This window comes from Flammeovirga sp. AWQ4_249, assembly GCF_056161045.1.
Genome location: NZ_JBSWYJ010000018.1, coordinates 1 through 57,671, shown reverse-complemented (window position 1 = coordinate 57,671; position 57,671 = coordinate 1). Strand labels below are relative to the sequence as shown.

General features: G+C 31.3%; 32 protein-coding genes (1 of these 32 running past the window's edge). 22 read left to right on the top strand and 10 right to left on the bottom strand.

What is annotated here, in order from left to right; all coding sequences use genetic code 11:
• Together ACXAHM_RS14385 and ACXAHM_RS14380 are read left to right on the top strand one after the other, a co-directional pair.
• Positions 1–3,819, top strand: partial view of a hybrid sensor histidine kinase/response regulator transcription factor gene (locus tag ACXAHM_RS14385; protein ID WP_474961149.1) — the 3' portion only. 219 nt of this gene lie to the left of the window's left edge; only the last 3,819 of its 4,038 coding nucleotides appear in the window; the start codon falls outside the window, past its left edge; its stop codon occupies positions 3,817–3,819.
• A gap of 366 nt (positions 3,820–4,185) precedes the next feature.
• The gene (locus ACXAHM_RS14380; RefSeq protein WP_474961148.1) at positions 4,186–9,660 is read left to right on the top strand and encodes a LamG-like jellyroll fold domain-containing protein; all 5,475 of its coding nucleotides are present in this window, start codon (positions 4,186–4,188) and stop codon (positions 9,658–9,660) included.
• Positions 9,661–9,737: 77 nt separating this feature from the next.
• Here the strand turns inward: ACXAHM_RS14380 and ACXAHM_RS14375 are convergent, their stop codons facing one another.
• Entirely contained in the window at positions 9,738–10,457 is a 720-nt protein-coding gene (locus ACXAHM_RS14375) for a sterol desaturase family protein (protein ID WP_474961147.1), read from the bottom strand.
• A 90-nt stretch (positions 10,458–10,547) separates the two neighbouring features.
• Complete coding sequence (locus tag ACXAHM_RS14370; RefSeq protein WP_474961146.1) at positions 10,548–11,120, bottom strand: Crp/Fnr family transcriptional regulator; 573 nt, start codon at positions 11,118–11,120, stop codon at positions 10,548–10,550.
• Between the two features lie 164 nt (positions 11,121–11,284).
• On the opposite strand from ACXAHM_RS14370, the gene ACXAHM_RS14365 reads away from it, so the two are divergent.
• From ACXAHM_RS14365 to ACXAHM_RS14320, 10 genes are all read left to right on the top strand, one after another.
• Positions 11,285–11,743, top strand: coding sequence for an HPP family protein (locus ACXAHM_RS14365; protein WP_474961145.1), 459 nt, complete (start codon positions 11,285–11,287; stop codon positions 11,741–11,743).
• Between the two features lie 2 nt (positions 11,744–11,745).
• Positions 11,746–12,966, top strand: a complete 1,221-nt coding sequence (hmpA, locus tag ACXAHM_RS14360) for an NO-inducible flavohemoprotein (protein ID WP_474961144.1) — start codon at positions 11,746–11,748, stop codon at positions 12,964–12,966.
• A 191-nt stretch (positions 12,967–13,157) separates the two neighbouring features.
• Positions 13,158–14,117, top strand: a complete 960-nt coding sequence (locus ACXAHM_RS14355) for a DUF2157 domain-containing protein (protein WP_474961143.1) — start codon at positions 13,158–13,160, stop codon at positions 14,115–14,117.
• Positions 14,104–15,156, top strand: coding sequence for a DUF4401 domain-containing protein (locus ACXAHM_RS14350; protein WP_474961142.1), 1,053 nt, complete (start codon positions 14,104–14,106; stop codon positions 15,154–15,156). The genes ACXAHM_RS14355 and ACXAHM_RS14350 overlap by 14 nt, the downstream gene beginning before the upstream one ends.
• On the top strand, positions 15,147–15,638 hold the full coding sequence (locus ACXAHM_RS14345) for a GDYXXLXY domain-containing protein (RefSeq protein ID WP_474961141.1): 492 nt from the start codon (positions 15,147–15,149) through the stop codon (positions 15,636–15,638). Before ACXAHM_RS14350 ends, ACXAHM_RS14345 begins: the two co-directional genes overlap by 10 nt.
• A 127-nt stretch (positions 15,639–15,765) precedes the next feature.
• Complete coding sequence (locus ACXAHM_RS14340) at positions 15,766–18,258, top strand: TonB-dependent receptor (RefSeq protein WP_474961140.1); 2,493 nt, start codon at positions 15,766–15,768, stop codon at positions 18,256–18,258.
• A 219-nt stretch (positions 18,259–18,477) separates the two neighbouring features.
• Positions 18,478–31,740, top strand: coding sequence for a T9SS type A sorting domain-containing protein (locus ACXAHM_RS14335; RefSeq protein ID WP_474961139.1), 13,263 nt, complete (start codon positions 18,478–18,480; stop codon positions 31,738–31,740).
• 516 nt (positions 31,741–32,256) lie between these two features.
• Positions 32,257–32,730, top strand: coding sequence for a hypothetical protein (locus ACXAHM_RS14330; RefSeq protein WP_474961138.1), 474 nt, complete (start codon positions 32,257–32,259; stop codon positions 32,728–32,730).
• Between the two features lie 195 nt (positions 32,731–32,925).
• A complete protein-coding gene (locus ACXAHM_RS14325; RefSeq protein ID WP_474961137.1) occupies positions 32,926–33,882 on the top strand; it encodes a transglutaminase domain-containing protein in 957 nt (318 codons plus the stop codon).
• A gap of 216 nt (positions 33,883–34,098) precedes the next feature.
• The gene (locus ACXAHM_RS14320; RefSeq protein WP_474961136.1) at positions 34,099–36,594 is read left to right on the top strand and encodes a TonB-dependent receptor; all 2,496 of its coding nucleotides are present in this window, start codon (positions 34,099–34,101) and stop codon (positions 36,592–36,594) included.
• On the opposite strand, the gene ACXAHM_RS14315 is transcribed toward ACXAHM_RS14320, so the two are convergent.
• On the bottom strand, positions 36,591–38,204 hold the full coding sequence (locus ACXAHM_RS14315) for a mechanosensitive ion channel family protein (RefSeq protein WP_474961135.1): 1,614 nt from the start codon (positions 38,202–38,204) through the stop codon (positions 36,591–36,593). The two genes, ACXAHM_RS14320 and ACXAHM_RS14315, sit on opposite strands and share 4 nt — an antisense overlap.
• 268 nt (positions 38,205–38,472) lie before the next feature.
• On the opposite strand from ACXAHM_RS14315, the gene ACXAHM_RS14310 reads away from it, so the two are divergent.
• From ACXAHM_RS14310 to ACXAHM_RS14300, 3 genes are all read left to right on the top strand, one after another.
• Complete coding sequence (locus ACXAHM_RS14310) at positions 38,473–40,233, top strand: arylsulfatase (RefSeq protein ID WP_474961134.1); 1,761 nt, start codon at positions 38,473–38,475, stop codon at positions 40,231–40,233.
• Positions 40,234–40,486: 253 nt separating this feature from the next.
• Positions 40,487–41,407 (top strand): cation diffusion facilitator family transporter, encoded by a 921-nt coding sequence (locus ACXAHM_RS14305; protein ID WP_474961133.1) that lies wholly within the window; start codon positions 40,487–40,489, stop codon positions 41,405–41,407.
• Between the two features lie 348 nt (positions 41,408–41,755).
• The gene (locus ACXAHM_RS14300) at positions 41,756–42,727 is read left to right on the top strand and encodes a helix-turn-helix transcriptional regulator (protein ID WP_474961132.1); all 972 of its coding nucleotides are present in this window, start codon (positions 41,756–41,758) and stop codon (positions 42,725–42,727) included.
• Positions 42,728–42,729: 2 nt separating this feature from the next.
• Here the strand turns inward: ACXAHM_RS14300 and ACXAHM_RS14295 are convergent, their stop codons facing one another.
• Positions 42,730–43,116, bottom strand: a complete 387-nt coding sequence (locus ACXAHM_RS14295) for a response regulator (protein WP_474961131.1) — start codon at positions 43,114–43,116, stop codon at positions 42,730–42,732.
• A gap of 329 nt (positions 43,117–43,445) precedes the next feature.
• On the opposite strand from ACXAHM_RS14295, the gene ACXAHM_RS14290 reads away from it, so the two are divergent.
• On the top strand, positions 43,446–44,630 hold the full coding sequence (locus tag ACXAHM_RS14290) for a DcaP family trimeric outer membrane transporter (RefSeq protein ID WP_474961130.1): 1,185 nt from the start codon (positions 43,446–43,448) through the stop codon (positions 44,628–44,630).
• Between the two features lie 63 nt (positions 44,631–44,693).
• Here the strand turns inward: ACXAHM_RS14290 and ACXAHM_RS14285 are convergent, their stop codons facing one another.
• The gene (locus tag ACXAHM_RS14285) at positions 44,694–45,050 is read right to left on the bottom strand and encodes a hypothetical protein (protein WP_474961129.1); all 357 of its coding nucleotides are present in this window, start codon (positions 45,048–45,050) and stop codon (positions 44,694–44,696) included.
• A 261-nt stretch (positions 45,051–45,311) separates the two neighbouring features.
• Here ACXAHM_RS14285 and ACXAHM_RS14280 point away from each other — a divergent pair, with 261 nt between their 5' ends.
• Positions 45,312–46,394, top strand: a complete 1,083-nt coding sequence (locus ACXAHM_RS14280; protein ID WP_474961128.1) for a BamA/TamA family outer membrane protein — start codon at positions 45,312–45,314, stop codon at positions 46,392–46,394.
• Positions 46,395–46,401: 7 nt separating this feature from the next.
• Here the strand turns inward: ACXAHM_RS14280 and ACXAHM_RS14275 are convergent, their stop codons facing one another.
• Both ACXAHM_RS14275 and ACXAHM_RS14270 read right to left on the bottom strand, forming a co-directional pair.
• Positions 46,402–50,805 carry an efflux RND transporter permease subunit gene (locus tag ACXAHM_RS14275; RefSeq protein ID WP_474961127.1) on the bottom strand — a complete coding sequence of 1,468 codons (4,404 nt, stop codon included), beginning with the start codon at positions 50,803–50,805 and terminating at the stop codon, positions 46,402–46,404.
• A gap of 11 nt (positions 50,806–50,816) precedes the next feature.
• Positions 50,817–51,836 carry an efflux RND transporter periplasmic adaptor subunit gene (locus ACXAHM_RS14270; RefSeq protein ID WP_474961126.1) on the bottom strand — a complete coding sequence of 340 codons (1,020 nt, stop codon included), beginning with the start codon at positions 51,834–51,836 and terminating at the stop codon, positions 50,817–50,819.
• 245 nt (positions 51,837–52,081) lie between these two features.
• Between ACXAHM_RS14270 and ACXAHM_RS14265 the strand changes: the two genes are divergently transcribed.
• On the top strand, positions 52,082–52,930 hold the full coding sequence (locus ACXAHM_RS14265) for a hypothetical protein (RefSeq protein ID WP_474961125.1): 849 nt from the start codon (positions 52,082–52,084) through the stop codon (positions 52,928–52,930).
• Between the two features lie 37 nt (positions 52,931–52,967).
• Here ACXAHM_RS14265 and ACXAHM_RS14260 read toward each other — a convergent pair whose 3' ends face one another.
• The 3 genes from ACXAHM_RS14260 to ACXAHM_RS14250 all read right to left on the bottom strand — a co-directional run bounded on the left by ACXAHM_RS14260 (position 52,968) and on the right by ACXAHM_RS14250 (position 54,769).
• The gene (locus tag ACXAHM_RS14260) at positions 52,968–53,666 is read right to left on the bottom strand and encodes a chalcone isomerase family protein (protein WP_474961124.1); all 699 of its coding nucleotides are present in this window, start codon (positions 53,664–53,666) and stop codon (positions 52,968–52,970) included.
• A 103-nt stretch (positions 53,667–53,769) separates the two neighbouring features.
• A complete protein-coding gene (locus ACXAHM_RS14255; RefSeq protein ID WP_474961123.1) occupies positions 53,770–54,330 on the bottom strand; it encodes an HD domain-containing protein in 561 nt (186 codons plus the stop codon).
• A 25-nt stretch (positions 54,331–54,355) separates the two neighbouring features.
• Entirely contained in the window at positions 54,356–54,769 is a 414-nt protein-coding gene (locus ACXAHM_RS14250; protein WP_474961122.1) for a hypothetical protein, read from the bottom strand.
• Between the two features lie 358 nt (positions 54,770–55,127).
• Here ACXAHM_RS14250 and ACXAHM_RS14245 point away from each other — a divergent pair, with 358 nt between their 5' ends.
• The 4 genes from ACXAHM_RS14245 to ACXAHM_RS14230 all read left to right on the top strand — a co-directional run bounded on the left by ACXAHM_RS14245 (position 55,128) and on the right by ACXAHM_RS14230 (position 57,482).
• Entirely contained in the window at positions 55,128–55,391 is a 264-nt protein-coding gene (locus ACXAHM_RS14245; protein WP_474961121.1) for a hypothetical protein, read from the top strand.
• 324 nt (positions 55,392–55,715) lie between these two features.
• Positions 55,716–56,096, top strand: coding sequence for a DUF7668 domain-containing protein (locus ACXAHM_RS14240; protein ID WP_474961120.1), 381 nt, complete (start codon positions 55,716–55,718; stop codon positions 56,094–56,096).
• Positions 56,097–56,189: 93 nt separating this feature from the next.
• The gene (locus ACXAHM_RS14235) at positions 56,190–56,915 is read left to right on the top strand and encodes a hypothetical protein (protein ID WP_474961119.1); all 726 of its coding nucleotides are present in this window, start codon (positions 56,190–56,192) and stop codon (positions 56,913–56,915) included.
• A 147-nt stretch (positions 56,916–57,062) separates the two neighbouring features.
• Entirely contained in the window at positions 57,063–57,482 is a 420-nt protein-coding gene (locus tag ACXAHM_RS14230; RefSeq protein ID WP_474961118.1) for an SMI1/KNR4 family protein, read from the top strand.
• Positions 57,483–57,671 lie beyond the last annotated feature (189 nt).

The following is a 57,671-nucleotide window of genomic DNA, read 5'->3' as shown; positions in this document are numbered from 1 at the left end:
AAACGTTTTTACCATGATGAAAAAAGTAGTTCTATACCTCACAATAATATCACAGTCTTGCACTATGCAGATAATCAACAGTTATTTATTGGAACAGAAAATGGTTTGTGTTATTATAGAGATAGCTTGGAGGATTTTAAATCTATTTTTTATAATGGTAGTCCTTTGCCTTTTGTCAAATCTATAACTGCTTTTACAGAAAATCAACTTTTAATTAATACTATAGAGGGTGTGTTTCTATTAACTACGGAAGCACCTATTTTCTCATTGAAGAAACTATCCAATTCAAAGGATTTTTTAGGAATACAAGTGGGAATGTATCATCATTTATGGGGCTTTACAGCAAAAAAAGTGATGTATATGACTCCTGAAATGCAGGTTCTTGATTCACTTTTTATTCAAGAAAAAATAAGCACAAGTCCTATTGTTTTAACATCTCAATTTATTGATAGCAAAGGTGATGTTTGGATTGGAACGAAAAATCATGGTCTTTATAAGTTTGAACGCCAAACTCATCAATTCCAATGTATATACAAAGGGAATCAGCAACTCGGAAATGAGTTGAAATATATTCGAAGTCTTGGAGAAGACCACCTCCAACGTCTTTGGATAGGAACAGAAAATGGTTTATTTATTTACAGTAAAGAAGATAATACTTTTACACATTTTACTCAGGATTTTGATGATTCTAAAAAATCCATCAATGATAACGCAATCTATAGTATTTTTAAGGGAAAAGAAGAAATGATGTGGTTGGGGACTTATTTTGGGGGAGTTAATAACACATCTCTTCATCGAAAAGACTTTCAAAATATCATTCCAGATGGTGGAAAAGTATCATTAAAAGGCAAAGCAGTAAGTCAAGTAATAGAAGATACCAAGAATAATCTATGGTTTGGGACAGAAGATAAAGGTATTTCTATCTACTCTCAAAAGGATAAAAAGTTTTCATATTTAACTAAAAAAGAAGGATTAAGTGGAAATAATGTACATGCTTTGTTAGAAGATGTTCATGGGAATATTTGGGTGGGAACTTACTTAGATGGGTTAAATAAAATTGATAATGAGACTAAGTCTATCCAAATTTTCAAAAAGGAATTGGAAGAGAATTCAATTTCAAATAACAGTGTGTATGCTTTATTTCAAGCTACAAGCAGTAAGATTTATATTGGAACATTAGATGGAGTGGATGTTTATGATGAAAAGACGAATACTTTTCTTCCTTTTAAATATGACATTTTTAAAGGGAAACATATAGATGATATCATAGAAGATAAACAAGGAAATATTTGGTTCTCTTCATACCGTTCAGGCGTATTTCAATATATAAAAAATAAGGATTCAGTGAGTGTTCATCATTCCTCAAATGCTCCTTTTACCTCAGATTCTTTTATTAGTTCATATATTGATACTAAAAATAGACTTTGGTTTGGTACTAGAAGTGGGGGATTAGTACAATATGAGAGTCATAAAAAGAATTTTAAAATATATAACTCTAAAGCACTGAAAGATAATGATGTATATGGAATTCTAGAAGATGATAAGGGCTATTTGTGGTTAAGTACTAACCGAGGAATAGCAAAATTCAATCCTCTATCAGGAGAGGTTATTATGAATTATACTACAGATCATGGATTGTTGGCCAATCAATATAATTTCAAATCTTATTATAAAGGAAAAGAGGGAAAGCTTTTCTTTGGATCGGTGAAGGGTTTGACATTTTTTGATCCATCACAATTATTTAAAAAATCTTTCAAAACGATACCTATTTTTACAGATTTTATATTGAATGAAGAAATAAATACCAACAACAAACCTGAAATTCCTAAAAATATAAACTACTCTAAAAGGATAGAATTACCATTTAATTACAATTCGTTTTCAATCTATTTTAATCTACCCACTTACCATTCTATTATTAATTCGATATATCAATACAAATTAGAAGGATTTGATCAAGAATGGAAAAATACGACTTCTCTTTCTAGTAAAGTAAATTATACAAACCTTGATCCTGGTAAATATACTTTTCATGTTCGCTATTCATATGATGGAAGAAAAGTGAATTTTGAGGAAAAGAAAATTGAAATAGAGATCTTAAAACACCCTTTAACTTCACCACTAGCGTATAGTTTTTATGCTTTATTTTTTACGCTAATGTTTTATGGAATTGGTAAAAAACTAGAAGAAGATCGCAAAGAAAAAACACGATCTAAAATTGCAATAATCGAAGAAAAGAAAAAACAAGAATTGGATGAGCATAAGATGAACTTTTTCACCAATATATCTCATGAGTTTAAAACTCCACTAACAATAATTTTAGCTGTTATTGAAGAGATATTTATGGTAGAAAATAAGTTGTCTCTACAATTGAAAAAACCTTTTCAAACAATCAATAGAAATGCTGTAAGACTTAAGTTTTTAATTGCTCAATTAATGGAATTTAGACAAATTGAATCAGATCATGCACCCATAAATTTATCGCAATTTGATTTCATTGAAAAACTGAATAGCATTTATACATCATTTCAAATACTTTTTGACAAAAAGCAGCTTCGTTATCATTTTGAAGTAAACGAGAAGCATTTGATGATAGTAAATGATGAAGAAAAAATAGAGAAAATCATCAGTAATGTATTGAGTAATGCCTATAAATATACTAATCTTAGAGGGGAGATTCGTATAGAATTGAATATAAAAGAAGATGCAATCATAGAAGTGAAAATCTCGAATTCAGGTCATTTACTATCAGGTGATGATATACAGAAAATTTTTGACCCATTTTTTAAAAAAGAAAATAGCATTGATAATTCGGGTATAGGAATGGCGATAGTAAAAAGTCTTACAAGTTTATTAGCAGGTAAAATAGAAGTGCTTTCAAATAAGGATATTGGGAATCAATTTATTCTTTCTTTTCCACTAAATCAATTTGACTTATCAGAAGTTAATACACAGAAAAAGACATTAAATAACACATTTACAAAAGACTTGATAGACATCTACACGGAAGATGAAATTATTGAAGAGGAGAATGAAATTAGCCGTTCTATTACAACAAATATTTTAATTGTTGAAGACAATAATGATCTTGGACACTCATTAAAAAGACATTTTAAAAAGGAATATAAAATCAGAATTGCTCACAATGGTATTGAGGCCTTAGAAATGATTCAAAAGACCATTCCTGATTTAATTATTTCGGATGTCTTAATGCCCAAAATGGGAGGAATAGAACTTTGTAAACAACTAAAACAAAATCCTGAAAGTGCACATATACCAATCATATTATTAACAGCACTATCTTCTGAAAAAGATAAAATTGAAGGCTTGAAATATGGTGCGGCTTCTTTTATGTCTAAACCGTTTAGTATTGATGAATTGAAAATGAAAGTCTCGAACCTACTAATTTCGAAAAGAAGGTTGAAGGAACATTTTAAAGATTCTGGATTGATTAATCTAAAACAATTACCTGCAAATAACAAAGAAGAAAAGTTTATAAAAAAAATACATCAACTCATTCAAGAGAATATAGAAAATGAAGGTTTTGGTGTTGAACAGTTAGCGGACAAATTACAGATGAACCGCTCAGTTCTTTATATGAAAATAAAGAATTTGACAGGTTTGACGACAATTGATTACATGAACAGTATTCGGTTAGAAAAAGCAAAGGATTTATTACTCAATACTTCTCTAACCATAACTGAAATTGCATATCAAATAGGATACAGAGATGCCAATTACTTTAGTAGAGTTTTTAAAAAATTCAATACTATTTCACCTACAAAATATAGGAAAATAGAACAAGAAGAGATGATTTAGCATCAAATATATGTTTATCTAGAAACTTCTCCTATTTTCAGTGAACTAGTACAAATGTTATTTGAATAGTACATTTGTTATAATAGTGTCATACTTACACATAATTGTGGTAATAATCCCGTTATTCTCCCTTTTAATACTAATGATTCTTCCTTTTAGTTTAGATATTTATCTATATCACAATAATTAGAAAACATAAAGGTAAATCCTGCGGATGGAAAAGTTGATTCAGCTTTTCCATCGTTTTTACCAATTCTAAATGAAATGAAAATGTACGTTTCTATACCTTAATACAACAACCTACTTTTCATTGTTGGAATAAATATAATTTAACCATAAACAATAGATAAATAACTATCAAAGGAAATGAATAAACGAAATACGTTCAAGTACATGAACATTATTTTGGGTTGTTTCTTGTTCAATTTATTGACCATCACACAACTCTTTGCTCAAGAAAATACATTAGAACAAGAAGGACTATCAGAAGGATTGCGGGGCTATTTTAGTTTTGATTCTGAAATTTGTAATTATGGAGACGGAAAGGATCTCACAGGTACATTCGTAGGGACTTCTACCATTGCTGCTCAATCAAAATATTCTTCTGGAGCCTTAAGTTTGGCTAATGGAGAAAATACAAATGGGCATATGGTTTTTGAAAATGAGAATCGATATCCATTTATATTAAATAATGAGGAAGAAATTACTGTTGCACTTTGGATTAAACCTGCAAAAGCTGATAATACACGTCAAAATGTAGTAAGAGTTGAGGGAGGAGGTGTTACCTATTTTCTTGAGATTGCTTCAGACAATAATTTCAATTCTTTTATTTCAACAGTAAATCCAGAAGTTAGTAACAATTTTGGGAATGCTTTCGCTCGATCAAGAGGGTATACTCTATCAGAGGATAAATTGAATAAATGGTACCATGTTGCTTTTACTTTTGATGGTTTGGTTACCAAAATTTACATCAATGGAGAATTAAATCGTTCAGTAAATGTCAATACGCCTGGTTTCATTACTGTACCTTGGGATCATCGAAAATTATACTTAGGTAGCCTTGATAATGGAAATGGTCAATTCAAAGGTTTAATCGATGAGCTTTACCTTTATAATAAAGCCTTAACAGCAGAAGATATTTCAACACTTATGCAATTAGAAGATCCTTTGGCTTCTACTGCACCTCCTGTTATTGATATGGGATTAAATATAGAAAATTCTACTTTATCTGATAGTTTGAGAGGTTATTTTAGTTTTGACTCAGACAGTGTAGATTTTGGAAAAGGAAGTACTATTAAGGGTGCTTTAATGGGGAATGCAACAATAACAGATCAAAGCAAATATTCACAAGGAGCACTATCATTAACTCAATCTAGTCAACAAACAGATTATTTATTTTTTGAAAATAGTACCCCTTTTATATTAGAAAATGAACCTGAAATGACCGTTGCTTTATGGGTCAATCCCTCAAAAGCAGATGGCACTCAGCAAAATATTGTGAAAGTTGAAAATGGAGGACTTACTTATATGTTAGAAATTGCAAGTGATAATAATTTCAATTCCTTTATTTCAACTGTAAATCCAGAAAATTCAGGACAATATGGAAATGCTTTCGCAAGAGTGAGTGGAAATAAATTGACAACAGAAAATTTAAATCAATGGTATCATGTAGCTTTTACCTATGATGGAGATAGTACAAGAATATACCTTAATGGGGAGTTGAATAATGCAGTAAAAGTCAATACTGAAGGGTATGTTGTAGTACCTTGGACCAATCGTAAATTATATCTAGGCAGTGAATCGAGTGAAGGGAAAAAGTTTGAAGGTCAATTGGATGAACTGTATATCTATAACCGTAGATTGTCAGATGCTGAAATACATGAATTAATGGTATTAGAAGATCCACTTGGCAATTATTCACCAACTTATAATCTAGTTTTTGACCATAATGATGGTCTTCAATCTACTATGGCTTCAGCATCTTTTGAGAATAATTATACAGTTGTATTGCCAGAGCCATCAAGGATTGGTTATGAATTTGAAGGATGGAATTCAGCTTCTGATGGTTCGGGTGAAATGATTTCAAACTCAACGGAAAATCTAAGTGGTATAAATAGTGATCAATATTATTATGCACAATGGTCTTTACTAGAATATGCTATTACTTATAATTTTTCATTGAGTGAAGTAAATGATACGGAAAATCCAGAAACTTTTACTATTGAAGATTTGCCTTATACTTTAAACCCTCCTACAAAAGAAGGACATCGATTCCGATATTGGGCCATTGATAATGATTTAAATAAAAGACTTTCGAATCAGTCTATCTCAACTTTAGGAGATATTAGTTTAACACCTGTATTTGAACCAATCGAGGAGGGAAGTCCTATGTACACCGATTATTGTGAAAGAATCTCTAGAGATATTAATGGGGTACATTATGGTTTTTTAGCAGGGAATAAAATGTATTATGTAGCGGGTGCAGGTCAGGCCGAATATGAAAATATCACTGAATTAGAGACGATTGGTTTTACACATCCAATGTTTAGAGATGGTCGTGCAAGAGGGAATGGTATTGCTAATGCTGCGGGAGGAAAAGGACATGATCAATGGGGATGGGAATTTTGGAGAAGAACAAAAGTAGCCTATGGTACAATAATTATTGATGGTCAACAGTTTCCTCATCCTTCACCTAAAAATTTGGATTGGAGACCAGATAAAATGGTAGTTACTTATGAGATAGAAGGGGTTACTATTGTGGAAGAAAAGTTTATTTCTGAAAGTGATGTATTGTCGACAATAATTACTTCTGATTATCCGATACAAGTACTATTTGAAGGAGAAAGTTATTTTGATGCAAGTTTTATTCCGACTAAAGATGGAGATCCAGCGAATACACCTCATTCTGTAAGTTGTTCTTCTACAGTAAATCATAATACAGATGAAAACACTGTAGTACTTCTTGAAAATGGTAGAGCTATGGCTAAACCAGCATGGGGACAACCTGCTGTAGAAGGCGATATGATGTACTCAGGTCTTAATTTTGTATTTTCTTCGAATAAAAAATTAAATAATTTCTCATCAGCTACTTTAGAAGAAGGAAATATTGGATACCAATTTCAGTTAGATATTCCTGCATATGAAAAAGTAGCACTTTCTCTCGCTGTTGATGAAGTAGAAGAAAATGCTGTAGATCGATTAACGTCAGATTTATCCCATATTGAAACAGTGAAAGAAGAAAAAACAGAGTGGATGAATCATCTTTTAAATGAGCAAATTCCATATTTCAGATGCTCTGATGAAGACGTGGTATCTACTTATTATTTCCTTTGGTCTCTGTATTTTATGTATTTCACTGATATCAATGAAGGATGGGAGCAATACCCTCATACACAAACAGCAGTCAATAATTTCATGGGTTTACATCTTTGGGATTCATGGGCTTTTTGTGCTGCAGGATCTTATGTAGCGGATAAATGGGCTTGGGGAAATGGTAATGCATTATCATGGAAATACATGGTGCCTTTTAAAAATGAAAACAATTATTTACCCGATAATTTTGGAACACATTGGTACTCTCCAGATACAAGGATGAATTTTGATGGTGCTGTGGGACAAATCTGGAAACAATATGATCATTCAGGTGACCAAGAATTTTTACGTCAGGTGTATTACGATTTATTACGTCCATTATATATAGATAATGACAGTAAGGCTGTTGGTGTCAATGAGGCTCAAGAGTTGGCATTGATGGCTCAACAACTAGGGGAAACGGCCGATGTAGCACATTGGAATACAATAAAAGAAAGAGAAGTAAATCAATTTGTCAACCATCATTGGCCTTGGTTGATGGGACAATATGAAACGGATAATTGGAAAAACAATTGGCACGTAGGTGAGCTTCGTAATAATGCTTTGACTACTGAAATGTCGAGAGATTATATCCATGATATTGTGATGGATACTGACGTAGGGTTTGTTTCTCCAAATGGAATTAATACAAGGTCAGCAGATTCACCTCCAAATGGAATATTTAGAGCATCGACGATAAGTTGTTGGTTAGGAATTGATGGTTTATTCCGTCAAAAAGCTGATCAAGCTGGGATGACTGTTACATTAAATCACCTTGAGGCAATGACAAGAGATTATGGTTACCCAATTGCACCTGAAGCTTGGAATGATAAAGACCAAGCATGGGGTTCAAGATATTATAATTGGGATATTGCGATAGTAATGCCACTAATAGAATGGATTGGAGGAACAAATTATTCTTTTATGGATAGTACATTTACTTATGCTCCTCACTTGCCAGATAATTGGGGTTTTGTAGAAATGAACGTACCTGTAGTTAAAGAAGGTCAGACGCACTGGGTTCATACGAAATTGGAAAAAGAACAAGTAGGTGATCATTTTTTAATGAAACATTCTGTGACAGGAAATCCATTAGACAATACTGTGATAGCACCTTATAGTGCTCAACGAAATAGAATAAATGAATCTTCTTCAGTTCCTGAGCAACTTAATGAAAATGAGGAAGCTTTTTATTTAACCACAGAAAATAATTTATCTGTAACATGGGAAGTAGGTGCAAAATTAGATACTCTTGAAACATTGGTTTGGGTAAAACCTAGAACACATGAGTTTTATCAAGAACTAGATGTGACAGTAGATAATTTACGTTTAGGAACAACCCTTCGTTATACAACTGATGGATCTATTCCTACGGAAAATTCCCTAATTTTTCCTGACACTTTAAAGATTAATGAGACGACTACCTTTACTTTCAAAGCATTTGGTTTAAATACAGAATACTCTCCATATACTGTCACATATCAAAACATTGAATTAATTGCGGATACTGAAATAACTACTTCTATTAGTAATGAATTGAATTATAAACTTTATGATTTAGATGAAAATGTAAGAAGTTTACCAGATTTTTCTGCAATGATTCTTTCAGAAAGTGGAAGTATACAAGCCAGTGATTTTGTATGGGATTTAAATTTTGAAGCTATAGGTAAAGAGGCAAGTGAACATTTTGGATTACACTTATCAGGATTGATTTATCTTGAAGCAGACAATCTTTATGAATTCTACTTGAAATCAGATGATGGTTCTATTTTACAAATTGATGGACAAGAAGTAATTTATCTAAATGGAGTAAGTGAGAAAGATCCTTGGTTTGCTGAAGGTACCATTGGTTTGGAGGCAGGCTATCATAAACTTGATATCTACTATACTCAATACACTTATCGACATAAATTGGAATTGGAGTATAGAGTATTAGGGGAATCAAATTATCAGTCTGTTACAGAAGAGATGTTTTATAAATTTGATGCGAGTGAAGAAACAATGGTGACTTTTATGGATAATGGAAGTCGTTATCATCAAGCAAAATTAGATCATAATGCACTTTTAGAAAATGATTTTCCCATTCAACCATTACATCAATTTAAGACTTTTGAAGGATGGTATACTTTGCCTAATTGTGAAGGAACGAAGGTCAGTGAAGGAAAGGAAATAACTTCTAAAACCACGCTTTATTCATGTTGGATTGAAGCTTTAGCCATCGAAAAAAGTAATGTGCCTTCTTGGATAATTTATCCTAATCCAGTCAAAGAGGAGACCTTGAAAGTGAGTTTGCCTTTAGAGTATAGGGATAAAAAAGTCTCTGTCCATATTCTAAATATGGCAGGGCAAGAACGACTCAATCAGCAAGTGTTTATAAATAATTCTCATTTGCGATTAGCAATACAGGATTTACCAAAAGGAATGTATATTCTAGTCATAAATGCTGAAGGAGTATCAGAAACAAAAGCATTGAAATTCAAGAAAGATTAGTAAATAAGACTCACAACTTTTTAAATATAAAATGGAAGTTGTGAGTCTTTTATTTTGTTGAATTGGTAAGGGTAATTTTACTCTTTATGAACATCTTTAAATTTTAGCATATCCACTAATCGCTGTTCTTTTTCATTATCGAATCCACATTTTGTTTTAAATTCTTTTGGATTTTCATAAGTTCCAAAAAGCATGTCCCACCAAACTAAATCGCCATAATTATTAGAATGCTTTTCATATTCATGATGAATACGATGCATTTCAGGTCTTTGAAAAAAATAACCAATCCATTGTGGTGTTTTTACATTTGTGTGGTAAAAAAACTCACCTAAAGCTGTGCATAAAGTATAAATTCCTCCAGCTTCAATATTTAATCCTAAGACAGTATAGACCAAAAAACTTCCAATGATTGAATTGGCAACCATTTCTAAAGGATGTTTATAAAATGAAGTGATTACTTCCAAACGTTGAGGACTATGATGAATTTGGTGAAAATGCAACCATAAAAAGTCAAATTCATGTCTCCAACGATGCCACCAATAAAATATAAAAGTAGCAATTATATAAGCTAAAATTCCTCCTAAATAGGGATTTACATACACTGAAATATGGAATAATGAATAGGAAGAAAGCCATTTTTCCCATGAAAAACCAGCTAAAACGACAACACCTAATTGTATAAAATTGACACCTAATACTCGAATAGTCCAAGTGGGTACATCTGCTAATTTCCATCCAGGATTTAATCTTTCAAGAACAAAACAACAACCCAAGACAATAAAAATAATGATAAGCATATTTCTTTGATTTTAGTGATACAAAATATCTTATCATCAAAAGTAGTCAGCTTAAAAATATGTATTGATTAACCCAAGTTAAGAAATGCATTAAATAGAAAGCCTTTTTCGAATTCTACTTAACGAAGGAGGTTGCACACCCACAAAGGAGGCTATTAAATATTGAGGAATTCTTTGTGAGAGATCTTTATACTCTTCTACAAATTTTAAATAGCGTTGTTCACTATTTTGACGATAAACATCCAAAAGTTGATTGACCATAATATCAAAACGATGTTCCATAATCAACCTTCCGAGTAAATTACCATTTTCAATTCTTTTAAAAATGTATTGTAGGTTGTCATAATTGATCATTAGTAAAGAACAATCCTCAATAGCTTCGATATTTTGATGAGAAATTATATTTCGATTAAAGCTAGAATAATCCGCAACAAATTCACCTTCTTTAGTAAACTCAAAAGTAGATTCTTCATCATTTTTTAATACAAAATATCGAACCAATCCGCTTTCCAAAAAAACTACAAATTGACACTTTTCACCTTCTCTTAATATAAAATCACCCTTCTTGATTTCTTTACGTTCAAAAAGAGATAGAATTAACTTTTCTTCTTCGGGAGTGATAGATACAAATTGATGTATGACTTCTATTATGTCTTTTTTCATAACAGTTTTACGATTAAAAATGATTCCTAAAATTAATGATAGTCTAACATACTTAAGCAGAAGTACTTGAAATATTTTCTGATATTTATCAGTTTTTGTCTTGAAATATCACAAATTTCTATTGATCGAAATCTTTCACCTTTGTATCATCAAAACAATGAATGATGAGTAATTGGAAAACAGCAAAGCGTAATGGATTCAATAGTGCAATGGGCATAGGGACACTTTGTTTCTTTAATTCTTTTTTAGGAAGTAAAGAAGTAGTCCTACTATCTGGAGCTTTTGGAGCAACTGCCGTATTACTTTTTGCAGCACAAAACAGTCCTTTAATACAAAGAAAGAACATGTATTGGGGACATATTTTATCCGCCCTTATTGGGGTAACGTGCTATAAATTATTCTTTCCAATTTCTGCAAATCTTGCAGTTACAATAGCTGTAGGAGGAGCAATTCTAGTTATGACTTATTTTGATGTATTACATCCACCGGGTGGTGCAACAGCCTACATCGCTGTACTTGGTGGAGCTAGTATTACAGATTTAGGATATCTCTACGTTTTTATCCCTGTACTTACAGGTATCCTCATCTTAGATTTAATTAATCACTTTCAAACAAAAATATAGACATGGAAATTAAGCAAAAAACTATCGATATCGTAAAAGCAACTGCTCCAGTTATTCAAGAACATGGAGTAGCCATTACTAGCCACTTTTACAAATTGATGTTTGAGCATAATCCTGAATTGAAAAATGTTTTCAATATGGCTCACCAAGCAGAAGGAACTCAACCAAAAGTTTTAGCAGGAGCAATTTTAGGGTATGCTACTTATATCGATAATTTACCCATGTTATCAGCAGCGGTTGAAAGAATTGCTCAAAAGCATTCTAGCTTAAGTATTCAGCCAGCTCAATATGCAATTGTAGGAAAACATTTAATTCAAGCTATAAAAGATGTATTAGGTGAAGCTGCAACAGAAGAAATCATCGAGGCATGGACAGATGCATACATGATTCTTGCTTCTGTATTTGTAAAAAGAGAAGGAGATATCTACCAAGAAAAAATTAATGAAGATGGTGGATGGGTTGGTTTCCGTGATTTTACAGTAGAACGTAAAGTAAAAGAGTCGGATGAAATTATATCTTTTTACTTAAAACCAATTGAAGGTAAATTACTTTCTTTCCGTCCAGGACAATATATAGCTGTACGTTTAAAAGGAGAAGGTCACGCACATGCTCATATGAGAAATTATTCGTTGAGTGATTCACCTTCAAAAGACTATTATAGAATTTCAGTTAAAAAGGAACAAGGATTGAATGGTCATCCTGATGGAATTGGTTCTAATTTTCTTCATAACCATGTTTTAGAAGGTGATGTGATAGAAGTTGGTGTTCCTTCTGGTGATTTCTTTTTAAATGAAGAATCTGAAAAAGAAGTTGTATTACTTAGCGGTGGAGTAGGTGTCACGCCAATGATGTCTATGTTAGAACATTTAATTGAATCAAAATCTGAAAGAAAGATTAAATGGATACACGCAGCCAAAAATAGTGATGTACATGCTTTCGAAAGTGAAGTAGTTCGTTTAACAGAAAAAAATCATAATTTAGAAAGTACTGTCATTTATTCTGAGCCCAATGAAGCAGATAAATCTAAACGAAATGGATTTGTCGATGCAGCTTTAATTGCAGAATTGGTAGAGAATACAAAAGAAGCAGAATTTTATTTCTGTGGTCCTAAACCATTTATGAAAGCGGTCTTAACTGCCTTGGATGTTTTAGGTGTTGAGGAAAAGAACATTCATTTTGAATTTTTCGGTCCAACTGAGGATTTACAAGCCGAAGAAGTTTAAGATTTGATATACTAATTAGGTGCAAAGAGCCGCTTCGAACTTAGGTTTGGAGTGGTTTTTTTATTATTTTAATGAATAATCATTCATTTGTTAATTAAATTAACAGTTGTTTTTTGTATCTCTCCGTTTCATCTTTATTAACAATGATTTACAAAATCGAGGCCTTTTAGGCTTTATTACTTTTTATCATTATGAAAAAATTAAACAGAGATGATATACAGATACTCAATAAACATTGTGATCTGAATACAGAAGAAATTACATTAATTCTTCAAGAAAATATTCATCCTACACCCAAAGATTGGCAATACTATTTAAAACTTATTTTTCTAAGCATAGGCATCGGATTTTTTGCTTCAGGAGTAATGTTCTTTTTTGCATACAATTGGGAAGAAATGACCAAATTTACAAAGCTGAGTATTATTCAAGGTTTAGTTTTAGTAACCGTTTTAGGATTTCAATTTTTCAAAACAAAGCCAATAGTATCTAAAATAATAAGTACAGGTTTAGCTTTTTTAATTGGAGTTATGTTTGCTGTTTTTGGTCAAATTTATCAAACTGGAGCGAATGCCTATGATTTCTTTTTGATGTGGTCGATTTCAATTACAGTAATAGTCATAGCCACTGATTTCTCAGTTTTATGGTTATTGTACATCCTTTTATTATCCACTACATTTCATTTTTACGTTTATCAAGCCGCTGAGAATTTAAATGAAATGGAAGAAGCTTTATTCCTTTTTATCTTTTACACGCTGATTTATGTTCTATCTCTATTTACAAAAAGTAGAGCGTATAAAATTCCCAATTGGTGGTTTAATGTCTTTACATTCTGCATCACAGGTTTAGGTACAAAAGTCTTTACTTTTAGTTTGTTTGACAATGGTAATCCTATTCTAAATGTATTTTTTGTGCTATTAACGTTGTCAATTTATCTAGCGGGTTTATTATTCGCTAACCAAAAAAAGAGAATTGTAGAAATTAGTTTCCTTTCATTTAGTCTTATCATCATGTTTACTGCTGTAATTATAAAGGTTGGCTCTGATGCTTTTGGGATATTTTTTATGTGCAGCATCTTCGTTATCGTAAGTGTATCTCTATTAGTTCAAAAAATTATCTCACTCCAAAAAAAGTGGAACAATGGAACAGTTTAAAAAATTAAGATTATTCATTGATCAATTGAATTTAAATCGCTCGACACCTTTTGTAGTGGATGATCATGCATTGCAATTAGAAGTAGAGAAAGATAAGTTGAGTTTGCTTGTCAAGATATTAATGTACTTCGGAGCATTGATTGCAAGTGGATTTTTTACAGGTCTGATTTTTACTATAATAAACTCAGAAGATGCATTTGGTATAATCATGCCATTAGGTATAATTTATTATGTCATTTCACTAGTGATAGATTATAACTCAAAAACACTATTTGTAACTGCATTAAGTACTTTTGGTTTTGTAATGGGTGAGTTGATGCTAACATATGGACTTTACGAAACAGTAAAAGATGAATCTATGGTTTGTTTCTTATTGATACTATTGAATACATTTAGTATAGTATTTATGAAGAATTACCTAACGATATTTTTAGCATCAATTAGTACAGGAGGATATTTATTATTTCTATTTATTTCAGTAAATGAACCTCTTGCAAGTTTATTATATATTTTATTAGGTATTGCAATAATAGCATTGTATTATTTATTTGAAAATCGATATCTATTCTTTTTCAAAAAGAATCCTCAAAAACTAAATGCGATACGTGATGGAATAATCATCTCACTTTTATTTGGCTTTGGGTTATCAGCAAATAATTTTGTTTTGAAAAGTCAAACTTATCAATGGTTTACAACGGCGATAATCTCTTTTTTATTCATCCTAAGTATAATTAAAGTATCAAAGGTCAATACAGTAAACAAGCTAATTCAATGTTTACCTGTCTTAATTATTGCTTTAAGTACTTATAATGCACCCTATATTTTAGGAAGTTTTTACTTAGTCTTTTTGGGGATTTATGGTAATCATAGAACATTACTAGGAATTGGTATACTGAGTGTTTTTGCGGGCATTATTAATTTCTATTACAACCTCGATCTTACCCTTCTCGAAAAGTCCATTACTTTGATAGGTAGTGGTATATTCTTCTTGATCATATATTGGATTATTTTTCATAAAAAATTAATAAGATGGACTTAAAAAATAAATTATTTATATCGTTAAATGTGCTGATTGTTTTCATTGGATTTAATTATTCAATCTATAGCAATGAGCAGTTATTGGAAGATGAAGAGATTGTTTATTTTGAATTGGCTCCTGTAGATCCTCGCTCTTTGATGCAAGGAGACTATATGCGATTAAATTACAGTAATTCAAGAATTAACAATGATATAATTCCTCAGAGAGGTTTTGTTGTGTTTAAAAAAGACACAAATAATGTTGCCTTAAAAGTAAGAACACAACAAAATAAAGAGCCATTATCAGAAGGAGAGTATTTGATCAGCTACACAAAAAGAAATTCTAGAAATTTGAATTTTGGAGCCGAATCTTATTTCTTCCAGGAAGGAACTGGAGATCAATATGAAGTTGCAAAATATGGAGGATTGAAAATTAATAAAGAAGGTAAATCTTTATTAATTGGACTATATGATGTAAACTTTAAAAAATTAGGAGAAAATTAAGAATTACATCTGTTCGTTGAATAAAAACGAACTTTAGTTGAATTAATTTCATAATAGATTTTGTAATGTGAATATTTGTGGTGTCAAATTTTACGTTAAGAACCTATTAAATTATACATCAGTTAAGATGAAATTCAACTTTCTTATTTTATTAACCTTACTTCCTTTCTTTGTATTTGCACAACGTCCAAATGGTGCAGGAAATAATCGAACAGGTGAAAGACCAAAAATTGGTACCGTAACTGGAAAAGTTGTGGATGCAGAAACAAAAGAAAATTTAGAGTTTGTAACTGTAGCACTTTATTCCTTAAGAGATTCTTCTTTTGTAACGGGTGCTTCCACAGATATCCAAGGTCGTTTTAAGATTTCACAAGTACCTGCAGGGAAGTTATTTGCTAGAGTAACTTTCATTGGATATAATGAATTTGATTCTCAACCTTTTGTCATTAATAAAGAGCAGAAAGAAAAGTTCTTAGGGAATATTGCACTTGAAACATCCGCAAAAAGTTTAGAAGAAGTTACAGTAACGGCTGAAAGAGATGTTATGGAGCTTGGAATAGACAGGAAAACATTCAATGTAAGCCAAGATTTAAACTCTGTGGGTGGTTCCATGACGGATGCTTTAAAAAATATACCTTCCATAGATATTGATTCCGAAGGGACATTAAGTCTAAGAGGAAGTGAAAATGTAACTATTTTTATAGATGGTAAACCTTCAAACCTTACCAGTTCTTCTGATGCAGATATTCTCGATCAAATTCCAGCAAGTTCTATTGAAAGAGTAGAAGTAATCACAAATCCATCTGCAAAATATGATCCTGAGGGTACAAGTGGAATTATCAATATTGTGTTAAAGAAAGATAGAAAAGGAGGGATTAATGGTAATGTTTCAGCGAGTGTAGGAAATAATAATAAATACAACCTTTCAGCAGGAGTAAATGCTAGAGTTAGTAAAGTAAATGTTTACGCAAATTACTCTGGTAGATATCAAGAACGATGGGTAAAAAAAGATCAACATCAAAATAATTTAGATGAATTTGGGAACGTAACAGATTATAATGATCAGATTACTTCCCGAGAGGATCAACGTTACTCTCACTTATTTAAAGGAGGAGTAGATTATGATATCAATGAGTATAATAATGTGTATTTTTCAGCAACTTATAATACTGGAGTAAGGAATAAAGATGAAGACCTTAATATTGGATATTATAAGGCTGATGGTTCTTTAATTGAACAAGTTTATAGAGTCAATGAATCAAAAACAGACGATCAAAATCAAGAATATAATTTTGGTTATAAAAAGACATTTGTAAACCCTAATCAGACGCTAGATATCTCTGGTCAATATTCGAATGGAACAAGAACGAATAATGGATTTTATCAAGAATACGATGATAATAATGGTGTAATAAATCCTGACCCATTCTTTGAACAACAGAATACAAGCCCTGAAAGAAATAAGATCTACCTAGGTCAAATTGATTATGTACAACCCATTGGGGAACACGGTACTTTAGAAACAGGATGGAAGACTACTGTGAGGGATATTCAAACTGATTTTTATTCAGAAAGTATTCAAAATGGTGGAGCTTGGATGCCTGATGATTCATTAAACAATAACTTCAATTATAATGAACAAGTACATGCACTCTATGTAATGTATCGTCATGAATTTGGTCAATGGGGTTTTCAAGGTGGTCTTAGAGCAGAGCAAGCTTATACAACCTCTGAATTAGAAGACAATGCTGTGACTGAAGGACAGATTGTTGAAAATGACTACTTTGCTGTTTATCCTACATTGCATATTGCATATAAGTTTTCGGATATGCGAGAAGCTTCTATTGGGTACAGTAGAAGAGTAAATCGTCCAAGGGGTAGAACATTAAATCCTTTCCCGGATTATTCCAATCCTCAGTCCTTAAGACAAGGTAATCCTTATCTACAACCAGAATTTATTGATGCTGTAGAAGCAACTTATCAGCATGGGTGGGATAAAGTAACATTAACGGGTAGTTTATATTATCGTTATACGCATGATGCAATACAAAGAGTACAAAGTGCACAACCGGATGGAGTGATGGTAATGACATGGGATAATGTAGACAATTCACAAAGTTATGGAGCAGAAGCTATTGCTACTTATAATATGACAGATTGGTGGAAATTTACAGGAAGTGCGAATGTTTATAATCTTTTGATTTCTGGTGATGCCGGTGATTTAGATTTATCAAATCAAGCTTGGGCAGTAACGGGAAAATTAATGTCTTCAACAACTATCCGTAAAGGATTATCACTACAGATAACCGGTAGATTAAGTTCTCAGAGAGCTACAGCTCAAGGATATATCGCTCCAATGGGAGGAGTTGATATAGCAGTTTCTCAAAAATTATTTAAGGGTAAAGGGACTTTACAAGCTAGGGTAACTGATGTATTTAATACTTATAAATTTAATGTATATAGTGAAGGTATTGGTTTCAATTCTGACATGACCTATGATTGGGAATCCAGAGTGGGCTACCTTACTTTTTCTTATCGTTTTGGTAAAACAGCTAAAGGGAATAAGAAGAAAGGAAAGGGTAGATCATCTGGAGGTGATGGTATGGATATGATGGATTAAGAAAGTAAACATTCTTTTTAATAAATGTCTTCTCATAAAAATTGGAAAGCATTTTTTTATGTCTAAAATGTAAACAGAGTTAAATAAAAAGTTCACAAACATTAAAATATTTATATAATTTACATAAAAAAGACAAATATTAACACTATCTTTACCAAGATATGTAATTTTTTTTTAATCACTACCCACTAAAAAATAAAACTTCTAATTACTGTGAAAATGTTTAACTCTCTGTATCTAAATAGATTGGTGATATTTGCCTTTCTATCTTGTCTTAGCTTAGTGACAAACGGACAGACGATTTATTATTCAAATGGAGATGGAAATTTTAATGATCTATCGACATGGGATGATAATAGTACTGGAGTTGGTACACAGCCAACTGATATCGAAAACAATTATTTTGTAATTCAATCAGGGCATACTATAACGTATGCTGCAAATGGTGATTATATCAACTCTCTAGAAATAGAAGGTGCTTTGGTCATTAATAATGGATTGAACCTTAATATTGCTAACGATTTATTCTATTACGAAGGAGCGTCTATTGACAATTCAAATGGTACAGTCACTTTCTCAAGTGATAATAATTCAATCTCAATCATAGAAGGTCGTCGATCGAATGGAACAAATCAGACGATTCCTTTCAATAACCTTGTTTTCTCAAAAAATGGGAATATGGTTATTGTCAATGAAACTGAATTAAATATCGAAGGAAATTTCTCTGTTGTCAATACAGAATTCGAATCTAAAAGTAGAATTTACTTAGCTGGAAATTTAACGATTGATAATAACTCAACTTATTCAACGGAAAGTGGAAATTACTTGATGATGGATGGTGCTGGAGATCAATCTATCACTGTTCCTGATGTCATCACTTCAGAAGAAGGTAATGCACATGCTCAGTTTGGTCAAGTAAGATTTTATAATGGAGGTAATAACTCAGTTTCTGCTGGTTTCCACTTTATAAATACTCTAGAGGTATATAAATCTAGTGGGTCAACTTTAACTTTCGGTAATGGTAATCACAGTATTAGAAATATTCAGGTTAGAGATGTTGTTGATAATTCAGGTACAGCTTTAACTTTCACAGGTGGTAATATTTATATCAATAATGGTACAACTATTAATCACCTTAATGAGACGATCGTTACTAATGTTGGTACTTTAGACCTTGGTACAGCAAATATTATTGCAGAGAATTATGATTTAGTATTTGGTGATGCAAATTCAGAAGGAGATAATATTACTTTAGAGGGTGATATTACAGTGAGTAATGGAAGATATGTAAATTTTAGAGAAAATACAGTTTTTGACTCTGAAGGAGGGACTTTAACCGTAAATGATAATGCAAGGGTGTATGTAAAAGGCACTTCAATTCCATTATTTGATACGATTGATTTATCAACTGCATCCACTTTCTATTACGAAGCATCCTCAGATATCACAATTCTTCCATTAAATTATGGCAACCTAAGGTTGTATAATGCTGGAAATAAGATAATTGATGATGATGTTGTTGTTAATGGAGCTTTAGGGGTATATGATAATACAAACCTAGTAGTTAATCCTGGCAATGAACTTACAATACATGGTAATTTAGAAAATAGAAGAAGTTCAGATAGTACAGATCCAGGTACGATAGATGCTGAAAATGCAACAATTACTTTTGTAATAAACGATATAAATAGACAAATCAATGAGTCTAAGCAATTAGCGGGATCTGTAGATAATGTCTATAAAATTCAAAACTTAAATATTATAGATGGGACGGCAGGTCTTTCAACGGAAAGGACTTTTACCATTTATAATAAGTTAGATGTTGAGAATTTTACGGTAACGAATACTAAAGGATCAAACTCTACATTATTAAGAGTTGACCTAAGAGATGAAACGCTTGAATTATTAGATGTCAGTAATTCAACTGTCTTAAATGATTTTACAAAAATTAGATCAAGAAGTGCTTCACCAGTATTTTTATCAGCAACTACAGTGGAAGTAGATCAAGCTAATTCTTTTGTGGAATTTGTTAGAAATGGAGATCAAACTATCCCTGCATTAAGCTATGGAAACTTACAATTAAATAGTAATGGTAATAAAACTTTAGCTGGTGATATTACTGTCAATGGAAGAATTGAAAGAACTGGAGGTAGTAATATTTTAATTGCAGGATCAAATACAATTACAGTATATGGTGACTGGAAATTAAACACAAGTAATGGTGTTCATCATGATGGTATTAAAGAATCAACAGTTGTATTTACAGGATCAAACGATCAAGTAGTGAATGATGCAGCATTTGGTAACTTGGTTTTCAATACTATTGGGGCTGTGACTTTAGCAAGACCAATTACGATTTTTGGTGATGTCATTTTAGAAGGCGGTGACGATACTCAAATCCTTGATGTAGTAGCGAATGAGAATATTAATTTATATGGTAACTGGTCTGAAAATAATGCAACATCTAAATTTTCTCAAACGAATGGTACTTTACAATTTTTAAGTAATGACCTTGATCAAGAAGTAACACAAAATGAATTAAGTGCATTTGGGAATGTAACAATCAATAATGATGCGTCTGTTAAAGCTATTTTTACTACAGCTGTAAAAGTAGATGGGAATCTAAGATTAGAATCAGGTAAAGGAGATCTTACTATTCAAGAAAACCTAACATTAAATGGTGATTTTCATAATGCTGGAACAAATAATGATTTTGTACAAGAAGCTGATGCTCAATTAATTTTAGCAGGTTCATCTTCTCAAACATTTAGAGTGGATGATGCTAATAAATCTACTTTTACAGAATTAGTAGTTTTCCAAGGAGAAGGAACAAAAACATTTAATGGTACTTCAAATTATACTTTTGAAAAAGGTATTTCAATTATCGGTTCTACTGTTGATGCTTCAAATAGAACTTTAAATATTAAAGGAGATTGGTCAAATACTGACGGTCTTTTTGAAAGTACAGGTTATGTGAATTTCAATGGAGGTGTTGCTCAAGAAATTGATCCAACAACTTTCTATCGATTATCAATTGATAATTCTTCAAATGTTACATTAAATGGTAACGTTTCATTGTATGAATTTATCCAATCATCAGGGACTACGTTTAATACTGGAGGATTTGCAATAAATGTTGCTAGTAACTGGATTGGTAATGGTACTTTTAACCATCAAAATGGTTCAGTAGTTTTTAGTGGAGAAGATGCTACAGTAACAGAAGATGATAATTTCTATGTTTTTACTTCAAATTTAAATGAAGGGTATCGACTTACATTAAATAATGATCTTAATGTTGAAAATGACTTAACATTAAGTGCTTCTAGATTAGATGTAAATGGTAATTCTATTACTGTAGGTGGTAATTTACTTTCAAATGGCGATATTTATAATGCGACTTCTTTAATTCTAAATGCTTCTACTGCTGGTGATTATGTATTACAAAATGGATTAGATAGAAATAATAGTGGAACTGCTGCAAATAATGATAATATGAACATTATTATTAATGCAAATGCAGGTGCAAATTATATATTGAATTCAAATATTCGTATGACTGGTTCAATTGGTGATTTAACCATCCAATCAGGTATTTTGAATTTAAATGGTTTTATTCTTGAATTAACGAATGAGAATAAGCAGGTTGTTTTAGAAAATGGTACTGAACTTATTGTTGGTGCAGGTTCTGCACTTCAACTTTCAGGAAATACGAGCCAACCATCTTTATATGGTAAAACAGGTAGTACTATTAGATTAGAAGGTGATGATAATAATTACGCATTAGTGGAAGCAAATGGTGATGATAATTATCAAATGTTAGTGGAAGGGGAACTTTCGGCAACCAATTATAAAATTACAGATCTTGATGGATATGGTTTACAATTAGGAGCTGGGAGTACTTTAGGTGTAAATCCATATAATTTATCAAATGGTATTTTCGTCAATGGATCAAATTCTTCAAATGCTTCAATTACTATAAATGCAACTGCAAGTCTTACAACTACAACGATTGAAAATGTAACTTTTGGAACAGGACCTACTAATGCAGTAGCAAACAATAGTTCTTCAATTGGTACAATTACTTTTGACAATGCCAAAGGGTCTAATCGTGAAATTGAAATAGACGCATCCAATAAAATTAATTGGACTTTCGATACATTTAATGAGTGGACAGGTACAAACGGTACGAACTGGAATGATGCAGGAAACTGGTCAGGAGCTGTTCCAACAAAAACAGATAATGTATTAATTCCTTCTTCAGCACCTAACTTCCCTATATTAAATGGTGTAACAGGTACAGCTTTGAAAATTGAAATTGAAAATGGCGCAACTCTTACAATTCAAGACCGATTAGAAGCATATGATGGAATTTTTATTAATGCTGGAGCAACTTTAATTGGTGGAACTTCTTCTGATTCAATAGTCGTATTTGGAGATTGGGTTAATGAAGGTACATTTACAGCAAATACATCTCCTTTAAAATTTGCTTTCGAAGAAGGTTCAGCTGCTAAATTGATTTCATTTATTCCTGGAACGGATACATATCAATCTGTATTTGTTGATGCTGGAGAGCATACAATTTTACAATCAGACAATACTTTAAATGTAGTTGATTTTAATTTAAAAACAGGTACTTACGACGTATCTGATAGTAATATTTATTTATCTGGTTCATGGAATAAAAATGGTGGTATTTTTAATTATAGAACCGCTACAGTAACTGTAGATAATGCGACTATTAATGGTGGAGATTTCTTTAATTTAGATGTTGCTGCAGGTAAAACAGGTACTTTAATGGGTAACATAACTATACATAATAAATTAGATCTACTAAGTTCTGGCTCTACATTTAATGCTGGTTCCTATTTAATTTACCTTGAAGGTGAATTTGATAACAGAGAACTAGGTACGTTTACTCATTCTGGAACGATAATCTTTAATGGTGCGTCGCAAAACATTAGAGGTACAGCAACTTTTGGTAACGTAATTTTCCAGGGTTCAAGTTCTAAAACATTTACAACCGGAGCAGATATTAATGTAACTGGTGATGTTACTGTATTAAACGGAATTAATGTTGTTTTAAATGATGGTTCTGAGTTAACGGGTGATGGAATCTTTACTATGACAGGTAGTACATTGTACGTTAGAGGAGCAAATAACTATCCATCAAACTTTACACAATATCAGATTACAGGAGGTACTTTCTATTATGATGAAGGCACACAAAATATTGGTGACTTCCAATATTATAACCTTTTCATCAATGATGGAGATAAAACATTAGTAGGTGATATTGATGTATCAAACCAATTAAGAATTTATACTAGTGATACAGAGATAGGTACATTAGATGTAAACGGCTTTGAAGTAGCATTAGGTAGTTCTTTTGCTGTTTACGATACAAGATCAGATAAAGCTGTTCCATTCTTAACTTGGAATAATGGTACTTTAAGACATTATGGAGGAAACTTTACTTTCCCAGCTTTACTTGGAAATTACAATAATATTATTCTTGAAGGAACTGGTTCAAAATCAATTTCTTCAAATATATCTGTGGATGGAGACCTTACTATAAACAGTAATGTTACTTTCAATCAAGGTAATTCAGATACTTATTATTCAGTTACAGGTACTTCAACTGGTACTCTAACTATAGCTGATAATGCAAGATATAATTCATACATACTTTCTGGGACAACTTTCGCTACAGGTTTTGGTACATATGAATTAGCAAAAACTTCAAATACCTATGTTTATTCTGTTTCGGGAGGTGCATTAATTCAATTAAATACGATCCCTGAATATGGTAATCTATACATACGAAATGAGGCAGTATTAGCATTAGATGGAACCTTAAAGGTTAAGGGAACTCTTGATGAAAGACAAACAGGAGGTTCTGCTCAGTTCATTGATTTAATGAATGATATTTATGTAGGTGGAAATGTTTATTTCTCAAACTATCCTTTACCATCATCAACATTATTTTTAAATGGTAATGATGCAGAAGTAATTCAGACAATTGATGGTGATGGAGCGATTACATTCAATAATGTGGACTTTTCAGGTGCATCAGAAAAACAATTGATTCATGATAGTTATATCATCTTGGGAGATTTTGTTCAAAAAGCAGAAGCTTATGTATTTTTAAACAGAGCATTAAGATTCGAAGGTACTAATTGGTCATCAGAAGCAGGAGGTGAATTTACTTCTACAAATACAATAACTATTAGTAATACTGACGGAGGAGTTGATCAATCTTTAAATTTTGGAGACAATCATACGATTAATAATATTGTTTTCGCTGATAATAGTTCAAAAACGATAAACTGTGATATTAATGTTGATAGGACATTTGTTACATCTGGAGGTGAAGTAGATTTTGGGTCACATACACACTCAATAGCTGTTGGAACAATGAATCTAGGAAGTTCATACATATCTGAAAATGCAAACTTTATATTTGATGGAGGGGGTCAAAATTTCCCTGAAAATTTTGTTGTGAATGATTTAACCATCACAAATGGTTCAAACAAAACAATCAATGGAAATTTAACAGCTAGAAATATTACAGCTTTTGAAAATGCTCGATTAGTACCTGATACAGAAGATGAATCTACAATTACAGTAAAAGGGAATTGGAACCTTGAATTTGGTCGTTATTCAAGAAATCAGGCTACTGTTATATTTGAGGGTGATGCAAATGGCGAATATTCTATTTACCAAAGTGGTACAACTAGATTCTATGATGTTCAGTTTAAAGGATCAAATACTACCTATAAATTAACAAATGATTTATACACATATCAATCTGTTGATATTGAATCAGGGGCAACTTTAGATGTAAATGGTCAATTATTCTATGTTGGTGTGAGAACAGACCTTGAAACTTATCCTGATTTAGATGTTGTAGAAAACCTAAATATTAGTGGTGAGTTACTCGTTTCTAAAGGTGGTATTTTACAATTTAACGCAAGAGATGGTGACGGTTCTGTTAAACCAACATTGACTGTTGAAAATGGAGGTCATTTAAGTGTTGTTGGTCAAGAGGGACAATTATCTAAGGTAAGTGCTGAAGATAGAGGTTCTGATGATCATCGATTGATCATTGATATTAAAGATGGTGGTAAAATATCTGCCAAATTCTATGAATTTAAAAATCTAGATCATGAAGGTCTTAAAGTAGCATTGACAGCAACTGTAGATGATACGAATAACTTCTCAGAAGGTGTATTTACAGGTATGTCTACAGATAACTCTAAAGATAGGGTTTATCTTGATATCGAGGCTCCTGTTAATGAAGATGTGACAAACGTAACATTTGATTATAACGGAACACCAAATGCAGCAAATGATATTCACAATGTTCGTAGATCAGCATCAGCAAATGGTGTTTTAACCTTTGCAGGTAGTACAGGTATTGCAGGATCAATTAAAGGAGTGGATTTTGAAGATGATCAAGATCAAGTAGATAATGGAGGAGAAGGTAAAATTGTTTGGCCAACGAATACGGATATTGAGTGGGTTGGAGGAACAAGTGATGATTGGCATACCGGATCAAACTGGTCTGGTGGAGCTGTACCAACTTCAAGTAATAACGTAATTATTAAGTCTAAAACATCTGCAGGTACTTTCTACCCTGTAATTAGTGGCACTACAAAAGCAGAATGTAGAGATATATTGATACAAGGAGGACGTTTGACTTTAGCATCAGATATTGATGGTAATGAATCAGATACTATGGTGGATAGTACGACATTATTTGTAGGTGGTGACGTATTGGTTGAAACAGGCGTGATCAATATTTCAGATAATGAAAGAATACAAGTACAAGAAAATTACTCAGTCACAACTAATGGTACATTAGTAGCCTCTAGTGGTACTGTAGAATTATTAAAGTCTACAGGTACAGTAGTTTTAGATCAAAACAATTCATCTTTCTATAATTTAGAAATAACAGGTGATGCTACAATTACGCTACAAAGTAAACTAGTTGTGGATGGTGCCTTTATGATCACAAACACAGGTGGTATTACTTTACCAAATAATCACGACGTTACATTCAACGGAGATGTTATTTTGAGTAAAACAGCTGTATTTGATACTGATTCTGATGGTTGGGTATATTTAAGAGGTACTTCTCAAACTTTAGAAAATGCTACTTTCAAAAGAGTACGTTTCCAAGGTGGTGATTATACTGTTACAGATTCATTAAAGATTACAAGTAGAGCATACCTTGATCAAGGAACTATTAAACAAACGAACGAAAATAGTTCTTATGTTTTCTACGAAAGAGTTGAGGTTGACAATGATAACTTCTTCTTTGAATTATATAAAGATGGAGGTACTCACTATTTAAGAAAAGGCCAATGGATTGCTACTGGTACTTCGACTAACCTAAAAGAACCGGTAGATCCACGTACTGCTGAAACAGTATTTGTATTTGATAATCCTAATGGTTCGATGAACATTAATGGAGATAAAGCATTTTTTGATAATCTTACATTAAAAACAATTAATGTTTCATTAGATGCAGATGTTGAAGTGACATCATTAGATGCGTCATCTTCAGATTTATATTTATATGATCATCAAGTTACAGGTTCTGCTGCTGGTGAATTTATATTAGGGGAAGAACAACTTATTAATGTTCAAGGAGCAAATAACTTCCCAAGTAATTTTGGTAATTATACAATTGCTGAAAATAGTAATACTTACTATTCAGGTGGTGTGAATCAATTTATTTTGACAAAAGTAAATGGCAAGCCTATTTTCTATGGTAAATTAACTTTACAAAAAGAAGGTTCTGAAAAATTAATTACAACTGGGGGAGAGCTAATTGTAAGAGGTGATTTACGTATTGAGCAAGCTTCATTAAATACAAATAGTGAAAATGTGAAAATCGGAGGAAACTTTGTTCACAATTATCTTAATGCAAATTTAATCTATGCGAATAGTAGATTTACTTTTGATGGGGATGAAGATCAAGTTATTTACCTATCGAATGTAAGAGATAATAACTTCTTTGATTTTACGGTAAATAAAGCAAATAACTCAACACTTTTAGTAAGTGGTTCGGATATTACAATTGAGGGTAATATGACAGTTCAAAATGGTATTTTCTCAATGGGAAATAGAGAAGCTACCTTGAACAAAAACTTGTTAGTAATTGATGGTATGATTGCTGAGTCGGGTTCATATTACATGAATGCCTCTGGTACTGACGCTACAATCCAAACAAACAATTCTGTATTTAGAGGATTAAGAATTAATGGTAAATCAACGACTATATATACTTTAAATGATAACATCACAATTACAGGAGGATTCGATTTAGACTTAGAACAAGGTACTTTAGAAACTGATAATGCAGAAGTGATTATCGGTAATTCAAGTCAATTTAATATTGGGGAAAATGCTTCATATAAAATGGGTGAAAATGCTCAATTAAATATGGGCAATAACGCTACATTAAATGTTTTAGGTAATATCGATGTGATTGGTACTGCTTCAGTTCCAACGGTAATTAAAGCATCTCAAGATGGTTATTATTATAGTTTTAATTTAGAAGGAAATATTAATGCTAGATATTTCAATATTAGTGGAATGTCTACAAACGGTATTTTTGTTAAATCTACTGCTACTATTGATAATGATAATAATGGTAATAATTTCTCTGATGGTACATTAACAAACTATTTAGTGGGAGGTGTAGGTCTAAAGGTAGAAAATACACAATCTTTTACTGCGAACTTTGATGGAGACGGTAATTATATTGATGGTGGTATCGTTAATTTAAACTTTATCCAAAGTACACAAAGAGGAACAGCCAATGTTTCAAAAGATATTGCAGTATCAGGACAAATTGATTTCTATAATTCAAATGGACAATTATCTGGAGAGAATTATGAAAGAGATCCTAACGATCTAATTAATTGGTATGGACCTGATGAATTTGTATGGACAGGAGCTGTAAATACTGATTGGTTTGAAGCTGGAAACTGGACTTCTAATAACGGAGGTTTACCTTCTGCAAATGATGATGTAATTATTTCAGCAACTACAAATCAACCTATTATATCAGATGTAAATGTAGCGTATGCTAATAATTTAATTCTTGAAACAGCTTCACTGGTTCAATTAGCTTCTTCAGATGCTGATGCAGATTTAATTATCTCTGGTAATGTAGAATTAGATGGCCAATTAGAAGCTCAGACTGTAAATGATGGTATTGAATTTAAAGGGAATTGGATAGTAAATCCAACCGGATCATACAAACATGGCGGAGGTCATTTATTAGCTAATGGTGATGGAGCCCAAGTAATAAATAACGCAGGATTAAGTTTTGGATCTCTGACTATTGGAGGAATGTCTGTTTCAACATTAACATTAAGTGGTGAGGAAACAGTTTCAGGAGATTTCACTATTGAGGCTAATGCTTCACTTGATCTTGATGGTAATATGAAAACAATTGATTTTGGTGGTAACGTTTATATCGATGGTATTATCAATACGAACTCAAGTTACATTGAATTAGTGGGTAATAATGATGGAAATGCAGATGATTTTGAATTATCCATTTCAAATGGAAATACACTTTCTGTTTTCACGGTTGAATTATTAGATGCAAATGATAGCTACACTTTAAGTACAAATTTATCAGTACAATCAAGTTTAGAAGTCAATAGTGGTATATTAAATGCAAATGGAAATACTATTTCTTTTGTTGGTGGGAATTCATCTCTAATCAACATTAATGGAGGTGATTTTAATCTTGATGGTTCAACATTATTAATGAGTGATGGAAGTAATTTTGAACTAAACTCAGGTTCATTATCTATGTTGAATAGTGCTAGAGTTTCAGCAACGACAAGTTCTTCTTCATATTCTTTCTCTTTATTGGGAGGTAATTTTAATGGCAGTAACTTCACATTTGAATACATGAATGAAAATGGAATTGTTTTCAATGGTGTTACAATCAATAGTGTTGAGACTTCTATTGATGCTGACAACGATCCAGGTACTCCAAACGAATTGATCAATGTATTATTACCGTATGCTATATTCCAATATGGTAAAATAAACGGGAGACTGATTGACCTTAAAAATTTCACATCAGGAGCAGCGGTAGTTGGTATTGCAAATTTAGAGAACAAGTTCTATAGTATATTTTTCAATGGACCTGCTCAATATAATGTTGTGAATAATACTGGAAGCGATGTATACTTTGTAGATAGCAAAGGTGGTATTTCAGGAGAAGATTATGATCTAGATAATAGTGGAGATGTTGTTTGGGAAGTTACAAAAGATATTTACACATGGGTAGGTGATCAAGGTGAACTTAAAGAGGGTCACGCAGATTGGACAAATGTTAATAACTGGAGTTTAAATGGTGGTGGAGCTCCTGCTAATTACCCAGGAGAAATAGATGGACATATTACATCTGCTACTGTTGTTATTCCAGAAATTGTAAATCGTCCGCCAATGCTGACAGGCACTAAAAAAGTTACTATTTACTCACTAAGAGTAGAAGCAAAGGCTGGATTGGTTATCGAAGGTAATGGAAATACAGATAGATCTAATGATGATAACTTTGAAATGATTATCGGTGATGAATTCTCAATTTTATCGGACGGAACATATAAAGGTTATGTAGATTTTAAAACATCATTGGTAAAAGTATTAGGTAGAATTCAAAATGATGGTATTTTTAATCCTGTTACTTCAATTATGGTATTGAAACCATCGAATTCAGATCCTATTAACTTAGCAGCAGGTGAAAACTACAATGATTTATATATTGATGGTGCAAATAATCCTGTGATAAATTTAACAGGAGATGTTAATGTAACAGGCTTATTCAATATGGATAATGGTACATTAAATGTTGGAGAAAATAACTTAAATGTTAGTGGAGACTTCACATTGGGAGCAGGAGTAATTCTTAATCATTCAGATGGATTTACTTTGACATTGAATGGAGCAGCACAAAACATTACTGTAAATAATCAAACACTGAACAATGTACACTTTGAAGGTACAGGAATCAAAACAGTTTTAAGTGATCTTACTCTTACAGGTGATTTTGATATTTATGGTGCATTGGAAAAAGTTTCGATTGGTTCTAATGATATTACTCTAGGTGGTAACTGGTTTAATGAGTTAGGCGGAAGTAACTTTGAAATGGCTTCAGATGCTACCGTAACGTTTAATGGTTCAAATATTCAAACAATTGAAGGTTATAGTGGATCAGAAACATTTACTAATTTTGTCATCAATAATTCTAATGGATTAATTTCTGATTTAACATTATATATTGAAAATAGTTTAACATTAACAGATGGTATTCTACAAGCTCCACATGTTGTATTAAGTAAAACGTTAAATACTGCATATCCAAATGGAGTTACATCTTCAGCTAATTCATATATATATGGTAAAGTAACTGCTACAGATTTAAAATCAACAGTATTTTACCAGTTCCCTGTTGGATCACAAACAACTTGGGCTAGAGCAGCGATCAATACTGGTCTCTTAGAATCAGAATTAGATTACACAGTTGAGTTCTTACCTCAAAATAAAGAAGCAAACCTTTTAATCAATAATGGGGCTGAAGATGTAGCAATGGAAGTTTCTCCATTCATCTGGGATATCACAAATGAAAATGGCCAAACAGACGGAGCTGGAGGTATTCAGATTCAATTATACTTCAATGAGCTTTCAGGCTATACTTTAGCAGAACAAGCTTTGAGAAAAGTTATTCATTATTTCGATAATGGTGGAGGTACTGATTGGTATGAAGAAGCAACCACTTATTCTGGAGATGACAATTCAGCGATTATGACTGCATCAGGAATCACTAAATTCTCTGAATTTGGTGCTACTCTTGAAGAATATGTAGACCCTGAAGCAGATTTACCAGTTGAATTAACTTACTTTAATGGAGCAATTAATGAGAACGGTAACGTATCATTGAAATGGGAAACGGCAAGTGAAATAAATGCTTCTCACTTTGATGTGCAACGATCATTCAATGGTAAGAATTTTGAAACTATTGGTACAGTAGAAGCTAGTGGTAATTCATCAGTTGCAATTCAGTATTACTTTGAAGATATATTGACGCATAAGTTAGGTTTTTATAGATTAAAGCAAGTTGATTTTGATGGTCAATATACTTTATATGGACCTGTAACATTAGCTTTAGATAATACTTCTCAAAGTACTGATGTGAATTTATATGCCTTCCCTAACCCTATACAAGGAGATGAAGCTGTTGTAACAATTAGTGGACTTCAAGAAAATGAAGAATTCATCGCTTTAGTATCTACGATTACAGGAAAGACATTAATGCAAATTTCAGAATCAGCAGATATAAATGGCCTAAAATCATTTAATATTGAAACTTCAAATTGGAATAAAGGTATTTACATTGTTAAGGTAAAATCTAAATCAGGTAAAACTGCGTTCATCAAATTATTGAAATAAGTTTGTAAACATCTTAAAATAAAGGTATTAGTTAATTCTAATGCCTTTATTTTTTTATGAATTAATATTTTAAGATGATTTAAAAATGCTGTTTCTACTAACCTTATAATGAGTTAGTATAAGTTATTGTTTTTAATACTATTGCTATTCCAAATAGAATTATTTATCATCATTAAAATAATACATTAGATGAGTATTCATTTGATGTAAGTAATCTGCCAAATGGTATGTATTTTATTTCCTTTTACATCGAAGGTAAAGTGTTAGGTTCAAAAAAGTTCATAAAAAACTAAATAAATAATTGAAATTTTGAGATCGACAAAGGCCATTACTATTCGTAGTAATGGCTTTTTTAATTACTGGTACAATTTGTAACTATTTGAAATTCAAAGATATATTTAGTATATTGTAAAGAAGTAACAACATGTTCTAAATATTTTAATATCTATTTTATTAGCAATTTGCGGAATACAAATAGTACTTATGATCTTTTTTTACAACCTAAATGACCATAAAATGAAACGAATCTATAAACGTACCTTTTATTACAAGTATTCATTCTCTCAGAAGTTATTTTTAATAATACCCATTCTAAGTTTAATGATTTTAATGCTTTATCCATTAAATCAACAAGAGGCAAAATTTGGTACTATTCTGCTATTTTTATTTAGCTTAGTAAGTTTATATATAGTATTACAGAAAAAGAATTCAATAGAGTGGGATTTAAATTCGATTACACTAAAAGTTCAAGGAAATGATAAAGTATTTTTAAATAAAGATGAAATAGATCAATATAAATTGGTAAATGAAAAACTTATAATCTCATTTTATAATCAAAATACTATAGAATTAAATTTAGAAAAATTGAGGAATAATGAAAAAGATCTTTTTTTCAGAACCTTTATATCAGCCTTGAAAGAAACAGAAAAGACAGAAATACTTTTTCACAATCATAATAAAATGTCCCTCATCTATAAAGATGATATTTAAAAAAGAAAGACTTCACATTGTGAAGTCTTTTTTAGTTTGCGAAATAAGGAGTTTAACTAATTCTTTTGATAATAGCTTAGTTTATGACAAAAGTAAAACGAGTATTTTATGAAATGAATTTTTTATTTACAATAAATCATAAGTAACTACTATCTTTGTTTTAAACATCCATCTGAAATATTTTATACTATACTGATGAACTTATATAAGACAGGTCTAACAATTTTTATTATTTTCCTCATATCCCTTTCTGTTATTGGACAAAATAAAGTAGATGAAGTTGTCATTAATAGTTACCCCAAAAAATTTGCAACCATTGAAAAACTAGCATCAAGAATAAAATCTGATTTTAATACACAAGAAGATCAAACAAGAGCATTGTTTTGTTGGATGGCTCATAATATTCGATATGATGTAAAGGAGATGTACAATCAAAAAGCGTATAGCTATACCTATAGATCTGAGAAAGAGAAAAAAGAAATTGAAAGAAAGTTTCTTTTGGATGTAGGCAACAAAACATTGAATGAAAAGAAAGGTGTTTGTGATGGATATTCTAAACTTTTCAAATTGACATGTGAAGAATTAGCTATAGAATGTGAAGTTGTCCCAGGTTTTTCAAGAGTTTATCTATCTGATTTAACTAGAAAGTATAGTCATTCAGATCATGCATGGAATGCTATAAAATTAGATGAGAAATGGTATTTAGTAGACGTTACATGGGGTGCAGGATATATTGATGAGAACATGCAATTTCAATGGTTCTATAATCCAGTTTTTTTTAAAGGAACTCCTGAACAGTTTTTTAGAAACCATTATCCAGAAGATAAGAAATGGTTGTTATGTGATAAAACATTAGAACAATTTGCTAATCAACCAGTATATTATAATTCTACTGTTACAAAAGATACTGAGCTAATAGCACCAATTGCATCTAGTGTTTCGACAAAAAATGGTGTGGAGATCAAGCTTACTACCTCATTGGATCCTAATAAGTTTTATTACGCCTATGATTCAGATGCTTATCTTCAAGAATTAAATGCAGAAGAGAATGGAAATATATTAGTATTAAAAATTAAAAAGCCTTCAAAGAAGAGTAAATACTTAACAATCTATTATGATACAAATGCTATTATTTCATTCTTAGCCAAGTAATGTGTGATATATTTTGTACTGAAAAAAGAAATAGTATTACATTCTTTTAATGCTATATGTAAACGGAATGATTTACTAAAAAATAGGCTTATATATTTAGAAATACTTCTTTGTACTTAAATGAATACTAGAATATAACTTTTTATTTAAAAGTTAATTTCTTAAAATTGTGCCTCTAATTTTATTTATCTGAGGCAAACTTTATCAATCTCCTTTATGAAGGAATACTTTTCAATATACTATCTAATTTTATTCGTATTATTCCCTTTTTTTGCAGTTGCACAAGAACAGCAATTCAAGGTTAAAAATGCTATGCATCAAGGAATTGAAGGTGTTTTTATCATTAATGAATCAGGAGAAAGTACGATATCAGAAAGTGATGGATCATTTACGTTGCCAGATAATGGCAATAGATTTACATTTTCTCATATCAATTATAAAACGATAGCTGTTGACAAAGAATACCTTTCAAAATTTACAACCCTCTTTTTAGAAGAAAAAATTACATCTTTAGATGAAGTCGTCATTGGTGCGAATAAATGGGAAGAAAGTGCTAGTGAAAACCCACAACAAATTCTTGTAGTAAGAAGTGATGAAATTCAAAATGAACTTCCAAGAACATCAGCTGATATTTTAGCCAATACAGGAGAAGTATTTGTTCAAATGAGTCAAATGGGTGGAGGAAGCCCAATGATTAGAGGTTTTGCTGCCAACCAAATTGTTCTTGTTGTAGATGGCGTTAGAATGAATAATGCTATATATAGAAATGGTAATCTACAGAATATATTAAGTGTTGATCCCAATAATGTTGAAAATGTTGAAGTTATTTTTGGTCCAGGAAGTGTTATATATGGTAGTGATGCCTTAGGTGGCGTGATTGACTTTCATACCAAAAAACCTCAATTTTCGGATAAAAACGAATTACATGGTAATTCTGCTTTAAGGTTTTCATCAGCTACTGGTGAAGGTATGGGTACCGTACAATTAAATTACCAGAAAGAGAAGTTTTCATGGTTAGGAACAGCTTCATACAGTTCTTTTAAAGACCTTAAATCTGGAACTTGGTACCGTGATAAACAAGATAAATTTGGAGAAAGAAAATTTTATGTAAAAGCTGAACAGGGGCAAGATATCATTGTAAACAATTTTGCTAACCTTGAATTACAAAAATATTCTGGCTACGAACAATTTAGTACACTTCAAAAGTTTCGTTTTCAGCCTACAGAGAATTTAGATATAACATATGCATTACATCTAACTACGACATCTGATATTCCTAGATATGATAGATTGACTGAATTAAATACAATAAAGGATGATAATGGAAATGCAATAAATGTAACTTCACAAGATATTATTGGCGTCAATAATAACCAATTGATAACACCTTATGGAGTAACTACACCTAAATTTTCAGAGTGGTATTATGGTCCTCAATATTGGTTGATGAATTCATTAAAATTAAAACTTAAAACGAATTCAGCTTTATTTGATCATTTTAAGACAACCCTTTCTTATCAATTTGTCCAAGAAGATCGACATAACAAAAAATTTAATAGTACTACTCGTACGGATGATTATGTGGATGTTGATGTATATTCAATTAATCTTGATTTCTTTAAAAAAATAAACCCTTCATGGGATGTAGCTTATGGATTAGAAGGGAGTTATAATAATGTTTTTTCAAAGGCTTATAATGTAAATATAAATAGCCAACATAAGGAGGCTACATTACCTAGATATGCAGGAGGAGGAAGTAATTATGGAACCTATGGTATTTATGGTTTAGGCCGATATTATTTTAGTGAAAAGTTTACAGCATCTCTTGGTCTTAGGTATACACAAACATTGATTAAGGCAGATTATACTGATCCGGTTTCACAAAATCTCAACTTACCTTACGATACTTTTAATTATGCTGTTGGAAGTGTTACAGGTAGTTTAGGTATAGCATATCATTATGATAATTGGCAAATTAAAGGACAATTTGCAAAAGGATTTAAAGCTCCAAATATTGATGATATTGGTAAAGTGTATAACCCTTCTAAAGATGATTTAGTTATGCCGAATCCAAATTTAAAACCAACAGATGTATATACATTAGATGCGACGGTAGAAAGAAAGTTTGGTGATGATATTCTCCTCAGTGCTGTCGGTTATTATTCTTGGTTACAAAATGCGATGGTAAGAGGTCCATATCAGTATCAAGGTCAAGATTCTGTCAGTATTGAAGGTAATAAATATGCAGTATATGCCTTACAAAATACAGGTGAAGCTAGAATTTATGGCTTCTCTGTAAAAGCGAATGCAAATATCACAGAAGAATTATCTATTATAGCAGCGTATACTTTAACATATGGAGAGGATTTAGGAACGAATAATGATAGATTGAGACATATTCCTCCAAACTTCGGGAAAGTTGCTTTAAATTATACTACAACAAGATGGCATTTGGGTCTTTCGAGCTTATTTAGTGGAGGAATAGCCTACGAAGATTTAGCACCAACTGAACAAGAAAAACCGTATTTATATGCACATGATGGTGCACTGTCTTGGTGGACCTTAAATTTTCAAGGTAGTTTACGTCTTAAAGATTTTGCAGAAATTCATCTAAATATTGATAATATTTTTGATTTAAGTTATAGAACTTATAGCTCGGGAATTAATGCACCTGGAAGAAATTTTAGTTTAGGTGTAAAAGGATTTTTTTAATTCGTCATCTCTTCGTCGTTTGTTGAATCTCCTTTTTCAACATAAATAGTTTGAGTAGGGAAGGCAAAAGGAACATCAATACTTTCAGCTGCTCTTAATATTTTTAGTAAAAGCATCTCCCTATCCTTTAATTCTTCTGTCCAACTATGTGTTTCAAAATAGACATACAAAAGTACATCTAATGAACTTTTTGCTAAATTATTCAATCTTACTTGATAAAAATCTTTCTTCGTTTTTGGATGATCTAGGACACAATTCTCAACCTTCTTCATAAATTCTTCTACCTTATCTACAGGTGTATTGTAAGGAATCGATAAGTTTGTCGTAAATCTTCGGAAGTGTCTTTTTCCTAAGTTATCAATATTACCATTTACTAAAACACCATTGGGAATATTTAAAACAGAGTCTGTAAAGGTTCTAATTTTTGTAGTCCTAAACCCAATTTCTTCAACAATTCCTTCTTCAGTATTTATTTTTACCCAATCTCCTGTTTTAAAAGGTTGATCAGTTAATATCATTATTGATCCAAAGAAATTCTTGACGGTATCTTGAGCAGCAAACGCCAAAGCGACTCCACCAAAAGAGATACCAGCAACAAGTTTTGTGACATCAACACCAAATACTCTAAGGGTGATAACTATACCAACAATGATAAAAAATATTCTAAAAGATACGCGGAGTACAGGAACTAAATTAGTATCTAAACCTTCTTTTCTATTGAGATATGATTCCGTTTGCATAACCAATAAATCTCCTAAATAAAATAAGAATTCTGTCAAATAGAACGAGAAACATAACTTTAGTATAGTCATTGAGATTTCAATAATCTCGTCTGTAAAAAAAATAAAAGGAGCGATATAATACCAAATAGCGGAGATAGTCATCATGGCTACAGGATGCCTAAATTTTGGTAAAATGAGTTTTGTTGAATGTTCTTTATGAAGTTTAGGTAATAATATCCTTATGATTTTGATAGTAACCCATTTTGTCAAGAAATAAAATAGATAGGTGAAAATTCCAAGACCTAGGATTGTTATAATTTGTAAGAAATTAATACCTAAAAAATCTGCTTTTTTGGATTGTTGAATAGCTGTAGCAAAAAGAACAAAATTACTTGTAAAAGAAGGGTAAGTTTCCTTAAATAATTGATTAATTCTATTCGTTGAATATTCTGAATACCTCCAACTACCATCACTCATTTTTTCTAAGTAAATGCTTTTTAATTTATTACTTATAAAATAACGGGTAGTTTTTGTCCTCTGATCAATGTAATTTTTAGTTAATGGAAATTCTTGTGAGTTGAGATATATCCCTCTTTGAAAAAAGATTAATTTTAATTTGATAGCTAATTTTTTTCTGTCTTCTAAAGAAAAATTAGCGTCATTAAAAACTTGTGCTGCTACTTCTGGATGATAATTGTTTTCTTCTAAATTTTCTAGTTGAGTATGAATTGTATGGTATGGAGTACTTAAAGAATATTCTATACTATCATAGGTCTCAAATTTATAAAAAACATGATCATCAGGATAACTATATTTCAGTGAATCACTAGCAATAAGTGAAGTATTAATAAAACCAATGCAAAATAGAAATACAAAAAAAACTTTCATTAAAATGGTTACTTAATGTTATGTAAAGGGTAAACTTTCATAATATTCTATTCTATAATACTCATTTTTTTTGGGACAGCATTCAAATTTTTTATTAAATCTATTGTTTTCTTTAGAAAAAAAATGATAGATGAAATGTAATTATAAAAAATTGTACCCAATTAATATTCAGTAATATAGTGTGTCGATTTTTTTAGTTCAATTACAATTTTTAATATCTTTTTTAATAAATAATTATTCAAGAGCAATCTAATTTATTGAAATTGATATGTACCCCATTTTAAGATATCTAACTTTATTTCTGATAAGCTTAACTTTAAGTTGTAGTCCATCAACATCAACTCAGAACTCTGCTGAAGTAGCAAAAGAGAGTAAGCCCAACATTTTATTGTTAATTGGTGATGATATTGCCTTTGGCGATTTAGGTGTTTATGGTTCGGAAATTAAAACACCTAATTTTGACCGATTAGCAAAAGCTGGTGTAAGATTTTCAAATTTTCATTCTTCTCCGGTTTGTTCTGTAACTCGATCTATGTTGATTACAGGTTGTAATAATATAGAAGTTGGTTTAGGGTCCTTTGATTATTCTTTTTATCCTGCTTCAAAAGGGAAACCAGGTTATGAAGGGTTTTTAACTGAAAATGCAGTGACCATCTCTCAATTATTTAATGACGAAGGATATGATGTAATTAAAGTTGGTAAATGGCATCTAGGTGGTGAATCAGCAGGTGGATATGGACCAATGCATTGGGGTTTTAACAAAGAATTCGGAATCCTTTCTGGAGGATCTAATCACTGGAACAACTTAAGAATGACTCCAATATTTTCGGATCCAGATTTTATGAATAAAAAATTTGAAGAACATTGGACTTTGAATGGTAAAAAATATAACCGTCCAGATGGAGTGTATTCTGGTGAATTATATACAAATCAATTGTTGAAATTTATTAAAGAATCACATGAAGATGGAAAACCATGGTTTTCTTGGATGGCTTTTACAACAGCCCATTTTCCTATACAAGCACCTCCTGAATTAGTTGAGAAACATTATAAATTCTATTTAGAGAAAGGGTATGAAGGATTAAAACAATACCGATATGAACAACTAAAAACAAGAGGATTAATTTCTCATAATGCTAAACCTGCTCCAGAAAATGATTTAGTAAAGAAATGGAATGCATTGTCTGAAGATGAAAAAAAATATCAAGCTAAAATTTTCGCAACATATGCAGCCGAAATTGAAGACCAAGACAATAGAATAGGGCAGATTTTGGATTATCTAAAGGAATCAGGGGAATTAGAAAACACAATGATTGTTTACCTCTCTGATAATGGACCTGAAGGAATGGAAGCTGAAAATCCAAATACTGGAAATAAAGTCTTTGGAGATTGGATTGCGAATAATTATGATACAAGTTTTGAAGCCATCGGAACTGCTAATTCATGTAATTACATTGGTACATCTTGGGCAAATGCGGCAACTGGTGGCTTATCTTGGTGGAAATGGTTTATTGGTGAAGGTGGTATTCGAGTTCCTATGATCATTGTTCCTCCAGGTGCCACAGAAGATAACTATCAGAAAGCAGGTGAAATCACCAATATTGCGATGTCTGTAAAAGATTTACCTATGACTATTTTAGATTATGCAGGAATAAAACACCCCGGTACAACTTATAAAGGAAAAAAAGTCGTTTCGCCAAGTGGAAAAAGTGCTCGATCATTCTTAGAAGGGAAAGCAGAAAAAGTAAGAGAAGATGATGATTGGTATGCCTTTGAATTATTTGGAAATGCTTACTTGATGATGGGAAGCTATAAATTAATGAAAGTAAGAAAAGGTATGTTTGGTGATGGAGAATGGCATCTTTACAATGTTGTTACTGATCCTTCTGAAAGTAAATTTTTAGAAAAAGAAATGCCTGATAAATTCCAGAAAATGTTAGCACTTTATAAAGAATATGAGCAAAAACATAACTTAGTACAAGTTGATGAGTCTTGGAATGCCTTTAAAGCAGCAAGTGAAGGAAATTAACAAAAATATCTACATTAAAAGTAAACGCATTCAAGTTGAAATCTTGGATGCGTTTTTTTATCTAATTTCACTTTAATAATTTGATAAGTTTATTGAAATAATTTTTTTGATAAAATTGTAGTATTTATGGTTAGTATTTCAAAATTCTCTTCTACATTTTAAGCAGAATATTAAATTTTAAAGTTAATTTATTATAGTTTAAAATTGTGATTTGTCGTCTATTATAGTTGAATATTATCTGACACAAAACAACATGGAAAATACCACTTCAATCGAAAAAAAAGTGATGTCACTATCCTTAGTGATGAATACTATTTTAGCCCTTTCTGGATTATATTTTGGCTATAAGGCAAATTCATCAGCAATCTTAACGGATGGAATGTACTCTACCTTATTGGCAGTTATGTCGTTTTTATCGATTGGCGTGTTACGTCTTATCGAAAAACCTGGATCAAAATCACATCCTTTTGGATATGCTTCATATGAACCATTGGTTAACCTTTTCAGAGGGTTATTAATTCTTATGGTTATCATTTTTGGTGCTTTTGAAAGTATAAACTCCATCATTGAAGGAGGGAATGTAGTGGATTTTGACAGTTCTATGATTTATTTCATCATCTGTCTAAGTGGTTGTATTCTAATGACTTTTATATTCTATATCCAAAAGAAAAAAATTAAGTCTCCAATCATTAGTGTAGAAACAACAAATTGGGTGATGGATACTTTATTGACTGCTGGTATGGGAGTGTCATTTATTAGTGCTTTCTTATTGAAAGATAAGTACCCAGATTTCATTCCTTATGTGGATCCAATTGTTACTATACTCTTGTTGTTATCCATCATCAAAATGCCTTATGATACGATTAAAAATTCCATTAGAGAATTACTTCTAATGTCAGCAAATGATGATATTACGAATGCTGTTAATGAAGCAATTCAGAAATACTATCGTCAACAGGATATCCTTGATTATAACAATATGATCACAAAAACAGGAAGAGAAATTTATGTTTTGGTTGTGATATTATTAAATAAAGAAAGTGATAATTTCTATGATTCTACAGAGAAACATGATGAATTTAGAGAGATGGTTTATAATGATATCGTAAAAATCTCAAAAAATATTCAACTTGATATTGCATTTACCTATAATGAAAAGTGGGTAAAACAATAATAAAGCGTATTGAAGTGATATGTTAATAAACTGATAGCCAATTGGTTAAAATGATCATGTGTAAAAATGTAGTATTATTTGTGAAAAGATGTGGATGCGTTTTTTTGAATAAAACATTTCATTTTTAGACATTTATATCAAGCTAAAACACTAGAACTAATTTACTTATAACTAAGCTAAAACTAATTCGGACAGACTAAATATTTATTTTAATCAAAGTGAAAATTATCTCAAAAAGGCTACCAAATGTTAGGTAGCCTTTTTGTTACTGCTAATTTTTTTCTAATTTCAGAATTTGAAAGATCTATTAGAATATTAATATCGGATTATCAATTACTTTTTTGCATAATGTATAGAGATAAAATACAAGACTATAACCAACATAAACAATGGTTGCAGGATTTTTTTGAAGGAGAATTTATACATCCTAATTTATTGAAAATTGATAGTCAAAAAGGTGAAGGCTTCATTTTTTTCTATAAAATCCATCCAGGTATCTACTTCATGTATTTTCATATTGATGCAAAAGAAGATATATCTTTCGAATTTGATTATAGTAGTTCCTTTTATTTCAATTATATCGCCTCGTTTTTTAACAATGAAATTAAAATTCGTAATGAGAAAACAGATGTCTTATCCTCTTTTCCTTGTGATGGATTTTATGTTTGTACAAAAGATATTGTGTTAAATAATAGTGTGAAAAAAGGGGAGAAACTTCATAATATTAATATTTTTTTTTCTGAGGAAACCTTTCGAGAAATAGATGAGGAAAAAATAGCGGAATACCATCTTTCATCTACTCATTTCTTAAAATATTTTGATGAACATAGAGATATAAAAGCTTTCAAAATGGGATTGGAGGAAGTATTAGGATATTCAAAAGTTCTAAGAGCAAAAATTCTTCCTGTAAAAATGCAAGAACTCTATTACATCTTCTTGAACGCATTGAAAAATATACAAATTCCATCTGTAAGAAAAACACAAGAAGTAGATGGTGAAAATCTTTCTCGATTATTTAAATTCAGAAACAAATTAGTTGATAATTTAGGAGAGAAGCCTGATGTAGATCAACTTCTGAAAAATGCTAAATTAGACTCTGATGAAGGAAGAAGTATGTTTTCAGAAGTTTTTGGTAATAATCCAATCAATTACTTCAATGAAGTAAAAATGCAATCAATAAAGTCAGATTTATTGAAAAGTAGATATTCTATCTCTGAAATTTCTGAGAAGTATGGCTTTCCAATGGTACAACATTTCTCAACTACTTTTAAAAGGAAATTTGGTCATTCACCGTCAGATTATTTAAAAAAGATAAAATAAGATTACCCAGCATTGGAATTTGGATTAGGAGAGATCACTTCTCCAATTGTTTTGAAGAGAATATCTGGTGTAAATGGTTTAGAAATAAAGGCAGCTATATCAAATTGCTGTAATTCGGTTTTTACTTTTGCTTTATCTTCTCCTGATAATGTAATAATTGGAATATGGGCAAACAGATTATTTTCTTTTACTTCATAAATAAATGTAGCCCCAGATTCTCCTTTTAAATTTAGATCTGTAATAATAACATCTACACTATTCTTTTCTAGAAAAGATGACGCATCATTTATCGTCCCAAAACAATGTACATTGTACTTCAGGGATAATATATTCTTGATAAATTTTTGCATAAACTTATCATCATCAAGTAATAGAATATCTGTGCTCATCTTAAAAAATAGTATAAGGGTTAACAAGAAGATAAACACTGATCGTCTTGAATAAGTTCTATATTCAGAAAATCAAGAACGTTTTGTTGTATTACTTTTTGTAGCTATTGTTCTCAAAAGTTAATCTATTCATCTTTTGAAATTTAAAGTATTTATGATACTAATTCTTAAGCTGTTTACTTTTTATAATCTAATAACAAAATACACTTATTGTTGCTGCCCTCCAATAGATTCTTTTTATAGTGCTTAAATACAGTGTGTTATAAATAGATTTTGAAAATTATTCTTACTAAATTCATCATGTAATTTAAAGACTAAAATTAACTATAATGAGGATACTATTTACACTCCTTTTTCTCTCTATTTCTCTACTATTAACAGCACAAGAAGAAAAACAAAAGCCATTTACACATCCCGTAGAATTTAAGTATGGAGGGTACGTGAAAACGGATTTTATGTATACGAATTATAAAAATGGTTCTGTCAATAAAAATAGCATCATTAGAGATTTCCTTTTCCCTCCACAGATTCCTGTAGGACCTGAAGAACATTTTCATGATACTTATTTTCATGCGAAAGAATCAAGGTTCAATTTTGATATTACTAGTGAAATATTGGGTAAAGAAATTCATTCATTTCTAGAAATGGACTTTATGGTTTCTTCTCAAGGAAATGAAAATGTATCCAACTCTTATTCTCCAAGAATTCGACATTTTTATTTTGAATGGGGAAATTTATTAGTAGGCCAAACTTGGAGTAATTTTATGATTGTAGTACTCCCTAATGATATTGATTTTACAGGTGCTCCAGAAGGTTTAGTATTTATTCGACAAGCATTAATTCGATATAAATATAAAAACTGGTCTTTTGCTTTAGAGAATCCGACATCACTTACTACTACAGATGAGGTGACTAACTTACAATCTAAAAGTGGTTACATTCCAGCATTGACTGTTCAAAAGAAATTCCCTCTTAAGAAAAGAGGATACGTCGCTGTAAGTGGTATTTTAAGAACAATTGTAAGTAACTATCCTGATAAAGCTAGAAATGCAGGGTTTGGTATCTCAACAGGAGGGTTAATTAAAATTGGAAATACAAAAGATGACTTACGATTTATGGGAACTTATGGAACGGGCTTAGGTCGTTATATTGCTTTTGGAACACTTGCAGGCGCCTATTTTAATGGGTCAGAATTAGAAAATATCCAATCTATAAATGGTTATATCGCGTACAATCACTTTTGGACAAATAAATTAAGTTCTTCCATAAACATTTCAGGTTTACACGGTTTTAATCCAGATAATATTAATCCATTAGCCAATAAAATTGTCTATAGTGCCTCTATTAACTTAAAATATGAACCTGTAACTAGCTTAATGTTTGGGGCCGAATATAATTTCGCAAGGAGAGAAATAGAAAATGGAACAAGTGGATCTTTTAATAGAATTCAATTAGCTGCCGTTTATAAATTTGGCTATCATAATTTCGAAACAGCAGAAAAGTACATCAAATGATATAAAAACCTCTTAACGTTGATACTGTTCAATGTTAAGAGGTTTAATTTTTACCCTTTTGACTTAGTCGTTTAAAGTCAGAGAAGGCGTCCAGGTTCTAGGCTCAATATGGTATTCATCCGACTCAAAAGAATAATAAGAAACAGTTCCATTTCTATCTTCGACAATTTCAAAGTGGAATTGTTCCAACATATTAATAATGCCATTGGCGTGTTTTTCGATATCAGTAGAAGTAATTTCTCTGTCAAAATGAAGACTTTGATGATCTACAGAAAAGTGTTCTTCCTCTGTCATTGCTCCAATATACATTACTGGTAATTGCGTTTTACTGTCAATAATGTATAAACCTTGATATTGCTGTGCAAGGGAAAATGTAACCGACGAAAGGGTTAATAGTAATGTGATGATAATTGATTTCATAGTTGTTAAAGGTTATGATTCTCTTATAAAAACAACAAGAAATTATAAAAAGATCCTTTTTAGTAGAATTACTTTATTGTTATTCAAGAATAAGTAGTCTTTTATTAATAATCAGAAGCTAACACATTGTAAATCAGTTGATGATTAGTTAAATTATTTCTCTGAAAATTAACTATATATAGATTATCATTCACTTCATCTTTTTGATCAATTCTTATTGATAAAGTCGATTAATCTAACTAATAACTCATTATCATTCTGATGAAAAAACTTGTCTTTTTTTTCGCAATAACTTTCTTACTTTTTCACCAGAATAACTATGCCCAAGTAGGAGGTGGCGGAGAATCTGGAGGGAAAATTAGACGTACAGATAAAAAGATCCAAATGGTACCTGTTCCATTTTTGAATTACAACAGAACGATTGGATTTGCAATGGGTGGAATACCAATGGCAATGTATAACTTAAGTAAAAAAGATACTTTATCGCCTTCTTCACTCACTGGGGTTCTTGGTTTTTGGTCAACAAATAAATCATGGATGATGATGGGTTTTTCTCGTTTCTTTTTTAATCAAGATAACTATAGAGTAACAGTTGTGGCAGGGCATGGTGATTTTAAATATCAAACCTATTTGGGTGCACCTATTGATATCTTTTTAGATTACGAAGCAGGAGCAACTTTTGCAAAACTTGAATTACAAAGAAGAGTATATAAACAACTTTATTTAGGAGCTAATTATCGTTTTACAAGATTTTCGACCACTTTTGATATAGCACCAGATACCACTGCAGGATTGGACTTACATACTTTAGGATTAGTGACTTCATTTGATCGGAGAAATAGTGTGTATTACCCCACGAAAGGAGAAATTTCAAACATCAATGTTGACATGAGTCCTGAAGCCTTTGGGAATACTATGCCTAATACAAAAATTATGATTGACTTCAATAAATATATTCCATTTCGAAAAGGGAAAGATATATTGGCCACGCGTCTTTTTGTGGGTTTTGGTGTGGGTGACTTAAGTTTCAACCAACAATTTATCGTCGGAATGAGAAATGACATCCGTGGTTATACCCAAGCCAAGTATAGAGGTAATGCGATGTATGATATACAGGCAGAATACCGTTGGAACTTCCATAAAAAAATGGCTATCAATTACTTTTTTGCTTTAGCAACAATCAGTGGAGCAAATGATCCTTCTCAAAACGGTGAAATTTTACCAGGAGGAGGAATTGGTCTACGTTATACTGTTTTTCCCAAAAACCATATGAATGTAGGATTAGATGGAGCCGTTGGTAAAGGAGATTGGGGTATTTATTTTAGAGTAGGCGAGGCTTTCTAACCTCTTTTTATTCATTATAAATCAATCCTCTCAGCTCATATTCTTTAACAATCACATTGGCTTTTGCTTTCAATACCAATGTTTGACTTTCTAAATTCTTTTCTTGGCACTCTGAATAATCTTTATAGCTCAAAAGGCCATTGTCGTACGCATCTTTTTTAATTTTCAATTCTCTATTTCTGAAGGTCATTGCTTGTTGTGCTGTTTTTAAAATAGTCAAAGCATTTTTCAATTCCTGAGTTGTGACCAAGATATCTTTTTTGATTTCTCTTTTATTTTCCTTTTGCTGAATTTGGGCTTGTTGTAATTGAATCTTGGAAATCTCTACATCTCTATTTTTCTTACCCCATTGCACAATCGGCCAGCTCAAAGTCGCTCCAATTAATACATTGGTTTGGGGAATTAATGGAATATTGCCAAAGTAAAAACCTTGTGCAGTTAATGTGATATCTGGAATATGCGCATTTTTGTAATAACTTAATCCAGCTTTTGCTTTATCTATCATTAAGTTTGATTCTTGTACTTTATAATTTTGGGCAATGATTGTAGTATCCGCTTCTACAAGGTTGATGAGCTGCATCACGCCTACAGAATCATAGGAGACTTGTGCAACTGACCATACAGAATCTTGAGGGAAATTTAAAATAGTATTCAGTTGCAATCGATACTTTTCTGCATCAATTTTTGACTGTTGAAATTTTGACTCATGATCAAATAAATCAGCTTGTAAACCAATCGCATACACATCCAATATTTCTCCAGCATCTACGCCGACTTGCACATCTTTGAGTTTCTTTTGAATTAATTCAATCTGTTCCTGATAGGTTTTTACTTTAGATTCTTCAATAGCGATACCAACATATAATTTTGAGACCCCAGTACGGATTTCTTGTTCAGCTTCACGGTATTTATTTTGCATTATTTTTTGATCAATTGTTTTGACATCACTGCCTGATTTAATCTTAAATATCTGCGAAATAGGCTGATAGATACCCAGATTGGCTACACCCAAAAATGTGTTATTTTCCGCCAAGGTAAATTCAGCACCAAAAGGAATATTTGGTACTTCACCAATCAACGGTAATTCATTGACAGACAAACTAGCATCTGTAGTCCTTTCCGTATGATAATACCAAAAAACACCGCCATCCAACATTACCGTAGGAAGATAGTTCGCCGTCACTTTATCGACTTCTTTTTCCTTTTTTTGAATCTCTAAAGTAATCAATTGAAGATCTTGATTTTGTTGCTTCGCGATCTCTACACATTCCTCTAATTGAATCACATTTTGGGCTTGGCTAGAGTTGGGTAGGAAGAAGAAAAACAGTAGAATGATTGATGCTCCTTTTGCAATATGTTTTTCTAAAACATCCGTCGAACCAAATTTCCAATACAATACGGGAATCGTTAACAAGGTCATAAACATAGAGAAAATTAAGCCGACTGCTAAAACAGTTGCTAATGGAGCCCACATTGGAGAGCCTGAAATAATCATAGGAGTTACACCAATGGCAGCGGCCATAGTTGTCAAGAAAATAGGGCGAATTCTTCTTTTACCGGCACCAATTGCAGCTTCTTTAATCGTGTGATTTTCTTTTATTACTAATTCATTTGCAAAATCCACAAGAATAATGGAATTACGGACAGACACTCCAACTAAGGATGCCAAACCAACGAATGCCGTAAAACCAAATGGGTATCCTGAAAGTAATAATCCGAAAAAGGCACCAAATACACTCAAAGGGATAGCAGCTAATACAATTCCTACTTGATTAAGCGTTTTAAATTGCATAAGAATGACCAAGAAAATAATAAACACACAGTAGAGAATAACCTTATTCATTTCTGCAAATGTTTCTCTTTGGCTTTCATCTTCTCCACCAATTTCTAAACTATAGCCATGCGGCATGGGGTAAGCATCCAATTGGTCTCTGATGGAATTCAATACTTGAGAAGGAAGGACATCCTCTTTTGTCATCGATTGTACGGTCAAAGTATTGACGCCATTTCGATGTTTGATATTGGATGGCATCCAAGCTGGTGAAATTTCAGCCACTTCCATTAGCGGCATACTAGCCCCCGATATAATACTTGTCACATAAAAGTTTTTGACAGCTTCAATGTCTTTATTTTTTACATTTTTATCTTGAATAATAATTGGCAAAGCTGTATTTCCTTCCCATAATGTTCCTACAGGAAGCCCAGAATACGCCACAGTCAATTGCCTCATAATTGTAGCTTCACTAATACCTAATTGATGTGCTACATTTTTATATGTGTTTATTTCAATGCTTAATTCATTTTCAAAATGGTCATTTCTGACATTAAATGAATAAGGAGATGCACTTAGAATAGCTTCTATATCTTTCGCAATACTTTGAATTGTAGTATAATCTTTCCCTTTAATTCTTAATTCAACAGGCGCCTCATATGGAGTTCCTTGCTGCATTTTTTTGACATCGATAACAGCCTGAGGAAATTTTTCAGGCAATGTGTTTTCCAATTCAACAACCCATTCTTCAGTAGCTTCAATTGATTTTGTATTGATAAGAATTTGAGAAAGGTTTAATTGTGGAAATTTAGGAGCATAATTGTAATAGAATCGAGGAGAAGAAGTACCAACAAATGAAGCATAACTAACCAACTTATCATTGCCATCCAAATGTTTTTCAATGGCTTTTGTTACACTGTCAGTTACTGCTAAATCAGATCCTTCTTTTGTTCGAATTTCAATAACAAATTGATTTCGTTCTGCTGCAGGAAATAATTTCTGTTTTAATAAAAAATATAAACTACCTCCTACGAGAAAGGAAAGTATAGAGAAAGCAAATACAGATCTTGGATATTTAAAAGAAAGATCAATCATATGATCAAAAAATGCTTGTAAGTAATCCAACATAGATTTTTTATCAGCCTCTTTCTTTTCGAATTTCTTTTTGATAAATGTATAACACAAATACGGTGTCAACATCATCGCCACTAAGTAGGAGGCATTAATAGCAATTGCAACAGTTATCGGTAAGGAGTGAATAAACTCACCTACAGCACCCGATAATGCAATCAATGGCAAAAATGCTCCAGCAATAGTCAAACCAGCTGTAAAAACAGGGATTTTTAGTTCATCTGCAGACATCCAAGCCGCTTCATAAGGATCATGATCTTCTTCTAATTTTTCAACATAATTATCTGCAATGACAATTGCATCGTCCACTAACATTCCTAATACAACTATCAATGAAGCTAATGAAACTTGCTGTAATTGTATCCCTAAACCATCCAAAATACCAAAAGTAAAAGCAACGGTAACTGGTATAGCCAATGTAGCAATAAGGGCAACTCTAAATGGTAATAAAAGAAGGATAACAATGATTACAGAAACAATAGCAATGAAGAATTCACGAATAAAATCATTGATACTTTCTCGTACATTTTCAGGCTGATTCACAACATAATCAATAGTGACATCGTCTGGAATATCTTTTTTGAATGTATCGATCATACCTTCCACTTGCTCTCCAAAATCAACGATATTGAAACCATTTTGCATTTCCATTGAAATCAAAATAGAATTCGTGCCATTTACTCTAACTTCTTGATGATTGTCCTGAAATCCTCTTTTAACTTCGGCAATATCTTTAATACGAATCGCATCCCCAGCAGCACCCTTGGCAATGATTTGATTTTCGATATCTTCTTTGGTGGCAAATTGGTGCGTACTAATAAATTTGGTATTTAGTCCATTGACTTTCATACTTCCTGAAGGAACAATCATATTTTCTCCGGAAAGTGAGGCCAATATTTGGGGTGTATAAATTTTATATTGACTTAGTTTTCTGTAGTCTACATTGATATAATAACATTCCTTTTTGGAGCCTAATTTTTTAATTTTTGATAAAGAAGGAATTTGTCTTAATTGATCACAAAGGTCATCTACATATCCTTGGATTTCTCGGCTACTTCTATTTTTACTTTGAAAAGAAACAAGCAAAGCTACAGTATCCCCAAAATCAGATTGTACAATGGGACCCACAACTCCTGATGGTAATTCAGCTAAACGTAATAAGTTGAGACTGTTTTGAAGTTTAGACCAAAAAATATCCGCCTGCGTAACATAATCTTGTAATTCTACTACGATATATAATACACCCTCACGAGAATTCGAATACGTTTTTTCCTTATTGACTTCTTCAAAACTAAAGAGAACATCTTCAATCTTCTTTGTTACTTGTTTTTCGACATCAGCACTACTAGCACCGGGAAAAAAGGCAACAACTAACCCTTCTCGAATATTAAATTTTGGATCCTCTCGTCTAGGCATTGTTTCCAATGAAAAAATACCATACATCACAATCAAAAAAGTGATAGTTAGGATAATCTGCTTATGATCTAGTGCTTGTTTTACAATTGACATGTACTCATTTGTTATAGTTTAACAGCACTTCCATCCATCAATTTTAATGGAGGATTTAATATTAATTCATCATTGGCATAAATTCCTTTTTCGATGATGATTTTATTTCCAATGATTTTCCCTGTAATCACTCTTTGTTTATGAGCTAAGCCTTTCCTTTTGAGGAAGACATAATTGAGACCGTCAATATCTTTGATGATAAGTTGAATTGGAATGCTTATTTTTTCCTCCTGATCATTTTCAAAAACTTGTACTTGACAAAGCATGCCATCTTTAAATTTATCACCTTGGTTTTCTAAAACCACATCAAGTTGGAATGTTCGCGTCATTTTTGAGGCTGTAGGACTTACCGTTCCGACTTTTCCTTGGATTGTATCTTGAGTAGCGTTTATAATTACCTTACATGTTTTGTCTAAATCAACATGATTAATTTTATTTTCTGGAATACCTACAGAAGCCAAGACAGTACTGTTGTTGATCACCCGAACGATAGGTTCGCCCTTAGAGATTCCGCCACCATTTTTCACCCATATTTTACTTACTTTTCCATTTACTGCAGCTCTAAGCGTAGTATAATTTAATTTATTTTGATAGAGAGTATAATTGGATTCTGCTTGTTTTTGCAAGAACACAACTTTATTATAATCAGCTTCTGCCAAGCTACCAGCTTTGTACATTTTGGTTAACCTTCCCAACTGATCATTGGCTTCATCTAGTTGAGCCTTGGCAATTTTTACAGCTTCTTGATAGTCATGAGTGTCTAATCGAGCCAGAACAGTACCTTTCTTCACCGATTGTCCTTCTTTGACATTTACAGAAATTAATTTACCATCAATTAAAAAAGAGTGATCATGCTTGCCTTCCGATTTGATTTCTCCAAACAATTCCATGGAAGATTGAACTTCTTTGGGTTCTATTTTCTCTACTTTGACAGTATAGATTGGTGCTGACTTTTCTTGAAATTCTTTCTTACATTGAAAAAAGATAATCATGAAAATCATCACATAGAATAATTGCTTATGACTGATCATTGGGTTATAGTTTTTAGGTTAATCTAAAATAATGAATTCTTGGGTTTACTCTATAAACAGCCAACGATCATGCTAAAAATACTTAAATTTTTCATATGGAACCAATGGTTAGTATTCAATGTTACTGGAATTGAGGTTAATAATTTAGAAACATAAGGTGTTAAAATTCTAATGATTGTTTTGTTATAGGGAAGAATTAATTAAAATTGGTGGCTTAAAGCAAATTTCTTTTTTTTTTACTTCCTATGCTACGTTACTTTATTCTTGGAATTTTTTCCATACTATTTTTTTCATGTGAGGAACCTATTGCACAACAATATAATTTAAATCTCTCTACTGGTATTACTCCTTTTTTTGAAGAAGGAACGGAAGAAAATTCTAATTTTAATTCCTTTTTGGAGAAGTATTTAATATCTGAACATATTCGTTTATTTAAAGAAAATGGTGATGGCTATTGTGAGATGGTTAATTATATCTCTGTATTTAGTGACCATAGAGCTACAGAAAATTATGATCCTTTTCATCATGAATTAACAATATCAAATTTACCCAAAGGTCGATATGTAGTTTCTGTGAGAAAGAGTAATACTGATAGCTTCATGAATGAGTCTTATGAGGGTAATTTTATTGGTTATCAGCAATTTGAAATTACAGATCAAGATGTAAATATTCAAATAAACACATCTTCAAATCAATCATTAATAAAGATAATAGACACATCTCAGATGTCAATCGACCCAACTGATATACAAAGTTCAGCAAGAGTAAACTTTAAAAAAGGGATTTATCAAACTTTTGAGTGTACAGATGTTGGTATTCGACTAAATACAGATATAGATTTATATAGTAGGTCTTATAATAAAGACAACGCTTATCTTAATGTTTCAAAAAACTATGTTTTAACATATACTGGAGAGGTAAACTATATTGAATTAACGTATTGGGGAGGTCCATTGGTAGGTCAAGTTTTTAAGTCAGTTTACCTTCCTGAAGACTTTTTACTGGAATCCAATAAGCGTTACATTTTTAAATTGGATTATGAAAAGGCGTTTAATGATGAAGAAGTTATCGTCAATATCATTGAAGAAGATTAAAAAAATGCTGTACTTAAACAAAAAGCACAGCATTTTTTTATTTGGTTAATAGATCATTCTTCAAAGACTCATTAAAGGAAAGGTTACCAATAAAAATACTCAAAAGAATTTTCTGAAAATCTTTACTTTTAATAGTTCCCATTGGAATACTATTTCTTGACATGTCAATACTATTTCCTTGACAGGCAAACCGAAAATGATCGCCCACTTTTATTTCCTCTTCAAATACAGTTAAAAACTGCTCTATTTCTTCTTGAATTATTTGAATATTTCCTTTGTTAGCATCTTTAAAATACGATTTAAATCTCTTATTAATGGAAATGAGATTTTGAGGAATGATACCTTCATATTTACTGATATTATCGACCATGTCTTTCAACTCGCCAGACTTTATCAGTTCTAAGTTTTCGTTGTGAACCTTTTTAATCTCTTTGATGGTTTTATCGGACTGAAACTGATTAGATGTGATGACTAATTCAATCATTTTGGAGTGTTCATCATAAATAATTTTGATAGGATCATCAGTTCTTTCAAAAACATATAGACCACATACAAATAATTTAGAAATGCCCTCTGTATGCATTCCGTGTCCGTTTAGTTTTAGATTTTCATTGTTTACGGTGATCACATTAGGAAACTCAACATTCCTAAAAATGCTGACGTTGTAGGTTTGTTCTTGTGCGTTTACATGGAAAGCACAGGTTAGGAGTAGTATAGTGTAAATTAAGTTTTTCATTTAGAGAATTCTGAAGTACAAAAATGAAATTTTTACAATAATTCAAATTATTATTCACTTTTTTGGTGAGGATGATCACCACTTTCAGAATTTTCACAAATGATTAATTGACAAGCGTATTAAACTCTTTGACAACCGCTGACAATTGATCCGCAAGGTTTTTAAGTGGGCCGCCAATTTCATTTGCTCTTTTTTGAATTACTTCTGCGACTGAATTGTAATACCACATTTGTTGCTCTTTTCCAGCATTGAAACGATGCCATAATTCTTCTCCAATTTTTCTATAATCTTCAATCATCATCAAGGCATTATCCAATTTATCAGCTGTAGCAATTAATAACTGATCTTCTGTGGCATCTTGTTCTAAATATCGGATGGTGTATTGTTTTCTGACCTGCCAAGGCAAAGATTTATTTGGTTCAGATTCTCCAATAACCAAATCCAAAACTTCTTCCCCAAAGGTGAGTGAAATCTCCCTTTTAGAAACATCAGTATCTTCTAATACATCATGTAATATTCCTGCTGCAATTAAATTTTCATGTACATTCAAATCACATAAAGTCTTCATTACATTCATCAAATGATAGATATATGGAATATTTGTTCCCTTTCTGTACTGCCCTTTATGTGCACGAGCAGCAAATTCAATCGCTTTAAAAATCATGATAATTGGTTTCAGTTTGTGATAATTATTTGCTTAATAGCCATTCTAAAGCTTCTACTTCATTGGTAAAATGTTGAATCATAAAAGCTTGTTGTTCATTGGCATCATCCATTACTTGATCAAAAGAAACTTGAGCGAAGAAATCTTCAGAGACAATCCAAGCCATTTTCTTCAGACCAACTTGTTCCACCAAACCCACAAAACGCTCATTGATCCATTCTTGAGTTTCAGGAATTACATTATAGAAAGCCTCTTTTGTGTCCACTAACATTCTTGAAGGAGCGTATTTCTCAGTGATATTCATTTGTTCAACAACTTCATTTCTATAGGCTTCTTCGGGCATGTCGAGTGGAGTTGTCCAAACAGTTTTCAATATTTGATTAGATCTATTCCATAAATTTTCGTGATAATCACTTTTATAAACTGATTCAAAATGCATAATAATATCAGGAATTTCAAAAACACGCTCAAGGTAATAAAATTCTCGTTTGTAGCGGACATAATCTTTTTATCCTTCTGTCATATGTAAGAATAATATAATTGTGCCCTAGAATTACGTCAATTATATATAAATATCACTCATTTTAACTAGTTATTTCAGTAAGATTGAATCAAAGTGATAAAGCTTATTTAATAATTCAAGATTAAATGTTTAACTATTACTTTTAGTTATTAAAATCACATTACTTTTAGGTAATATATAACTTATTTCTATCTCTTATAACTAAAAGTTGGCAACGACTCGCTTGTAAATTAGTTTAATTAATTATAACGAACGATTTAAAAACCTTACTCCTATGGAAAAGTCTAACTTAAATACAATCGAATTTTTAGTTTTTGCAGAGCAATACAAACAGCATACAATTGAAGAAATATTTGTGCATTTAGGTATTGAAATTTCTAATGCAGAACAAATAGAAATGGAACGTTTATTAGTCAAACATGGACTAGTGAATTTTATAAATCACTCACATAAAGGAAGTTATTTTGAGTTGAATCAATATGGTAAAGGCCTTTCACTACTCCTTTTAAAAGAAAGAACAACTTCTCATCTAAATTAAAATTTTCACTTTTAAAAGATGTTATCCTGATAGCTTTTGCTAAGTAAAGATTATATGAAAAGACACAAATAATATAAATGAGTTTGTTTTTTTATTTCTGTACCCAACAGGTAATCATTATTATTTTAGTTATACTCTTTGTTTGAATAATGTAAATTGGATATTATATTTATTATTCCAATGTGTGTCTAATATTTTTTGTATATAATGGATTCTAAATTAATTACGCTTCAAACTAATACTTTACTAATTAGATATTTGGTATCCAATTTTGATACATTATTTATAATAAAATTTGGAATACAGAATTAATTACACATTAAAATGACCAAAATTTTTGTGGAAAAGAACGAAGAAGAGGAGAAAGCAATACCTCATAATTGGCGTCCAATTTTTGCTGATATTGTACAATGTTTTGTAGAGAAAGATTATGGTTGTAAACGACAAATAGAATATTTAAAACCAGTTTCAGAAACTACAATAAAACAAATAAAAGATTATATCGAAGATTATGGTGAAACCTTAATAGAACTACCAGAAGAATCTTGGGAAACATCAGTTTATATGTATTATGGAGATTATTGGAATGTTTATGTTGATCTATTTACTGAAAATGAAGGTTTAAGTGATCTTGTTTTAAACTTAGAAGTAAGAGAAGTTAAAGAGCAGTATGAAATAGAAATACAATTGGTATTTGTACCTTAAAAGAGTGATAGATCATTTCTGAATAATAGAAGTGATTCTACGCATGTAAACTTCAGATGGTAAATCTTTTGATAAATACAAACTAAACTACAAATGTCTATAATAATAATAACCTTACTAGTTGTAATAGTTGTAGCGATCTTATCTATTCCAATAGCTTTAGCTTACAGGTTTTATTCTCATCAAAAACAGAAAAATGAAAGTCATCAGTTATTTGGCTTACTAACTTTAATAATTACTACTGTTTTTATAATTAGTTTTCTCATACTATTCTTTTTTGAAGGATTTGGTTTTGGAACTGAATATGATACCGTAGAGATTCCTCAAAAAATAGGTGGGAAGTTAATTTGTAAATCAATTTATAATTCTGATCTACATTCATGGCAATACAATGTTAACTACAAATATATTAATCACAATAATGACACTTTAGATTTTACTTCAGGAGGTTTTTATGGACGTGATTGGAAGATGGATGAACAAATAAAAGAGTATAAAGATTGGTTACTATTATCTACAGGAGCTTGGCATGGAATGGATCGATTGATTATTAAAAATAAATTGACGCATAAATCTTATGTGTATGATTTTAATAAAAATTTCATAGAAAATGACAGTTTATGGAAGACTCAGAATTTAAAATCATACTCCGATGGTAAATTTTCAGAAGTATATATTGAAAGTGTTCATGAAAATAGAATTACATTGAATTATACCATTAGAAAAGATACTAATGAAGTGACGCAATATGTACGCCGAAAGATTATTTATGAATTAGATCATAATAATGGAGCAATCAGAATTACAAGTATACAGTAAGATTTCTTTGCTTTTTCCAATAAATAAAAAATGCTATAAATTAATCATCAAAAAGCTTAATTGAATGAAATAAAGAGATTTTATTCAATAAGATTGTATCTTAATCTATAATTAAAACTTCGAATTTTTTAAAGTGACGCTAATAAAATGGACTCAAAAGACATACAAAAAATTGAGCAAACTTTGAATATTGAACTACCTGTTCATTATGTTGAATATGTCAAAAATTTTCCAACTCTCTTATTAAAACTTAAAGAAAATATTGGTGATTTGCTCTTCTTATATAGTGATGTAGAGCAACTGATCGTAATAAATCAGCATTTGGGTTTTCATCAAACTGATAAGTTTATAAAACAAAAATTTTGTATTGGCGAGAATGGAGGAGGAGATTTTTACCTTATTGATTTAGAAAATCCAGAGAATCAAAAAGTTTACTTCTTTGATCATGAAGAAACAGTTGAAAAACATTATCATCATGAAATTGACTTGTTGGATTGGGATGCTTTAGAATATTCTGAAAACTTAAAAGAGCATGAAAAGGAGGTACTAGAAATCTTTGAACTCTAATATTGTTGTAATAAATAATGGAGTATTAAATTATACCGTTCAAATTGAAATAATAAACACTAAAGAATACACTTTTCTAAGAAAAAAATGATCATACCAAATCAATAGCGTCCTAAACGTTTAAAAAAGTGTGAGAAAAGTTTAAGTATCTCAATTAACTTTGAGTTGCATAAAAAAAACATATTCTCA

Excerpts from the sequence above, each read along its gene's own strand:
- ACXAHM_RS14240 (WP_474961120.1), top strand. The coding sequence starts at position 55,716 with ATGACCAAAATTTTTGTGGAAAAGAACGAAGAAGAGGAGAAAGCAATA.
- ACXAHM_RS14335 (WP_474961139.1), top strand. The coding sequence starts at position 18,478 with ATGTTTAACTCTCTGTATCTAAATAGATTGGTGATATTTGCCTTTCTA.
- ACXAHM_RS14255 (WP_474961123.1), bottom strand. The coding sequence starts at position 54,330 with ATGATTTTTAAAGCGATTGAATTTGCTGCTCGTGCACATAAAGGGCAG.
- ACXAHM_RS14375 (WP_474961147.1), bottom strand. The coding sequence starts at position 10,457 with ATGCTTATCATTATTTTTATTGTCTTGGGTTGTTGTTTTGTTCTTGAA.
- ACXAHM_RS14355 (WP_474961143.1), top strand. The coding sequence starts at position 13,158 with ATGAAAAAATTAAACAGAGATGATATACAGATACTCAATAAACATTGT.
- ACXAHM_RS14330 (WP_474961138.1), top strand. The coding sequence starts at position 32,257 with ATGAAACGAATCTATAAACGTACCTTTTATTACAAGTATTCATTCTCT.
- ACXAHM_RS14265 (WP_474961125.1), top strand. The coding sequence starts at position 52,082 with ATGCTACGTTACTTTATTCTTGGAATTTTTTCCATACTATTTTTTTCA.
- ACXAHM_RS14315 (WP_474961135.1), bottom strand. The coding sequence starts at position 38,204 with ATGAAAGTTTTTTTTGTATTTCTATTTTGCATTGGTTTTATTAATACT.
- ACXAHM_RS14365 (WP_474961145.1), top strand. The coding sequence starts at position 11,285 with ATGAGTAATTGGAAAACAGCAAAGCGTAATGGATTCAATAGTGCAATG.
- ACXAHM_RS14235 (WP_474961119.1), top strand. The coding sequence starts at position 56,190 with ATGTCTATAATAATAATAACCTTACTAGTTGTAATAGTTGTAGCGATC.
- ACXAHM_RS14275 (WP_474961127.1), bottom strand. The coding sequence starts at position 50,805 with ATGTCAATTGTAAAACAAGCACTAGATCATAAGCAGATTATCCTAACT.
- ACXAHM_RS14290 (WP_474961130.1), top strand. The coding sequence starts at position 43,446 with ATGAGGATACTATTTACACTCCTTTTTCTCTCTATTTCTCTACTATTA.
- ACXAHM_RS14345 (WP_474961141.1), top strand. The coding sequence starts at position 15,147 with ATGGACTTAAAAAATAAATTATTTATATCGTTAAATGTGCTGATTGTT.
- ACXAHM_RS14245 (WP_474961121.1), top strand. The coding sequence starts at position 55,128 with ATGGAAAAGTCTAACTTAAATACAATCGAATTTTTAGTTTTTGCAGAG.
- ACXAHM_RS14250 (WP_474961122.1), bottom strand. The coding sequence starts at position 54,769 with ATGCATTTTGAATCAGTTTATAAAAGTGATTATCACGAAAATTTATGG.
- ACXAHM_RS14310 (WP_474961134.1), top strand. The coding sequence starts at position 38,473 with ATGTACCCCATTTTAAGATATCTAACTTTATTTCTGATAAGCTTAACT.
- ACXAHM_RS14285 (WP_474961129.1), bottom strand. The coding sequence starts at position 45,050 with ATGAAATCAATTATCATCACATTACTATTAACCCTTTCGTCGGTTACA.
- ACXAHM_RS14370 (WP_474961146.1), bottom strand. The coding sequence starts at position 11,120 with ATGAAAAAAGACATAATAGAAGTCATACATCAATTTGTATCTATCACT.
- ACXAHM_RS14280 (WP_474961128.1), top strand. The coding sequence starts at position 45,312 with ATGAAAAAACTTGTCTTTTTTTTCGCAATAACTTTCTTACTTTTTCAC.
- hmpA (WP_474961144.1), top strand. The coding sequence starts at position 11,746 with ATGGAAATTAAGCAAAAAACTATCGATATCGTAAAAGCAACTGCTCCA.
- ACXAHM_RS14325 (WP_474961137.1), top strand. The coding sequence starts at position 32,926 with ATGAACTTATATAAGACAGGTCTAACAATTTTTATTATTTTCCTCATA.
- ACXAHM_RS14230 (WP_474961118.1), top strand. The coding sequence starts at position 57,063 with ATGGACTCAAAAGACATACAAAAAATTGAGCAAACTTTGAATATTGAA.
- ACXAHM_RS14305 (WP_474961133.1), top strand. The coding sequence starts at position 40,487 with ATGGAAAATACCACTTCAATCGAAAAAAAAGTGATGTCACTATCCTTA.
- ACXAHM_RS14270 (WP_474961126.1), bottom strand. The coding sequence starts at position 51,836 with ATGATCAGTCATAAGCAATTATTCTATGTGATGATTTTCATGATTATC.
- ACXAHM_RS14350 (WP_474961142.1), top strand. The coding sequence starts at position 14,104 with ATGGAACAGTTTAAAAAATTAAGATTATTCATTGATCAATTGAATTTA.
- ACXAHM_RS14295 (WP_474961131.1), bottom strand. The coding sequence starts at position 43,116 with ATGAGCACAGATATTCTATTACTTGATGATGATAAGTTTATGCAAAAA.
- ACXAHM_RS14260 (WP_474961124.1), bottom strand. The coding sequence starts at position 53,666 with ATGAAAAACTTAATTTACACTATACTACTCCTAACCTGTGCTTTCCAT.
- ACXAHM_RS14340 (WP_474961140.1), top strand. The coding sequence starts at position 15,766 with ATGAAATTCAACTTTCTTATTTTATTAACCTTACTTCCTTTCTTTGTA.
- ACXAHM_RS14300 (WP_474961132.1), top strand. The coding sequence starts at position 41,756 with ATGTATAGAGATAAAATACAAGACTATAACCAACATAAACAATGGTTG.
- ACXAHM_RS14380 (WP_474961148.1), top strand. The coding sequence starts at position 4,186 with ATGAATAAACGAAATACGTTCAAGTACATGAACATTATTTTGGGTTGT.
- ACXAHM_RS14320 (WP_474961136.1), top strand. The coding sequence starts at position 34,099 with ATGAAGGAATACTTTTCAATATACTATCTAATTTTATTCGTATTATTC.